This is a genomic window from Lysobacter sp. HA18 (assembly GCF_054057595.1).
In genome coordinates this window covers 2165632-2223302 of record NZ_JBSRZL010000001.1, presented here as the reverse complement: position 1 = coordinate 2223302, position 57671 = coordinate 2165632, and the positions used below count along the sequence as shown (strand labels likewise).

General features: G+C 66.9%; 50 protein-coding genes and 2 pseudogenes (2 of these 52 only partly in view). 24 read left to right on the top strand and 28 right to left on the bottom strand.

The genetic code is table 11. From position 1 onward, the window contains the following. The 4 genes and pseudogenes from holA to rlmH all read left to right on the top strand — a co-directional run. On the top strand, positions 1–120 hold the final stretch of the coding sequence (gene holA, locus ACVWWW_RS10990; protein ID WP_027083513.1) for a DNA polymerase III subunit delta. The gene continues 945 nt to the left of window position 1, outside the view; only the last 120 of its 1065 coding nucleotides appear in the window; its start codon lies beyond the left edge, outside the window; the stop codon is at positions 118–120. A 2-nt stretch (positions 121–122) separates the two neighbouring features. Then, positions 123–791 (top strand): nicotinate-nucleotide adenylyltransferase, encoded by a 669-nt coding sequence (gene nadD / locus ACVWWW_RS10985; protein WP_036142877.1) that lies wholly within the window; start codon positions 123–125, stop codon positions 789–791. A gap of 39 nt (positions 792–830) precedes the next feature. Beyond that, positions 831–1229, top strand: a pseudogene (rsfS, locus tag ACVWWW_RS10980) (ribosome silencing factor); the annotation flags it as partial. A 121-nt stretch (positions 1230–1350) separates the two neighbouring features. Beyond that, positions 1351–1821 carry a 23S rRNA (pseudouridine(1915)-N(3))-methyltransferase RlmH gene (gene rlmH, locus ACVWWW_RS10975; RefSeq protein WP_027083515.1) on the top strand — a complete coding sequence of 157 codons (471 nt, stop codon included), beginning with the start codon at positions 1351–1353 and terminating at the stop codon, positions 1819–1821. A gap of 48 nt (positions 1822–1869) precedes the next feature. Here the strand turns inward: rlmH and ACVWWW_RS10970 are convergent, their stop codons facing one another. The 3 genes from ACVWWW_RS10970 to ACVWWW_RS10960 form a co-directional block, all read right to left on the bottom strand. Continuing rightward, positions 1870–2541, bottom strand: a complete 672-nt coding sequence (locus tag ACVWWW_RS10970; protein ID WP_036142108.1) for an energy transducer TonB — start codon at positions 2539–2541, stop codon at positions 1870–1872. A 233-nt stretch (positions 2542–2774) separates the two neighbouring features. Then, entirely contained in the window at positions 2775–2975 is a 201-nt protein-coding gene (locus ACVWWW_RS10965) for a hypothetical protein (RefSeq protein ID WP_155914363.1), read from the bottom strand. 2 nt (positions 2976–2977) lie between these two features. Continuing rightward, a complete protein-coding gene (locus ACVWWW_RS10960; RefSeq protein ID WP_027083518.1) occupies positions 2978–3718 on the bottom strand; it encodes an SIMPL domain-containing protein in 741 nt (246 codons plus the stop codon). Positions 3719–3852: 134 nt separating this feature from the next. On the opposite strand from ACVWWW_RS10960, the gene ACVWWW_RS10955 reads away from it, so the two are divergent. The 4 genes from ACVWWW_RS10955 to tldD all read left to right on the top strand — a co-directional run bounded on the left by ACVWWW_RS10955 (position 3853) and on the right by tldD (position 11348). Next, a complete protein-coding gene (locus tag ACVWWW_RS10955) occupies positions 3853–4440 on the top strand; it encodes a Maf family nucleotide pyrophosphatase (protein ID WP_027083519.1) in 588 nt (195 codons plus the stop codon). After that, positions 4437–5930, top strand: coding sequence for a ribonuclease G (gene rng / locus ACVWWW_RS10950; RefSeq protein WP_027083520.1), 1494 nt, complete (start codon positions 4437–4439; stop codon positions 5928–5930). Before ACVWWW_RS10955 ends, rng begins: the two co-directional genes overlap by 4 nt. A gap of 27 nt (positions 5931–5957) precedes the next feature. After that, a complete protein-coding gene (locus ACVWWW_RS10945) occupies positions 5958–9821 on the top strand; it encodes a YhdP family protein (protein WP_051235310.1) in 3864 nt (1287 codons plus the stop codon). Positions 9822–9893: 72 nt separating this feature from the next. Next, on the top strand, positions 9894–11348 hold the full coding sequence (tldD, locus tag ACVWWW_RS10940; protein WP_027083521.1) for a metalloprotease TldD: 1455 nt from the start codon (positions 9894–9896) through the stop codon (positions 11346–11348). Positions 11349–11361: 13 nt separating this feature from the next. Here the strand turns inward: tldD and yjgA are convergent, their stop codons facing one another. Further along, positions 11362–11928: a ribosome biogenesis factor YjgA gene (gene yjgA, locus ACVWWW_RS10935; protein ID WP_027083522.1), complete on the bottom strand. Its 567-nt coding sequence runs from the start codon at positions 11926–11928 to the stop codon at positions 11362–11364. Positions 11929–12009: 81 nt separating this feature from the next. On the opposite strand from yjgA, the gene pmbA reads away from it, so the two are divergent. Then, positions 12010–13389 carry a metalloprotease PmbA gene (gene pmbA / locus ACVWWW_RS10930; RefSeq protein ID WP_027083523.1) on the top strand — a complete coding sequence of 460 codons (1380 nt, stop codon included), beginning with the start codon at positions 12010–12012 and terminating at the stop codon, positions 13387–13389. A 59-nt stretch (positions 13390–13448) separates the two neighbouring features. Beyond that, on the top strand, positions 13449–13928 hold the full coding sequence (locus ACVWWW_RS10925; RefSeq protein ID WP_456998695.1) for a DUF4870 domain-containing protein: 480 nt from the start codon (positions 13449–13451) through the stop codon (positions 13926–13928). Between the two features lie 64 nt (positions 13929–13992). On the opposite strand, the gene ACVWWW_RS10920 is transcribed toward ACVWWW_RS10925, so the two are convergent. From ACVWWW_RS10920 to ACVWWW_RS10885, 8 genes are all read right to left on the bottom strand, one after another. Further along, positions 13993–14865 carry a farnesyl diphosphate synthase gene (locus tag ACVWWW_RS10920; protein ID WP_027083525.1) on the bottom strand — a complete coding sequence of 291 codons (873 nt, stop codon included), beginning with the start codon at positions 14863–14865 and terminating at the stop codon, positions 13993–13995. Next, a complete protein-coding gene (locus tag ACVWWW_RS10915) occupies positions 14858–15130 on the bottom strand; it encodes an exodeoxyribonuclease VII small subunit (RefSeq protein WP_027083526.1) in 273 nt (90 codons plus the stop codon). Before ACVWWW_RS10915 ends, ACVWWW_RS10920 begins: the two co-directional genes overlap by 8 nt. 81 nt (positions 15131–15211) lie before the next feature. Then, positions 15212–16498: a tRNA lysidine(34) synthetase TilS gene (gene tilS / locus ACVWWW_RS10910; protein ID WP_027083527.1), complete on the bottom strand. Its 1287-nt coding sequence runs from the start codon at positions 16496–16498 to the stop codon at positions 15212–15214. An 84-nt stretch (positions 16499–16582) separates the two neighbouring features. Continuing rightward, positions 16583–16993, bottom strand: coding sequence for a hypothetical protein (locus tag ACVWWW_RS10905; RefSeq protein WP_027083528.1), 411 nt, complete (start codon positions 16991–16993; stop codon positions 16583–16585). A gap of 11 nt (positions 16994–17004) precedes the next feature. Further along, complete coding sequence (locus ACVWWW_RS10900; protein ID WP_027083529.1) at positions 17005–18141, bottom strand: hypothetical protein; 1137 nt, start codon at positions 18139–18141, stop codon at positions 17005–17007. A gap of 238 nt (positions 18142–18379) precedes the next feature. Further along, on the bottom strand, positions 18380–19339 hold the full coding sequence (locus ACVWWW_RS10895) for an acetyl-CoA carboxylase carboxyltransferase subunit alpha (RefSeq protein WP_027083530.1): 960 nt from the start codon (positions 19337–19339) through the stop codon (positions 18380–18382). A gap of 80 nt (positions 19340–19419) precedes the next feature. Beyond that, positions 19420–22938, bottom strand: coding sequence for a DNA polymerase III subunit alpha (gene dnaE, locus ACVWWW_RS10890; protein WP_027083531.1), 3519 nt, complete (start codon positions 22936–22938; stop codon positions 19420–19422). 109 nt (positions 22939–23047) lie between these two features. Next, positions 23048–23275 (bottom strand): hypothetical protein, encoded by a 228-nt coding sequence (locus ACVWWW_RS10885; RefSeq protein ID WP_027083532.1) that lies wholly within the window; start codon positions 23273–23275, stop codon positions 23048–23050. Positions 23276–23479: 204 nt separating this feature from the next. On the opposite strand from ACVWWW_RS10885, the gene ACVWWW_RS10880 reads away from it, so the two are divergent. The 3 genes from ACVWWW_RS10880 to ACVWWW_RS10870 all read left to right on the top strand — a co-directional run bounded on the left by ACVWWW_RS10880 (position 23480) and on the right by ACVWWW_RS10870 (position 26243). Further along, entirely contained in the window at positions 23480–25570 is a 2091-nt protein-coding gene (locus ACVWWW_RS10880; protein ID WP_456998694.1) for a tetratricopeptide repeat protein, read from the top strand. A gap of 41 nt (positions 25571–25611) precedes the next feature. Then, positions 25612–25836, top strand: coding sequence for a hypothetical protein (locus tag ACVWWW_RS10875; protein WP_155914365.1), 225 nt, complete (start codon positions 25612–25614; stop codon positions 25834–25836). A 218-nt stretch (positions 25837–26054) separates the two neighbouring features. Continuing rightward, the gene (locus ACVWWW_RS10870; protein ID WP_027083535.1) at positions 26055–26243 is read left to right on the top strand and encodes a hypothetical protein; all 189 of its coding nucleotides are present in this window, start codon (positions 26055–26057) and stop codon (positions 26241–26243) included. 108 nt (positions 26244–26351) lie between these two features. Here the strand turns inward: ACVWWW_RS10870 and ACVWWW_RS10865 are convergent, their stop codons facing one another. The 13 genes from ACVWWW_RS10865 to pyrH form a co-directional block, all read right to left on the bottom strand. Next, positions 26352–27005 carry a ribonuclease HII gene (locus tag ACVWWW_RS10865; protein WP_051235312.1) on the bottom strand — a complete coding sequence of 218 codons (654 nt, stop codon included), beginning with the start codon at positions 27003–27005 and terminating at the stop codon, positions 26352–26354. Beyond that, entirely contained in the window at positions 26998–28203 is a 1206-nt protein-coding gene (lpxB, locus tag ACVWWW_RS10860; RefSeq protein ID WP_456998751.1) for a lipid-A-disaccharide synthase, read from the bottom strand. The genes ACVWWW_RS10865 and lpxB overlap by 8 nt, the downstream gene beginning before the upstream one ends. Before the next feature lie 10 nt (positions 28204–28213). After that, a complete protein-coding gene (gene lpxA, locus ACVWWW_RS10855; protein WP_036142128.1) occupies positions 28214–28996 on the bottom strand; it encodes an acyl-ACP--UDP-N-acetylglucosamine O-acyltransferase in 783 nt (260 codons plus the stop codon). A gap of 2 nt (positions 28997–28998) precedes the next feature. Next, entirely contained in the window at positions 28999–29466 is a 468-nt protein-coding gene (gene fabZ / locus ACVWWW_RS10850) for a 3-hydroxyacyl-ACP dehydratase FabZ (RefSeq protein ID WP_027083537.1), read from the bottom strand. Between the two features lie 66 nt (positions 29467–29532). Beyond that, positions 29533–30552 carry a UDP-3-O-(3-hydroxymyristoyl)glucosamine N-acyltransferase gene (lpxD, locus tag ACVWWW_RS10845; protein WP_027083538.1) on the bottom strand — a complete coding sequence of 340 codons (1020 nt, stop codon included), beginning with the start codon at positions 30550–30552 and terminating at the stop codon, positions 29533–29535. A gap of 7 nt (positions 30553–30559) precedes the next feature. Next, entirely contained in the window at positions 30560–33025 is a 2466-nt protein-coding gene (bamA, locus tag ACVWWW_RS10840; RefSeq protein ID WP_027083539.1) for an outer membrane protein assembly factor BamA, read from the bottom strand. An 80-nt stretch (positions 33026–33105) separates the two neighbouring features. Then, positions 33106–34464 (bottom strand): RIP metalloprotease RseP, encoded by a 1359-nt coding sequence (rseP, locus tag ACVWWW_RS10835; RefSeq protein ID WP_027083540.1) that lies wholly within the window; start codon positions 34462–34464, stop codon positions 33106–33108. Positions 34465–34588: 124 nt separating this feature from the next. After that, positions 34589–35773, bottom strand: a complete 1185-nt coding sequence (locus tag ACVWWW_RS10830; protein WP_036142131.1) for a 1-deoxy-D-xylulose-5-phosphate reductoisomerase — start codon at positions 35771–35773, stop codon at positions 34589–34591. Next, positions 35773–36609, bottom strand: coding sequence for a phosphatidate cytidylyltransferase (locus ACVWWW_RS10825; protein WP_027083541.1), 837 nt, complete (start codon positions 36607–36609; stop codon positions 35773–35775). Before ACVWWW_RS10825 ends, ACVWWW_RS10830 begins: the two co-directional genes overlap by 1 nt. Next, the gene (gene uppS / locus ACVWWW_RS10820; protein WP_081672173.1) at positions 36606–37367 is read right to left on the bottom strand and encodes a polyprenyl diphosphate synthase; all 762 of its coding nucleotides are present in this window, start codon (positions 37365–37367) and stop codon (positions 36606–36608) included. Before uppS ends, ACVWWW_RS10825 begins: the two co-directional genes overlap by 4 nt. Before the next feature lie 58 nt (positions 37368–37425). Continuing rightward, entirely contained in the window at positions 37426–37983 is a 558-nt protein-coding gene (frr, locus tag ACVWWW_RS10815) for a ribosome recycling factor (RefSeq protein WP_027083543.1), read from the bottom strand. Between the two features lie 70 nt (positions 37984–38053). Then, positions 38054–38989 (bottom strand): cation diffusion facilitator family transporter, encoded by a 936-nt coding sequence (locus tag ACVWWW_RS10810; protein WP_027083544.1) that lies wholly within the window; start codon positions 38987–38989, stop codon positions 38054–38056. A gap of 2 nt (positions 38990–38991) precedes the next feature. Continuing rightward, a complete protein-coding gene (gene pyrH / locus ACVWWW_RS10805; protein ID WP_027083545.1) occupies positions 38992–39711 on the bottom strand; it encodes a UMP kinase in 720 nt (239 codons plus the stop codon). Positions 39712–39958: 247 nt separating this feature from the next. Here pyrH and ACVWWW_RS10800 point away from each other — a divergent pair, with 247 nt between their 5' ends. From ACVWWW_RS10800 to ACVWWW_RS10790, 3 genes are all read left to right on the top strand, one after another. After that, positions 39959–43030 (top strand): TonB-dependent receptor, encoded by a 3072-nt coding sequence (locus tag ACVWWW_RS10800; protein WP_027083546.1) that lies wholly within the window; start codon positions 39959–39961, stop codon positions 43028–43030. A gap of 89 nt (positions 43031–43119) precedes the next feature. Beyond that, positions 43120–44658 carry a tetratricopeptide repeat-containing sulfotransferase family protein gene (locus ACVWWW_RS10795; protein WP_051235314.1) on the top strand — a complete coding sequence of 513 codons (1539 nt, stop codon included), beginning with the start codon at positions 43120–43122 and terminating at the stop codon, positions 44656–44658. Further along, positions 44655–46226, top strand: coding sequence for a tetratricopeptide repeat-containing sulfotransferase family protein (locus tag ACVWWW_RS10790; RefSeq protein ID WP_051235316.1), 1572 nt, complete (start codon positions 44655–44657; stop codon positions 46224–46226). Before ACVWWW_RS10795 ends, ACVWWW_RS10790 begins: the two co-directional genes overlap by 4 nt. Positions 46227–46301: 75 nt before the next feature. Here the strand turns inward: ACVWWW_RS10790 and tsf are convergent, their stop codons facing one another. Continuing rightward, a complete protein-coding gene (gene tsf / locus ACVWWW_RS10785) occupies positions 46302–47171 on the bottom strand; it encodes a translation elongation factor Ts (protein ID WP_027083547.1) in 870 nt (289 codons plus the stop codon). A 129-nt stretch (positions 47172–47300) separates the two neighbouring features. Next, complete coding sequence (gene rpsB, locus ACVWWW_RS10780; protein WP_027083548.1) at positions 47301–48164, bottom strand: 30S ribosomal protein S2; 864 nt, start codon at positions 48162–48164, stop codon at positions 47301–47303. A gap of 388 nt (positions 48165–48552) precedes the next feature. Between rpsB and map the strand changes: the two genes are divergently transcribed. From map to xth, 6 genes and pseudogenes are all read left to right on the top strand, one after another. After that, complete coding sequence (gene map, locus ACVWWW_RS10775) at positions 48553–49329, top strand: type I methionyl aminopeptidase (protein ID WP_027083549.1); 777 nt, start codon at positions 48553–48555, stop codon at positions 49327–49329. After that, the gene (glnD, locus tag ACVWWW_RS10770; RefSeq protein WP_027083550.1) at positions 49326–51986 is read left to right on the top strand and encodes a [protein-PII] uridylyltransferase; all 2661 of its coding nucleotides are present in this window, start codon (positions 49326–49328) and stop codon (positions 51984–51986) included. The genes map and glnD overlap by 4 nt, the downstream gene beginning before the upstream one ends. Further along, on the top strand, positions 51962–52885 hold the full coding sequence (gene dapD / locus ACVWWW_RS10765) for a 2,3,4,5-tetrahydropyridine-2,6-dicarboxylate N-succinyltransferase (RefSeq protein WP_456998750.1): 924 nt from the start codon (positions 51962–51964) through the stop codon (positions 52883–52885). Before glnD ends, dapD begins: the two co-directional genes overlap by 25 nt. A gap of 1 nt (position 52886) precedes the next feature. After that, positions 52887–53249: a Spx/MgsR family RNA polymerase-binding regulatory protein gene (locus ACVWWW_RS10760; RefSeq protein ID WP_027083552.1), complete on the top strand. Its 363-nt coding sequence runs from the start codon at positions 52887–52889 to the stop codon at positions 53247–53249. Further along, positions 53246–54376 carry a succinyl-diaminopimelate desuccinylase gene (gene dapE, locus ACVWWW_RS10755; RefSeq protein ID WP_027083553.1) on the top strand — a complete coding sequence of 377 codons (1131 nt, stop codon included), beginning with the start codon at positions 53246–53248 and terminating at the stop codon, positions 54374–54376. Before ACVWWW_RS10760 ends, dapE begins: the two co-directional genes overlap by 4 nt. 39 nt (positions 54377–54415) lie before the next feature. Continuing rightward, a pseudogene (xth, locus tag ACVWWW_RS10750) lies at positions 54416–55414 on the top strand (exodeoxyribonuclease III); the annotation flags it as partial. A gap of 297 nt (positions 55415–55711) precedes the next feature. On the opposite strand, the gene ACVWWW_RS10745 reads toward xth, so the two are convergent. Beyond that, positions 55712–56326, bottom strand: a complete 615-nt coding sequence (locus tag ACVWWW_RS10745; RefSeq protein ID WP_051235320.1) for an HAD-IB family hydrolase — start codon at positions 56324–56326, stop codon at positions 55712–55714. Positions 56327–56438: 112 nt separating this feature from the next. On the opposite strand from ACVWWW_RS10745, the gene ACVWWW_RS10740 reads away from it, so the two are divergent. Then, positions 56439–56585, top strand: a complete 147-nt coding sequence (locus ACVWWW_RS10740; protein ID WP_155914371.1) for a hypothetical protein — start codon at positions 56439–56441, stop codon at positions 56583–56585. A gap of 167 nt (positions 56586–56752) precedes the next feature. Beyond that, positions 56753–57671: the 5' portion of a M28 family metallopeptidase gene (locus ACVWWW_RS10735; protein WP_155914425.1), read on the top strand. 683 nt of this gene lie beyond the right edge of the window; only the first 919 of its 1602 coding nucleotides appear in the window; it begins with the start codon at positions 56753–56755; the stop codon falls past the right edge of the window.

The window sequence follows — 57671 nt, the reverse complement described above, 5'->3', positions numbered from 1 at the left end:
GCCGGGCTGGTCGATCGCATCGCCAAAGGCCGCGCGCCCGGCGATGCATGGGTCGCGCTGGAACGCCTGATGGTCGCGCTGTCGGAGCGTGGCGCGACGCGGCTGCTGGCCGCCGGGTGACGATGCGCGCCTGGGTCGGCTACGGCGGCACCTTCGACCCGATCCACCGTGGCCACGTCGCCGTCGCATGCGCGGTTCGCGATGCACTGGGCGTCGAGGTAAAGCTGGTTCCCGCTGCTGATCCACCGCACAAAAACGCGACGCACGCCGACGCCGCGCATCGTTCGCGCATGGTCGCGCTCGCCGCGGCGGGCGAACGCGGCCTGCGCGTGGACCGACGCGAACTGTCGCGCGACACGCCGTCCTACAGCATCGACACGCTGCGCGAAGTGCGTCGCGAAACCGGCGACGGCACGCCGATCGTCTGGGTCATCGGCGCCGATTCGGTCGCGCAGTTGCATCGCTGGCATCGCTGGCGCGAGCTGTTCAATGTCGCGCACATCCTCGCGGCAGGGCGGCCCGGTTTTTCGCTGGATCCTACGGGTTTCGCGGGTATCGACGCGGAACTCGCGCAGATGATCGAAGCGCGCCTGCAGCCGCTTCCGGCGTTGCTCGACTCACCGGCAGGCGGCCTGGCACTGCTGCCGATGGATCCGCCGCGCACCGAATCGTCGACCGATATCCGCGCACGAGTTGCCAGCGGCGACGCGACATGGCGCACGCAGGTTCCGCCGCCCGTCGCCGCGTACATCGACCGTCACCGGCTGTATGCACCGGCACTTCCAGCCTAGTCCCTATACTTGTTCCACACCGACCCGGAGCCGCGCCACTTGAGTACCGAAGCCCACGTCATCAAGACCCGCCTGCCGAACCCGCCACCGTCGGTGGATGACCTGCTCCGCACCGTGCGCGATGCGGTCGAAGAGTTGAAGGCGCGCGACGTGGTCGAGATCGACGTCCGCGGCAAGAGTTCGGTCACCGACTACATGGTGGTCGCGTCCGGCACGTCGACGCGTCACGTCAAGTCAATCGCCGACGAAGTGGTGAAGTTCTCGAAGCAGCGACTCGACGTCATGCCGCTGGGTGTGGAAGGCGAGCGCGAGGCCGAATGGGTGCTGGTCGATCTCGGCGACGTCATCGTGCACGTCATGCTGCCGCGCGTCCGCGAGTTCTACGCGCTCGAACGCCTGTGGACGGTCGGCGACGAGCCGCCGGATCGCATGGACGATCTTGCGCACGGTCACCTCGGCGGCAAGTCGATTCCCGACGAAGAACCGCTGAGCTTCGAAGACGACGCGGACGAGTTCGACGTCGAGCGTCGACCGAACCCGTCGCTCTGACGCATCGCGCATGAAGGCGCGCCTGATCGCCGTCGGCGAGCGCGCGCCCGGCTGGGTTGTGGAAGGTTTCGCCGAATACCGCAAGCGTCTTTCGCATTCGCTGCCGTTCGATCTCGTCGAGGTCGAGCCCGGCATGCGTGGCAAGGGCCGCGATGCAGCGCGCGCGCAGTCCGACGAGGGCGCGCGGGTGATGGGGGCGATCCCGCGCAATGCGTGGGTGGTGACGCTCGATGGCCGCGGTCGTGGCTACAGCTCCGAGCAACTCGCGCAGCGGCTCGAGCATTGGCGCGGGCAGGGACGTGACCTCGCATTCCTGATCGGCGGGCCGGAAGGTCATCCGCCGGAGGTGCTGCAGCGCGCTGACGAGTCGTGGTCGCTGGGGCCGCTGACGCTGCCGCACATGATCGTCCGGTTGGTGGTCGCCGAGCAGCTCTATCGCGCAGCCGCGCTGCTCGCGAATCACCCTTACCACCGCGCCTGACGCGCGAAACCCGCACCCCCCGAAGGGGATGCGGGTTCGCGTTTTGCATCAGTCAAGGTGGAATTCGACCGGCACCATGCCGATCGCCTGCACGGCATGCCCGTCGCGCATCGCCGGGCGGAACGTCCAGCTCGACAGCACCGCGCGCCGTGCCGCGAGATCCAGTGCACGCGAACCGCTGCTGCGCGCGATCTTGACCTCGATAGGCTTGCCGTCGACGTCGACCAGCACCTCCAGCATCACCGTGCCCTGTTCCTGCGCCCGCAGCGACGATGAGGGATACGCGGGCGCCGGGTTGCTGGCGTATTCGAGATGCCCGCCGGCGAGCGGTTTGCCGTCGTCGGGCGGGGTCACGATGTCGCTGCCGCCCGGCACGCCCTTGTCACCCGTGTCCGCCGGCATGGCGACGTCGCCGGGCTGAGCGTCGTTGAAGGCTACTGGTGGCAGTTCGACTGGGTGCGGCTGCGAGTGAACCGTCGGCGTCGGCGGCGTTACGGTGACGGGGACAGGTTTCGGATCCGGCTTCGGCGGTGTGGGGTTTTCCCGATGCTTGGGCACGATGAAGATCACTTCAGGTGCTGCATCGCGGACCGCGCGCATGACCGGCGACATCGGCGCCAGCAACAGCAACAGAACCAGTCCGTTGACCGCGATCGCACCGCTGATCGATGCGATGCGGGTGGGATCGAGCTGGACGCGGGGTGCTTGGATCGTCTGCATGGCCGGCTCCTCGGTGGTCGGTGCCGATACAAACGAGCCTGCGGATGCAGTGGGGTTGAGTCCGATAGAAAAATTTTCGCGCGCCTATCGGGCGGGCCAGCAGCGGCGTCTTCTGCACGCGAAAAACGCGCATGGACTGGGGGGTGTCGCGACCCGCGATCCATCCCGCGTCTCCACCACGGACAAAGAAAAAGTCCGCGCAAGGCGGGCTTCTTCGTCGCAAAACAGTCGCGTTATTCCGACGCCGGCTTCGGGTCGTCGCCCTGCGGTCGGTTCAAGCCGCCGGCTTCCGGATTCGGCACCTTGCCGGTGCGCGGGTCTCGCGCGTCGGCCTTGTCGCGCGGCTGGTTCTCCGCATAGCCCGGGTTCGCACCGGGGCGCGGGTCGGAGACGGCGGCGGTATCGCGGCCGCGCGGGATGTCGGGCGTCGTCATGGTCATTTTCCGAGTTCGAACACGACGTTGAGGTTGACCGAAAGCACGTTCTCGCCAGGCGAAATCGGCGTGGATTCGTCGCGGGCCATCTTCGCCATCGCCATCATCGGCATCGGGCGCGGAATGCTCGCGCCGCCGCTCTCGTCGATGCTCACGATGCGGCGCACGCGCATGCCGAGCGTCTTCGCGTACATCTCGGCGCGCTGCTGCGCCTTGCTGAGCGCATCTCGGCGCGCTTCGTCGTACACGGGATCCTTCTGGTCGATGTCGAACGTCGGGCCGTTGATCTGGTTCGCACCGGTCGCGACCAGCGCGTCGAGGATCTTGCCGAGCTTGGCGATGTCACGCACGACGACATTGACGTTGTTCGTCGCCTGGTAGCCGGTGATTGCGGGCGGCTGGTTCTCGGCGTAGCGGTACTGCGGATTGAGGTTGACGCCGGCGGTCTGTACGTCGCGATCAGCGACGCCCGCGGCGCGAATCGCCGCAACAACCTTCGCCATGCGATCCGCGTTTTCGCGCAGCGCGGTGTTGGCGTCGACCGCCTGCGTGACAACGCCCGCCGACACCGTCGCGATGTCCGGTGCGCGACGTGCTTCGGCCTGCGCGGCGACGGACAGCAGTGTGCTGTCGGACGCGACCATCGGCACGGAGACGGGCGCGGTCTGCGCATCGACGGTCATGGCGAGGCTCCCGAAGGCAAGCGCGGCGGCGAGGGCGAGTGGACGGACGAGCGGACGAATCGGGGACATGGGAACTCCGGTTGGGGGGCAGGGTCGGTACGTTGGAGTGAACGGCCGGTGAGACGTCGCGGGGTCGCGACACGATGCCGAAGGTTCAGGATCGCCGTTACAGGCGGCGGGTTATTCTTCGAGCGATGCTCTATCTCGCCTCCAAATCCCCGCGCCGTCGCGAGCTTCTCGGTCGCCTCGGCATCGATCCACGTGTACTCGACATCGACATTCCCGAAGTCCGCCAGCCGGGCGAAGGTGCGTTCGATTATGTGCGACGCGTATCGCGCGAAAAGGCGGGCGCCGGCCTGCTGACCGTCGCCAGCGTGCCCGGCGCACTGGTGCTCGCGGCCGACACCGAAGTGGTGCTCGACGACGACGTCTTCGGCAAGCCCGTCGATGCCGATGATGCCGTGCACATGCTGACGCGACTGTCCGGACGTACGCACCAGGTCATCAGCGTGGTATGGATCATCTCCGCAGACCGCGAAGCGCAGGCGATCAGTGTGTCCGACGTCACGTTCGCAGCGCTCACGCCCGCCCAGCTCGACGGTTACATCGCCTGTGGGGAATGGGCGGGCAAGGCGGGTGCATACGCAATCCAGGGGCGTGCGGAAGCGTTCGTCACCCGTCTCGACGGCAGCTATTCGGGCGTAATGGGGTTGCCGGTGCACGAAACATCGAAACTGCTCGCCGAGTTCGGCATCGACGCATTCGCAGGTGCGGCGGCATGACCGAGGAGATCCTGGTCAACGTCACGCCGCGCGAAACCCGCGTGGCCGTCGTCGAGAACGGCATGCTGCAGGAGTTGCACATCGAGCGCGGTTGGCGACGCGGCGTCGTCGGCAATGTCTACAAGGGACGCGTGCAGCGGATCATGCCGGGCATGCAGGCCGCCTTCATCGACATCGGCCTCGAACGTGCGGCATTCCTGCACGCAGGCGACATCATCAAGCCCGCACCGATAGCCGAGACAAACGGCGACGACACGCCGTTGCCACCTCCGCCGCAACCCACGCGTCCGATCACCGAACTGCTGCGCGATGGTCAGGACATCATCGTGCAGGTGGTGAAGGACCCGATCGGCAGCAAGGGCGCGCGTCTGACGACGCAGCTCAGCATTCCGTCGCGATACCTCGTGCTGTTGCCGCGCACGCGCGTGGTCGGCGTGTCGGCGCGCATCGAGGACGAAGTCGAACGCGCACGGCTCAAGCACATCGTGTCGTCGCAGTCGCCGGCCGGTGCGCAGCACGGCTATATCGTGCGCACGAATGCGGAAGGCCAGCCGGACGAAGCGATCGCCGAGGACATCGCGTATCTCGGTCGCGTGTGGGCGCTGATCGAGGAAAGCTCGGCGTCGTCGAAGGTCGGCGAACGCGTGTACGAAGACCTGTCACTGCCGATGCGTGCGGTGCGCGACCTTCTCCGTCGCGACGTCGAAAAGGTGAAGGTCGATTCGCGCGAAACCTGCGACCGGCTGAAAGCATTCGCCGCGCAGTACATGCCGGGCCTCAACGAGAAGATCGAGCATTACGCCGGCGCGCGGCCGATCTTCGACATGTACGGCGTCGAGGACGAGATCCAGCGCGCGCTGGAAAAGCAGGTGCCGCTGAAATCGGGCGGTTACCTCGTCATCGACCAGACGGAAGCGATGACGACGGTCGATGTGAACACGGGTTCATTCCTCGGTCAGCGCAATCTCGAGGAAACGGTGTACCGCACCAATCTCGAGGCTGCCCAGTCGGTCGCGCGTCAGCTTCGCCTGCGCAATCTAGGCGGCATCATCATCATCGACTTCATCGACATGACGGATGCCGAGCACAAGCGGCAGGTGCTCCGTCAGCTCGAGAAGGCACTTGCCCGCGACCACGCCAAGACGACCGTGTACGACTTCTCCCCGCTGGGTCTCGTCGAGATGACCCGCAAGCGCACGACCGAGAGCCTGCAGCGGCAGCTCTCCGAGCCGTGCCATGAATGCAGCGGGCGTGGTTCGCTCAAGACACCGGAAACCGTGACCTACGAAATCTTCCGCGATGTGGTGCGCCAGGTGCGTCAGTTCGATGCGCAGCGACTGCTGGTGATCGCGTCGCCGAAAGTCGTCGCGCGCATTACCGACGAAGAGTCGGCGGCCGTCGCGGAGCTGGAGGAATTCCTCGGCAAGTCGATCCGCTTCCAGTCCGATGAGCAGTACTCGCAGGAGCAGTTCGATGTCGTTCTGCTCTGACGCCGGCGTGATCGCGTCGCGCGCGGCGTGATCCTTCGCCACGCCAAGCGGGCGCACGTCGGCCTCGGCTACGTGGCGGCGATCGCGGTGCTCGGCTTCGCGCTGCTGCTCGGCATCGTCAGCCTCGCGCTGCCGGTGCTCGCGGGGCATCCCGCGCAGGTCAAGGCGTGGCTTGAACATCGCACCAAGCGGCCGGTGTCGTTCACCGGCCTGCAGACGCACTGGACGCGTGTCGGCCCGCTGATCGAACTGCAGGGCCTGCGCATCGGCGAAGGCGATGGCGCGGTTGCGGTCGGTGACGCGGAGCTTCTCGCGTCGGTCTATCTCGGTCTTCTACCCGGTCATGCGTTCACCGAGCTGCGCCTGCGCGGACTTGACCTCACGCTCGAGCGCGCAGCGGACGGAACGTGGGACGTGCGTGGCCTGCCGGGCCAGAAGGACAAGAGCAACGCGGACCCGTTTGGTGCGCTCGATCGACTCGGCGAACTGCACGTCGTCGACGGTCGCCTCGCGATCGTCGCGCCCGCGTACGGCATCGACACCGCGATTCCGCGCGCTGACCTGCGACTGCGCGTCGACGGCGCGCGCGTTCGTGCCGGCGTGCGGGCGTGGATGCGCGCGGGAAGCGCGCCGATCGATGGTGTTCTGGATTTCGATCGCCGGTCGGGCGACGGCCGCGCGTATGTCGGCGCGGATCACGTCGACCTGCGCGACTGGGCGCCGGTGCTGCATGCCGGTGGCGTGCATGTCGCCGGCGGCGCGGGCAGCGCGCGTGCGTGGGCCGAACTGCGCGACGAACGTGTGGTGCAGGTCACGGGTGAGGGCAAGTTGGCGGGCGTCACGCTCGAAGGCGCGCAACTCGACGGCACGGTACCGCGCGTCGTTTTCGATCACGTCGATGCGCTCGGCGTCTGGCGCATCAAGTCGGGTAAGTGGAACGTGACGCTGCCGACGCTGCGCGTGCAGCAGGGCCGCTCGGGCCAGGTGCTGGATGGTCTCGCGCTTGCGGGCGGTGGCCGCTTCGAACTGGCCGCACGGCGCGTCGATGTCGCGCCGCTGTTGCAGGCCGCGGCGTTGACCGATCGACTGCCGGAAGCCACGCGTCGTTGGATCCGCGCGGCGACACCGGCCGGGCTTGTCGACGACGTGCACGTGCACAGTGCGAGTGGCCGCACCGATGTCGATGCGACGCTCGCATCGGTCGGTTTCCAGCGCGCCGGTACTGCGCCCGGGTTGCAGGGTATCGGCGGTCACCTCAGCGGTGACATCGACGGCGTGCAGCTCGACTTCGATCCGGCCAGCGCGATCCGCTTCATGTGGCCGCAGGCGTTCGGGCCCGCTCACGTGGTGCATCTCGCCGGCCGCGCCGCGGTATGGCGCGACGGCCCTGGCTGGCGCGTCGGCACGCGTGCGCTACACATCGCGGGGCAGGGGTATTCCGCGGACGTGCGCGGCGGCCTGCTTTGGCAGGGCGACGGCACGCGTCCTTTCATCGACATTGCGGCGGACATCGGCACCACGCAGGTGCCCGTCGCCAAGCGCTTCTGGGTGCGCAACATGATGGCGCCGAAGGTCGTGCAGTGGCTCGATACCGCGCTGGTTGGCGGTCGCGTCGAACAGGGTCGCGCGGTGGTGGTCGGCGATCTCGACGACTGGCCGTTCCGTCATCACGAAGGCAGTTTCGAAGCGCGCGGCCGCGTGGTCGCCGCGACGGTGAAGTTCCAGCCGGACTGGCCCGCCGCCGAAGACGTCAATGCCGACGTGATGTTCGACGGCACCGGTTTCGACATCGCAGGCAGTGGGCGCATCGGTCGCGTCGCGTTGCCGACACTCAACGCGTCGATCGACGACTACTCGCACGGCGCACTCACCGTGCAAGCGCGTGGCGCGACCGAAACCTCGCAACTGCTCGACGTCGTACGCGCGAGCGGGCTGCGCAAGCTGCAGCCGGAGACGATCGACGCGTTGTCGGCGAGCGGCCCCGCCGTCGTCGACTTCGGCTTGACGATGCCGCTCGGTCGCCCCGAGCCGATGTCGATCAAGGGCACGGTCGACCTCAATGGCGCGACGCTGGCCGATCGCCGCTGGGACCTGCGCTTCGACGACGTGCACGGCCGTGCGAACTACGACCTGCGCGGGTTCACTGCGACCGACCTCGTCGTGCGACACGACGGCCAGCCCGGCGCCTTGTCGCTGCGTGCCGGCGACGGCCACGTACGTGCACCGGCGAACGCGTTCGAAGGCGACGTCGCCGCGAACTTCGATATCGACGAGCTGCTCAAGCGCGCGTCCGACATGGAATGGCTCGCGCCGTACGTGGCGGGGCGCTCGGCCTGGACGGTCGGCGTCGTCGTGCCGAAGGACGTCGCCAAGCCCGGCGGCAGCGCGCACCTGCAACTGCGCAGCAACCTCGCGGGCACGTCGCTCGATCTGCCCGCGCCGCTGCACAAGCCGGCGTCGCAGTCGCTCGCGACGTTCGTGGACACGCCGCTTCCACTGGGCAGTGGCGAAGTGAAGGTCAGCCTCGGCTCGCTGGCCGGCGTGCGCGCACGCACCGTTGGTGGTCGCACTGGCGTTCGCGTCGTGCTCGGCAGCGGCACGGTCGACGATGCAGCGCCTGCGTCCGGCATCGTCGCGACAGGTCGCGCCGCGCAGCTCGACGCACTCGACTGGATCGCGTTCGCGCGTGGCGGCGGTAGCGGTTCGGGCGGCGGTTTATCGCTGCAGCGCATCGACGTCACCACGCCGCGGCTCGCGATGCTCGGCGGCGTATTCGGCGAAACGCATCTGCAGGTGCAGCCGATCGCGGGCGGTGCGCTGTCGGTGCGTGCGGACGGCGCGACGCTGGCCGGTGGCGTCACAGTGCCCGATGGGCCGGGCGCGATCACCGGTCGCTTCGGTCGCGTGTACTGGCGCCCGGTGCCGACGTCGACCAATGCGGTCGCAACGACTTCCAGCGCCGCGCGCGTGGCACCGATGACGCCTACCGCACGCCGCGCCGCGCCTGTCCGCGCACCACTCGCGTCGACGAACAGCATCGATCCAACCAAGGTTCCTCCCTTGTCGATCGACGTCGACGACCTGCGCATCGGCAGCGTCGCGCTCGGCACCGCGCGACTGCGTTCGCACGCCACCGCAGCCGGCATGCAGCTAGACCAGTTCACCGCACGCAGCCGTAGCCAGCGCATCGACGCGAGCGGCGACTGGCTAGGCCGTGGCAACGCGACACGCACGCACATCGCTGCTGTCGTATCCAGCGACGACTTCGGCGCGCTGCTCGATGGCTTCGGCCTGGGTGGGCGCGTCGGCGGCGGCAAGGGCGATGCGCACTTCGACGCCGGTTGGAGCGGCGCGCCGTCCGATTTCACGCTCGGCAACCTGCAGGGCACGCTCGCGGTCGACGTGCGCAACGGCCGCCTGCTCGAGGTCGAGCCCGGTGCGGGCCGCGTTCTTGGCCTGTTGAGCCTCGCGGAACTGCCGCGTCGACTTACGCTCGACTTCCGCGACTTCTTCAACAAGGGTTTCAGCTTCAACCAGATCGGCGGCAACGTACGTTTCGGAGACGGCCTCGCACGCAGCGACGACTTCGGCATCAAGGGCCCGGCCGCGGACATCCGCATCCGCGGCGCCGCGAACATGCGTGCGCAGACGTTCGACCAGACGATCGAAGTGCACCCGAAATCCGCCAACCTGCTGACCGCGGTTGGCGCGCTTGCGGGCGGCCCGGTCGGCGCCGCGATCGGCGCGGCCGCGGGTGCCGTCATGCAGAAGCCTCTCGGCCAGCTCGGCGCGAAGACGTATCGCGTCACCGGTCCATGGGCCGACCCGAAGGTCGAAGTGATGACGCGCGACCAGACGCGCGCGATGGCACTCTTGCCACCAGCCGGTTGAGGCCGATCACATCGGCCCGCATATAGTCCGGACGTGCCGCGCGCGGCTGCGTCCTTCTTCAATGGAAATCCGATGACGACTTCGCTTTCGACCGCCGAATCCCGCCTTCTCGTGCCCGCCGGCCTCGACGTCGCGTCGCTCGATCGCGCGCTCGGTGCGTTGATCGGCCCCGGCATCGATTTCGGCGATCTGTATTTCCAGCACGCGCGTCGCGAGAGCTGGACGGTGGAGGACGGCATCGTCAAGGACGGCGCGCATTCGATCGAGCAGGGCGTTGGCGTGCGCGCGATCAGCGGCGAGAAGACCGGCTTCGCGTATTCGGACGAGATCGATGCGAAGGCGTTGCTCGAAGCATCGACATCGGCACGTGCGATCGCCAAGGGCACCGTCGCCGGTGAGATGCAATCGAAGGATCGCCCGCTCGTGCGCGGCAGCGGTCGCGAGTTGTATGCCGCGTTCGATCCCATCGATGCGCTGGGGAACGAGGAAAAAGTCGAATCGCTGCGTCGTCTCGACCGACTGCTTCGCGCTGCGGATCCGCGCGTGAAGCAGGTGACCGTAAGCCTGTCGGGTGGCGTCGATACGGTGCTCGTCGCGCGCAGCGACGGTGTTCTCGCGGCCGATGTGCGTCCGCTGGTGCGACTCAACGTGCAGGTCATCGTCGAACACAACGGTCGGCGCGAGCAGGGTTATGCCGGCGGTGGCGGTCGCTTCGGTTACGCCGAATTGCTGGGAGGCGATCGTCCCGAACATCTCGCGCGCGAGGCGTTGCGGCAGGCGCTGGTGAATCTGGATGCGATCGACGCACCCGCCGGCGTGATGCCCGTGGTGCTCGGCAGCGGCTGGCCGGGCGTGCTTCTGCACGAGGCCGTCGGTCACGGCCTGGAAGGCGACTTCAATCGCAAGGGCACGTCGACGTATGCGGGCCGCATCGGCCAGCGCGTCGCGTCGCCGGGCGTCACCATCGTCGACGACGGCACGCTGCCGGGTCGTCGTGGTTCGCTCAACATCGACGACGAAGGCACGCCGACCAACTGCACGACGCTGATCGAAGACGGCGTGCTCGTCGGCTACATGCAGGACACGCTCAACGCGCGGCTGATGGGCATGGCGCCGACGGGTAATGGGCGTCGCGAATCGTTCGCGCACCTCGTCATGCCGCGCATGACCAACACCTACATGCTCGCCGGCCCGCACGATCCGCAGGAAATGATCCGCTCCGTCAACCGCGGCCTGTACGCGGTGAATTTCGGCGGCGGGCAGGTCGACATCACGTCGGGCAAGTACGTGTTCTCGGCGACCGAGGCCTACATGATCGAAGACGGCAAGGTCACCGCGCCGGTGAAGGGCGCGATGCTGATCGGCAATGGCCCGGAGACGATGCAGAAGGTGCGCATGATCGGCAACGATCTCGCGCTGGACGAAGGCGTCGGCGTCTGCGGCAAGGACGGGCAGAGCGTGCCGGTCGGCGTCGGCCAGCCGTCGCTGCTGATCGATGGCTTGACGGTCGGCGGTACGAAGGCCTGAGCCTTCGTTCGCGTTATTCGTCGGTGTCGTCGACGTCCGCTTCGTCGCCCGTGTCGTCCGTTGTGCCGAGCAGCACGCCGCGCAGTTCGCGGAACAGTTCGCGGAATGCGCGCGGCGGCTTGTTGCGGTTGCGTTCGTCGAGCGCGTTGCGCACCAGCTGGCGCAGGCGCTGGCGGTCGGCATCGGGATGCAGGTCGAGCAGTTCGGCCAGCGCGGCGTCACCGCCTTCCAGCAGCTTCGCGCGCCACGCTTCGACGCGATGCATCGCCGCGGCTTCCGCGCGTGCGGTGTCGCTCTTTTCGTCGAGCGCATCGCGCATGGCCTGCATCTCGTCGTCGTCGAGCTTGCGCATCTGCTTGGCGAGGAAGGCGAGCTGCCGCTTGCGCGCGATGTTCGCGGTGATGCGACGCGTATCCATGATGTGCGGAATGATCGATTCCGGCACCGGCACGCGCGCGAGCTGCGCGTCGGTCAGGTCGGCCAGCGTCTCCGCCAGTTCGAGCACGCCCAATGCTTCGCGGCGCTGCTCGCTGCGGGAGGGGCTACGGAATTCACCGGTTTCTTCGTCGCGACCGCGCATCGTCATAATCCTGCGCGACGACTGCCGCCACGCGTTGAGCCGTCCGCCGAGGCGCGGACATGAGAACGGAAGGATAAGACATTGAACGCGACGACCACTTCGCCGGCCCTCCAGGACGACAGCATCGAGCGCCTCGACGCGCTGTCCGGCCTCTCGCAGCGACTGCTCGACCTCGCACGCAGCCGCGGCGTGACGCAGGCCGAGGTCAGCTGCTCGGAAGAAGCGGGCCTGAGCGTCAACGTGCGCATGGGCGAGGTCGAGACGGTCGAATCCACGCGCGATCGCGGCATCGCGGTCACCGTGTACTTCGGCCAGCGCAAGGGCAGTGCGAGCACTGCCGACCTGCGCGAGCAAAGCCTGATCGCGACGGTCGAACAGGCCTGCGCGATCGCGAAATACACAGAGGACGACGTGGCTGCGGGGTTGGCCGATGCGGATCTGATGGCGCGCGACACGCCGGAGTTCGATTCCTGGCATCCGTGGGCGATCGATGCGGATCGCGCGATCGACCTTGCGCTTGCCTGCGAGCAGGCGGGCCGTGAATCGGACACGCGGGTCGAGAATTCCGACGGTGCGTCGCTCAGCAGTGGACGCAGCTTGTCGGTCTACGCGAACAGTCACGGCTTCATCGGTCGCGAGCGCGGCACGCAGCATTCGCTGGGTTGCGCGCTGATCGCCGGGCGCGGCGACGCGATGCAGCGCGACGGCTGGTACACGTTCGGGCTCGCGTCGGAAGACCTGGAATCGCCCGCCGCGGTGGGTCGACGCGCCGCGGAACGCGCCGTCGGTCGACTGTCGCCGCGCCAGTTGCGCACGGGCGAATATCCGGTCGTGTTCGCGGCAGAAATGGCGCGCTCGCTCGTCGGCCATCTACTCGGCGCGGTCTCGGGCGGTGCGTTGTATCGCGGCGCGAGCTTCCTCATCGACAGCCAGGGTACGCAGCTCTTTCCGCAGTGGTTCTCGATCGTCGAGCGTCCGTTCCTGCAGCGCGGTCTGCGTTCCTCGGCGTTCGATGCGGAAGGTGTTGCGACGCGCGAATCTGCGCTCGTCGAAAACGGTGTGCTGCAGCGTTACGTGCTCGGCAGCTACTCGGCGCGCAAGCTCGGGCTGCAGACGACCGCGAACGCAGGCGGCGTGCACAACCTCGACGTCAAGGCGAACGCCGGTGATCTTCAAGCGGTCCTCGCGGGAATGGGCAACGGCCTGCTGGTCACGGAACTGATGGGGCAGGGCGCGAACACCACGACCGGCGATTACTCGCGCGGCGCCGCCGGTTTCTGGGTGCAGGACGGCCGCATCGACTACCCGGTGGATGGCATTACCGTGGCTGGCAACCTGCGCGAGATGTTCCAGCGAATCGAAGCAGTTGGCACCGACATCGACCCGCGCTCGCACATCCGCATGGGCTCGGTGATGGTGTCGCGCATGACCGTTGCGGGCGAGTCGATCGACGGCGGTTGACGCGGCTTTCACGCGGGGCGAGAGTGGCGGCTGTCGACCGTTTCCCGCAGGAGCACGCAATGAGCGACGTCAACGATATTCCCGAAGGCACCGGCGAAACGCCGCCGCCGTATTCGCAGCCTTCGCCGCCGCCGCATGTGGCGAGCACGGTGAACGCCAGCGGCATCAGCGCTGAAGAACGCCAGTGGGCGATGTTCGCGCACCTCGCCGCGCTCGCCGGCGGCATCGTGACTGCAGGCTGGGCCGCGAGCCTGGGCTGCGTGCTCGGCCCGCTCGTCATCTGGATGATGAAGAAGGAAGCGATGCCCTTCGTCGACGACCAGGGCAAGGAAGCGCTCAACTTCAACATCACCGTCGGCATCGTGTTCCTGGCGCTGTGGATCCTGACGTTCATGACGCTGGGCATCGGCATCCTGCTGACCGGCCCGCTCATGCTGATCGTCGGCCTCGCGTGGCTAGTCGTCACGATCATGGCGGCGATCAAGGCAAACGAAGGCGTCGCCTACCGGTACCCGTTTGCGCTGCGCCTCGTGAAGTAGTCCGCGCGTACGACGTGATGCAAGGAAGCCCGGCGGCGACGTCGGGTTTCTTCTTTTTGGGCGATCAGTGTGCGCGCTGGATCGCGAACGTTGCGAGTTCGTGCAAAGCGGACGCGCGTTCCCCGAAGGGTTCCAGCGCGTCGGTCATCGTCTGCTGCAGATGTGCGAGCTTGGCTTTCGACGCATCGAGGCCGATGAGCGCGGGAAACGTCGCCTTGTCCTGAGCGAGATCCTTGCCGGCGGTCTTGCCGAGCTGCGCGGTGTCGGCTTCGACGTCGAGGATGTCGTCGCGCACCTGAAACGCCAGGCCGAGCGCATCGGCGAACGTGTCGAGCCGTGCGCAGGCCTGCGCGTCGGCGTGCGCGCAGATCGCGCCCATGCGCACCGCGGCCCGGATGAGTGCGCCGGTCTTCATCGCATGCAAGCGTTCGAGTGCGGCGACGTCGACATCCGCGCTGCGCCCGGTCGCGTCGAGGTCGAGCGCTTGGCCGCCGCACATGCCGATGGCACCCGAGGCACGCGCGAGTTCGCGCACGAGGTCCATGGCAACGTCCGACGGTGCGTCGGCGAGAACATCGAACGCGAGCGATTGCAGCGCGTCGCCTGCGAGCACGGCGGCCGCTTCGTCGAACGCCACGTGTACGGTCGGTTGTCCGCGACGCAGTGCGTCGTCGTCCATCGACGGCAGGTCGTCGTGCACCAGCGAGTACGCGTGAATCAGTTCGACGGCGACCGCCGGCGCAAGCGACGCGGACTCATCGGCACCGAACAGCGCGCCGGTCGCGAGCACCAGCAGGGGACGCATGCGCTTGCCGCCGAGCAGCACGGCATGGCGCATCGCGGCTACGAGCCGCGGCGGTGCGTCGGGCAGGTCGAGCGCCTGTCCCAGCGCGGCGTCGATGCGGCCGCGCCAAGCCTCCAGGCGGCTGTCAGGCATCGGGCGTGGACGCGTCCGGATAGGGCTGGGCGGTCGACGGATCCTGTGGGTCGGTCAGCAGGCGCACACGCATCTCGGCCTCCTCCAGTGCCGTCTGGCAGCGGCGATAGAGGCCGACGCCCTCCTCGTACGCGGCCAGCGATTCGTCGAGCGACAGGTCGCCCTTCTCCATCCGTTCGACGAGTTGCTCCAGCGAATCGAGGGAGCGCTCGAAGTCGGCGACGGGGGAGGGCTGGGGCTGCTCGATGGCTTCTTTGCGCGGCATGGTCGAAGTGTGGCGGCGGTCGCGGTGCAGGGTCAATGCGACGGAAGTCTTGCCGCAGCCGCGTGGCGTGCGGGTGAGGCGTCAGGCGGGCGGGGTCCAGATGATGCGGGCGCCGTGCGTCTCGAGCAGCGCAGCCAGCGTCGCGCTGACGACGAGGTCGCCCGCGGCCAGCACCTCGTCACCCGCGACAAGCAGCGGCAGGTGTTCGCGGATCCACGGCGGGATGCCGGCGGCCAGCAGCACATCTTTGAGTTCGTGGCGATGGTCGCGACCGGGCAGGCGGATGCGTTCGCCGCCTTGGCGTGCGCGGACGCGCGTGCCAGTGGGAAGCGGCAACGCAGGCGCGAGGACGAGCTCGCCGCCGTCGGGCAGCGCCAGCGGTTTCATGCCATCCCACGCCACGTCGAACGTCGCGTCGATTGGCGCGGTCACGCGCGAAGCATGCAGTCGGTCGCGCCACGCGCGCACCGTTGCGCCGTGCCAGTCGAAGCGCGCCTGTGCATCCGGGCGTGCTTCGAGCAACTCGTCCGTAATTCGTTCGATGCCATTCGCCGGTAGCGGCGGCAGCTCGTGTGACACGATCCAGCGACGCAGCACGCGCGCGCGCCGGGCAGGATCGAGCGCGAGCAACGCGCTGCGCGAAAGATCGGCATCGTTTTCGATGGTGCAGCGCGCCAGCGCCGCAGCGTCTTCGTCGTCCAGAAGATCCGATGTTTCCGCCGCAAGCCGCGCGGCGGTCGCGAACGCATCGTCGACCGACGGCCAACGTTCGCGCAGCAACGGCATCACGCGAAGACGCAGGAAATTGCGATCGAAACCGTGGTCCGCATTGCTCGGGTCGTCGATCCACCGAAGCCCATTTGCGATCGCGTATGCGCGTAAATCCGCGCGCGCGGCGCCGAGCCAAGGGCGCCACACCACACCTCGCGCAAGCGCACGCAGCGGCGCCATCGCCGCGAGGCCGTCGATGCTGGACGCGCGCAGCGCACGCAACAGGAACGTTTCGGCCTGGTCGTCGCGATGATGAGCGAGGGCGAGGTGTTCGCCGTCGCGCAGGCTGTTCGCGAACGCGGCGTAGCGCGCGTCGCGGGCGGCGCCTTCGCGGCCGAGCGTCGAATTGGTGACGTCGACATGCACCACGTCGATCCGAATGTCGAGGCGCGCGCATTCGGCGATGCAATGTGTCGCCCACGCATCCGCATCGGGCTGCAGGCCGTGGTGGACATGCAGCGCACGCAGTCCACGCTCGCGTTGCCGTGGATCGGAAGCGAGCGCATGCAGCAGCGCCGTCGAGTCGAGGCCGCCACTCAAGCCGACGCACACCGGGGCGTCGACGGCGGGGGCGAACGTTGGCGGCGCGACGGTCATTGGCGAAATGCTGCCACGTGCAGGCCCGGAAACGACGAAGCCCGCATCGCTGCGGGCTCCGGCGTTCCCATGGGCGGGAGAAACTCAGAACTTGTAGACGACCTTGACCGAGCTATCGACCGCGCCGTCGGCGATGTAACCGATGGCGCCCGGATTGGCCGAGACCTTGGCTTTCACCGCGGCGTCGCCTTCGGCTTCCGCCGGCGCGCGCGCCTTGCCGGTGAACACGAGGCGCGACCAGTACGACGACAGGTCCGCCGCCGACTTGCCGAGAACCGTGCGGTCGAAATCGGCGCGGGTGGCGCCGCCCTTCTGGTAGACGACCAGCGCCTGCGCGCCGCCGATGGTGTCCTGGCGGCCGAGGAAAGCGCGCTTGACCGCTTCGGCGTCCATCGTCGTCGCCTTGCTCGACGCGGAGACGACGACCGAACCCGCGTTGGCCTGGAAAGCACACGCGAGCGCGAGCACCGCAAAAGTGAAACGAATCGACTTCATCGTGGATGGCCTCAGAACGTGAACGCGAGAGCGGTCGAAACCAGGTTCGCGTCCTTGGTGCCCGGGATGTCGCTGCGCAGGCGCGTGTAGTCGCCCTTGAGCGCGAGCTTCGGCGTCAGGTCCCAGCGCACGCCGACGGTGCGGTACGACTCGTCCAGCGACTGGCTGACGCTCGCGGCGTACAGCGCCGGATACAGTGGGCTGTTCACCGGCACGCCCGCGGTGACCTGCTCGCTACGCCCCGCGTCACGGCGGCCAATGGTGAAGTTCGGCATCACCGGGCCAATGCGATAGCCGAGCGTGGCGTACCAGTCGGTGCGGTTGGTGCCGGCGTACACGGTGTCGTCGACATCGAGCTTCGCGTACTCGCCGACGGCGAGCCAGTTGCCCTTGTCGACCTTCGCGCCGACGCTTTTGAACGTGCCGCGGTCGTGGTTGTAGTCGACGCGTGCGGCGAGCGTCTGCTGGCCGAATGCGTTGAGCGCGTTGGTCACCTGATCGAGCGCGGTGCCGGTCACGGTGACGTTGCCCACGATGTAGGCCGCGCGGAACGACAGCCACTCGTCGTATTCCATGTCCCAGCTCGCGCCGCGCAGCTTGTCCAGGCGCGCATCCACACCGGAGTCGTGGCCGTCGATCTCACCCTTGAAACGGCCGCCGATCACCTGCGCCTGCGAGTACCACTTGCCGACGTACGCGTCGTGCGAAAGGCTCACGCCTTCGAAGTTCGACCAGGGCTGGTTGTACATCGCGAACGGCGGACGCACCCACGGGTACGCCGCGCCCACCTGCAGGAAGTCGGAATAGCGGTACAGCGGAAGGCGCTGGCGACCGATCGACGCGGAGAACCCGCCGCCGAGCTTGGCCTTCACGAACGCCCACGCGAGCTGCGGGTGGAAATCGTTGTAGCCGTCCGAGACGACCTGCGCGGTCGCGGTGGCGCGGCTGCCGAGGTCGGCGTCGACCTGCACGGCAACGAGCGATTCCTTGAAACCGATGTCGGTGTCGTAGTCGCGGTCGGGGAACGCCTGGTTTTCACCGGTCAGCTTGCCGGCAACGATCTGGCCGAACCCGCTGACACGGACCTCGGCGTGGACGGCGGGCGCGACGAGAACGGCCGCGACGGCCAAAGACAGCAGTTTCTTCACAAATGTCTCCGTGACAGGAAGGGCCGCCTAGCGACGGCTCGCAGAGGTGCGAGCCGTCCTTGTCGGCGCTTCTTCACAGGACTTGAACATTTGGCGGCTATTTGCCGCTTAGAGACCTGAACCGTTGTGGCGCGTTCAGGGTGGCGCGGGTGTAGGGGCCCGAATTGTCACGAAAGAGCGGTCGGCCACGGGCCATCCGCTCCCTGCCGCGCACGCGGGTTTAGGTGACCGTCTTGGCTTACGCCGCCTCGTATGCCCCGTATCCGCGCAGGCGCTGGTAGCGACGCTCGAGCAATCCCTCGGCGGGCATACCGACCAGCGCATCGAGTTCGTTGATCAGCACGTTCTTCAGGCGCTTGGCCATCTGGCGCGGGTTGCGATGCGCGCCGCCCGTGGGTTCGCGGATGACCTTGTCGACCAGGCCCAGCGAATGCAGGCGCCGCGCGGTAAGGCCGAGCTGCTCGGCGGCGTCCTTGGCCTTGTCGGCCGACTTCCACAAGATCGACGCGCAACCTTCCGGCGAAATCACCGAATAGGTGCTGTATTCGAGCATCAGCGTGCGGTCGCCGACGCCGATGGCCAGCGCGCCGCCGGAGCCGCCTTCGCCGATCACGGTGCAGATGATGGGCGTCTTCAGCTCCGCCATCTCCATCAGGTTGCGGGCGATGGCTTCGGACTGGCCGCGCTCTTCCGCGCCGACGCCCGGATACGCGCCCGGCGTGTCGATGAAGGTGACCAGCGGGATCCCGAAACGCTCGGCCATCTTCATCAGGCGCAGCGCCTTGCGGTAGCCCTCGGGGCGTGGCATGCCGAAATTGCGGCGCACCTTGCTCTTGGTGTCGCGGCCCTTCTGGTGGCCGATGATCATGACGCTGCGGCCGTCGATGCGGCCCAGACCGCCGACGATGGCGGCGTCATCGGAGTACGCGCGGTCGCCGTGCAGCTCGTGGAACTCGTCGCAGATGGTCTCGATGTAGTCGAGCGTGTACGGGCGTTGCGGGTGGCGCGCCATCTGCGAGACCTGCCACGGCGTGAGGTCGCGGAAGATCTGCGCGGTGCGCTTGCGCGCCTTGTCCTGCAGCGCCCGGATCTCGGGGCCGGCGTCCATCGAATTGCCGTCGCTCGCCTGACGCAGTTCGGCGATCTTCGCTTCAAGATCGGCGATGGGCTGCTCGAAATCGAGGTAGTTCGGGTTCATGCGGGACCGGCAGGATGAAAGGCGGGCAGTTTATCCCGTGAGCGGCGAATACCGCCCGCCGGGGGCGTATGGTCGGCCGCTCAGTGCGCCCAAGGCTTGGACAGCGCGGCCTTGACCGTGAGCACGCCCGGGGTCGCGCGCAGTGCGCCGATGAGATCGGAGCTGACGCGCACGCCCTTCGGGCCGTCGAAGTCGACCATGCCGTGTGTGCCGTCGATGAGCAGGTGCAGGCGCAGTGGCGTCGGGCCGGGACGATGTGCGGCAAGGACGGCCTCGACGCGCGCCAACGTGCCGGGCTGGCGCAGGTCCACGCGCACCGACAGGCGCTGCGCATGGCGGCTGCAGACCTGCGAGAACTCCCAGCAGCGCGCGGCCTTGAGCGCGAAACCGCCGGAGAACGCGTCCTCGCGCAGGCCGCCCTGCACGACGAGCAGCCTGTCTCGGCCGATCAGCGACGCGTGCTCGGCGTAGGTCTCGGCGAAGAAGGCGCATTCCAAGCGACCGCGGCCGTCTTCGATCTGCACGAAGACTTGCGAGTCGCCCTTCTTGCGGAAGCCGACGACGAGGCCGGCGACTGTCGTCTCCATCTCCGGACGCCACCCGCCGCGACCACTATCGGGACGACCGGCCCAGATGCGTTCGAGGTCGCCGAGGTCGAAGCCGATCAGTGCATGCACGTCCTCGCGATGCGGATCGAACGGGTGGCCGCTCAGGTAATGGCCGAGCGTCTCGCGTTCGTGCTCGAGCAGCTTCGCGATCGGCCACTCGTCCGCTTCGGGCAAGTCGATGTGCAGCGCCGGCGCGGCGGTGTCGAATCCGCCGAACAGCGAGACCTGGCCAGCCGCGGTTTCCTTCGCGAGCTGGTCGGTGGCGCGCAGCACTTCCGGGATCTGCAGGAACAGGCTCGCGCGATTTTTTCCGAGCGCGTCGAGCGCGCCCGCCTGCGCCATTGCTTCCAGCGCGCGTCGATTGAGCTTGCCGTCGTCGGCGCGCTGGCAGAGGTCGAGGAGGTCTTTGAACGGCGCGGCGCGGCGCGCTTCCACGATCGCTTCGCAGACGCCGCGTCCCACGCCTTTCACGGCGCCGAGCCCGTAACGCACGGTGTCCGGTGCAGTCGCGCAGAACATGTAGGCGGACTCGTTGACGTCCGGCGGCAGCACGGTGATGCCGATCGCGCGCGTCTCGTCGAGGAACCCGGTGACCTTGTCGGTGTTGTCCATGTCCGACGACAGCACCGCGGCCATGAACTCCGCCGGGTAGTGCGCCTTCAGCCACGCCGTCTGGTACGAGACCAGCGCGTATGCAGCCGCGTGCGATTTGTTGAAGCCGTAGCCGGCGAACTTCTCGAGCAGGTCGAAGATCGGGCCGGACACGCGCGGTTCGATGCCGTGGTGCTCCTTCGCACCGGCTTCGAACTTGACGCGTTCCTTCGCCATTTCCTCGGGCTTCTTCTTGCCCATCGCGCGGCGCAGCAGATCGGCGCCGCCCAGCGAATAGCCGCCCAGAATCTGCGCGGTCTGCATGACCTGTTCCTGGTAGACGACGACGCCGTACGTGGGCGCTAGGATCGGCGCGAGCAACGCATGCGGGAACACGACTTCCTGACGCCCGTGCTTTCGCTCGATGAAGTCCGGGATCAGGTCCATCGGGCCCGGGCGATACAGCGACACGAGCGCGATGAGGTCGTCGAAGCGGTCAGGCTGCGCGCGCTTGAGCAGCTCGCGCATGCCACGCGATTCGAACTGGAACACCGCGACCGTATCGCCGCGCGCGAACACCTCGTACGCCTTCGCGTCATCGAGCGGCAGCGTGGTGATGTCGAGCGCTTCGACGCCTTCCTTCGCGCGCCGCACGTTGATCGCCTTCACCGCCCAATCGATGATCGTGAGCGTGCGCAGGCCAAGGAAGTCGAACTTGACGAGGCCGACCGCTTCGACGTCGTCCTTGTCGAACTGCGTGACCGGATTGCGGCCGCGGCCGCCTTCGTCGTGTTCGGCGAACAGCGGGCAGAAGTCCGACAGCGGTGACGGTGCGATCACCACGCCGCCGGCGTGCTTGCCCGCGTTGCGCGTCAGGTCTTCGAGCGACATCGCGAGATCGAGCAGGTCGCGGACGTCGTCTTCCGCGTTGTAGCGGGTGATCAGTTCCTGCGATGCGAGATCCGAATCCTTCTTCGACGCGTCCGAACGGCCGAGCGCGTCTTCAAGCCCGATACCGAGCGTGTTCGGGATGAGCTTGGCGATGCCGTCGACCATGCCGTACGGATGGCCGAGCACGCGGCCGCAGTCGCGCACCGCCGCCTTCGCCGCCATCGTGCCGTAGGTGATGATCTGCGACACGCGATCGCGGCCGTACTTGCGCGCCACGTAGTCGATGACTTCGTCGCGCCGATCCATGCAGAAGTCGATGTCGAAGTCGGGCATCGACACGCGTTCGGGGTTGAGGAACCGCTCGAACAGCAGGTCGTAGGGCAGGGGGTCAAGATCGGTGATGCCGAGCGCCCACGCGACCAGCGAACCCGCACCGGAACCGCGGCCGGGCCCAACCGGAATGCCCTGCTGCTTACCCCAGTTGATGAAGTCCGCGACGATCAGGAAGTAGCCGGGGAACCCCATCTTGATGATGACGTCGAGTTCGGTTTCCAGACGCGACGTGTAGTCCTCTTCCGTGCGGCCATCCGACGGCGGCACTTTGTCGAGGCGCTTCGCCAAGCCTTCGCGCGCGCTGTTGCGCAGCCACGATTCGATCGTGTGGTCGCTCGGCACCGGGAACGCCGGCAGCGCGTACTCGCCGAGCTTCATCTCGACGTTGCAGCGCAACGCCAGCGAAAGCGCGTTGTCGATCGCGTCGGGCACGTCGGCGAAGACGTCGATCATCTCCTCGCTGGAGCGCAGGAACTGCTGCGGGCTGTATTCGCGCGGACGCTTGGGGTCGTCGAGCACGCGACCGGTCGCGATGCAGACGCGCGCTTCGTGCGCTTCGTAACCGGCCTCATCGACGAATCGCACGTCATTCGTGCCGACCACCGGGATGTCGCGCAGCGACGACGCATGCAGCGCGAATGCGTTGAACGCTTCTTCGCCCTTGCGGCCGGTGCGCGTCAGTTCGAGATGCAGGCGCTCGCCCAGCACGTCCTTCCAGTCGACCAGCCAAGCTTCGGCGAGGTCATGGCGGCCGCCGCCTGCGAGTTGTGCGGCGAGGCTGTCGCGTCCGGCAAGCGCGAACAGGCCGCCGTTGTCCTCGCGCAGCCAGTCGGGGCGCATCGCGACGCCGTCGTTGCGATGGCCTTCCATCCACATGCGGCTGAGCAGGCGCGACAGCGTCAGGTAGCCCTGCCGATCGCGGCAGAGCAGCGTCATCCGGGTGGCGGCTTCGTTGCCGTCTGCGAGCGCGACATCGGCACCGATGATGGGCTTGATGCCGGCACCTTCCGCCGCCTTGTAGAACTTCACGGCGGCGAAGAGGTTGTTGATGTCGGTCAGCGCGACAGCCGGCTGGCCGAGGTCCGCGCAGCGCTTGATCAGCTCGCCGATACGGATCGTCGAGTCGGCGAGCGAATACTCGGAGTGCAGGTGCAGATGGACGAAGCGGGACGTCATGCAGTCGGGCGTGCCGGTCGCGGCTACCGGCGGCCTTGCAGACTAGCAGGCGCGCCGGTGCCGACACAGGCTTGACAGGCCTCCCGGCGGCCGCGCCGGGAACGATCGTTCAGCAGACATGGAACAGGTCGGCCGCTGCCTCGGTGTAGCGCGACTCGCGCACCCGGCGGCACTGCGCTTCGAACGCATCGGCGTCCGGGTTCTGCGACGGGATCACCGGCTGGCGGCGGGCGTTGTCCAGCGCTTCGGCGTAGCGGGCGCGGCGTTCGGCGGTAGCGGAATCGTCGATCTGCGGCGACACATGGAAGGCGTGGACGAGGGAGGTCAGGACGTTCATGGCGGTTCTCCGTAGTGGGGTGCACCTGACGAGCGGTGCGCATGCAGAGTCCCCGCCGGAGCGCGCTGGGTCATGATGGGGAGATGAGGTTTGTCCGATGCCTTGCGCAGGTTGCGAGGTTTTCAGGAGTAACCGCCGATGACGGCCGATGGCGTCCCCCCCAGCGCCGCCGTAGTCGCGAGCCGGTACCGCTTCGACGACGTCGTGGTCGACCTGGACGCGCACACCCTGGTGCGTGCGGGCGAACCGTGCACGATCGAGCCGAAAGCCTTCGCGGTGCTGGCGCTGTTGCTGGAACGAGCAGGCGAGCTCGTCCCGCGCGATGGGTTGCTGGACGCGGTCTGGGGCCATCGCCACGTCACACCGGGCGTGCTCACCCGTGTGATTGCGCAGCTGCGGCATGCGCTGGACGACGATGCGCAACATCCGCGGTATATCCAGACGCGGCATGCGCTGGGTTACAGCTTCATTGGCGAGTTGCAGGACGAGCGTACCGTGGCTGACGCCGAGCCCGTGCGTTTGCCCGAGCCGGTGTCGCAGCCGATGCCGGTTCGCATGGACGATGCGGACGTCGTTTCCGCGCTCGTCGTACCGGCGCACGTCACTTCCGAGGCCGAGCCGCCAGCCGCGACCGCGCTTCAGCGACCAGGCCGACGCCTGCTCGCAGTCGCGTTCGGATGCGCGGCAGTGCTCGCGCTCGTTGTCGCGTTCGTCTGGTTGCGACGACCGGTGCCCACGCCGCACGCAAGCGCGCCATCCGTTGCGGTGCGTGCGTTCACTTCAACAACGACCGATCCGGCGGACCGCTACTTCGCCGAAGGTCTCGCCGTCGAAATGCACAACGCGCTATCGGGCGTGCACGGCCTGCAGGTCGCGGCGTGGGCGCCCGACGCCGCCATCGACCCGCTGGCGCTCGGTCGTCGCCTCGGCGTGGCCAGCGTGCTCGACGGCCGCGTGCAGCGTCTCGGCGACCGTGTGCGCATCGACGCACGATTGATCGGCGTTCCGTCCGGTGACCTGCTGTGGAACCGCAGCTACGGCGGCCGCCTGCACGATGTGTTCGAGCTGCAGAGCCACATGGCGTCCGACGTCGCCGCCGTGCTCGTCGGCGCGTTGCCCGATGCGGGCCAGGGGCTGCGACGCCGCTTGGCCACCACGCATGACGTCGCCGCGTTCGACGCCTACCTGCGTGGCCTGCACGAGCTGCTCGCGCCCGGCGGCGATCGCCCGCGCGCGATGGGGTACTTCCGCACGGCGCTGGCGCGCGATCCAGGTTTCGCGCGCGCGCAGGCCGCGATCTGTCGCACCGAAGCATGGCGATTCGAAAGCCAGCGCAATCCGGCCGCATTCGAATCGGCGCGTCTCGCATGTCGCACCGCAGAGAACATGGATCCGGCGATCGGCGAAGTGCAGCTCGCGTTCGGCGACCTCTACCGCGTCAACGGCAACCTCGAGAAGGCGGGCGAGTACTACCGTCACGTGGTCGACTATCCGGGCCAGCGCGCCGATGCGCTCGTAGGGCTGGCGAAGGTCGACGTGGCGCGCGATCGCATCGACGACGCGCTCGCCCACTTCCGGGAAGCGCTGCGCGCCAGCCCGTCCGACGCGCACATCTATGCCGAACTCGGCTACCAGCAATATCTGGCCGGGCGCGTTGAGGACGCACTCGCGTCGCTCGAACAGGCCACGCGACTCGCGCCTGACAACGGCGACTTCTGGGGTCTGCAGGGCGCATTGCTGCTCACGCTCGGTCGGACCGATGCCGCAGAAAAGGTGCTGGAACGCGCGGTCGCGCTCGACCCGGACGATCGAACGCTCGCCAACCTCGGCACGGTCAAATACCAGCACGGCGACTACGCATCCGCTGCCGCGCTCTACCAACGCGCGGTCGCGCTGAGCCCGGACACCGCGATCAATTACGGCAACCTCGGCGACGCGTTGCTGGCCGACCCGCGCACCGCCGGCCAAGCCCCGCAGGCATTCCGCAAAGCCGCGGAGATCGCGCAGCGTTACGTTGACTTCAACGGCGGCGACGCGATGACGCTGGCCGCGCTCGGCTGGTATCGCGCGAACATCGGCGAGAACGAGCGCGCGCTAGCGCTGGTGCGGCAGTCGGAGATCAAGGGCGACCAGACGGCGGACGTCGCGTTCTACAACGCGGAGACGCTGCTGAGGTTGGGCGATGCCGACGGCGCACGCCGACGCATCGAAACCGCGCGGCATGCGGGCATCGCGGAAAGCCGCATCGTCACCAATCCCTTGTTTACGCGCGGCGGCCTTGTCGCTGCGCGCTGAAGATTTCGCCCGCCCGGGTGCACCGCGGAGTTGCCATGTCCATGTCGTCCACGCTCGATCCACCGACCGGAACCGGTACCGACGAGCAGCGCATCGAACTCACGCTGCCCAACGGCGGGCGCGTGATCGTCATCTGCCGTTTCCATCTGGGTATGAACGTGCCGGTCGTGGGCCCGCCGAAGCCACCGAAGGGGCCAACGCTAATGTTTCCGGTGGACGACGACATCGGCATCAGCATCGAGACCGAGGTCCTGATGCCCGGTTGAAGTCGCTGGCCGTGCGGTTGTCGACCCCGACGACGCGCCGCATTTGATGCACGTCGGTCGGTGACCGCGCCGCATGTTTTGCGGCGGACGAGCACTGCATGCACGGAGTTTTTCACCAAGTGCGGCCAGCGCACTCGTCCTTCATGCGTTGTTTGCACGTGCGAGCCAACGCAGCGCGATGATGCGTCGCCCGCAACGGGCCGACCCGGAGGTGTGCCATGACGTCACCGTCCTTCACGTTCAGAACCGACAAGACCGCGACATTCCAGCCGCGCGACTCTCGACTGCTTCCGACCGAGGAACTCGCGCCGCGACGCGAAGGCTCGTCGTCGATCAACAACACGCCCGTCGTCGGGCCGCCGAAGCCTGTGAATGCTCTCGCGGGCGAGCCGCCGAGGGAGTCGTAACGCAACGCGGAGGTCAGACACGGGACGTCGTTGTCGTGTCGATTCGTGACGCGAAGCGAACACTCGTTGAGACGCGAACCTGACACGGTCGCGCCGAACGTTAGACGTTCAGAGCAACGCCACGGCGCGTTGCTCGTCGGCGATGGCCTCGCTCGAACGCACGGGCGCAAACGACCGGCGATGTTCCGGGCACGGCCCGTGCTTCGCCAGCGCGGCGAGGTGCTGCGGCGTCGAATAGCCCTTGTGCTGGTCGAAGCCGTACTGCGGCCAGCGCGCGTGCATCTCGACCATCAGCGCGTCGCGATGGGTCTTGGCGAGAATGGAGGCCGCCATGATCGAACGGCAGCGCGCGTCGCCGCCGATCCATGCCTCGCCAGCGCAGGGCAGGCCTTTCGGCACGACGTTGCCATCGATGCGCGCGATGTCCGTTGCGTGACGCACGGCCTCGACGCATTCGCGCATGCCGAGCATGGTCGCGTGGAAGATGTTGATGCGATCGATCGTGCCGACATCGATCACCGCGATGTGGAACGCGATCGCGCGCTCGCGAATGCGCACGGCGAGCACGTCGCGACGCTCGGCGATGAGTTGCTTGGAATCGTTGAGTCCGTTGATCGGCGTGCGACCCGGCGAAAACACCACCGCGGCCACGACGACCGGCCCCGCCAGCGGCCCGCGACCGGCCTCGTCGACGCCCGCGATGCGCTGCGCGCCGCGGTCGACGGCGATCTCGAGTTCGGGTTGCAGCGGCGCGTCAGCCATGCCGCGAGGATACGACTTCGACCACCGCATCCGCTGCGCGCGACGAGGCGTCGCGGCGCAGTTCGTCGTGCAGGTTCGTGAATCGCGGCGTGAGGTCCGCGACGGCCTCCGCGCTGCGGAACCAGTGCAGTACCGCCACGGCGAGCTTCTCCGGCGTGCAGTCCTGCTGCATCAGTTCGGGTACCACGTCGGCGCCGGCGAGGATGTTGGGCAGCGCGTATCGGCTGACCTTGAGCATGCCGAGTCCCTTCACCATCCGGTAGGTCGTGGCCGCGACCTTGTACGCGACCACCATGGGACGCTTGGCGAGCATCGCTTCCAGCGTTGCGGTACCCGAAGCGAGCAGCACGACGTCGCTGGCGATCATCAGCGTGCGCGCGTTGCCGTCGATGATCGTCAGCGCGTCGCCGAGCCGCTCGCGTGCGGGCGACTGCGCGAGGACGTGTTCGAAAGTCTGTCGGGCGCGCGCGTCGGCCATCGGCGCGACGATGCGAAGGTCGGGCATGGCGTCACGCACGCGGGCGGCCGCATCGATGAAATCGGCGCCGAGACGCTCGATTTCCCCGGTTCGAGAGCCGGGCAGCAGCGCGAGCACAGGTGCATCGTTCGCAAGCCGAAGCTTCCCGCGCGCGGCTGCGCGATCGGGCTGCAATGGCATCTCGTCCGCGAGCGGATGGCCGACGAAGCGTGCGTCGACGCCGTGCTTCGCGTAGATCGCGGGTTCCATCGGAAAAAGGCACAGCACGCGGTCAGCCGATCGCCCGATCTTCGCGGCCCGGCCCTCGCGCCAGGCCCAGACCGATGGGCTCACGTAATGCACGGTCGCGACGCCGCGTTCCTTCAGCCACCGCTCGACGCCGAGGTTGAAGTCCGGCGCGTCGATGCCGATGAACACGTCCGGCTGCCAGGCGAGCACGCGGTCGCGCAGCGCGCGGCGCAGCTTCAAAAGGCGCGGAAGATGGCGCAGCACTTCGGCAAGACCCATGACGGCGAGCTCGCCGGCGTCATGCCAGGCGTCGAAACCGGCTTCGCGCATGCGGTCGCCACCGATCCCCGCGAACTCGGCATCCGGCCAGCGTGTGCGTAGCGCTTCGATCAGTCCGGCGCCGAGCAGATCGCCCGAGGCTTCGCCAGCGACGATCGCGATGCGGTGTGGACGTTGCGACGTCGACATGAGTTCGAACCGGCGGGCGCGCAGCGCGGCGGGATCAGCGCAGCAGCGGCCGGTCGCCGGCGTTGACGAAGTCGAGCAGCATGCGCACGTCGTCGCTGCCGCCCGCGATCTCCGCGAGCTTCGCGCGCGCCTCGTCCAGCGATCCGCCGGCGACGTACAACGCACGGTAGGCGCGCTTGATCGCAGCAATACGCGCGGCGTCGAACCCGCGACGCTTCAGGCCTTCGGCGTTGATGCCGCGCGGCCGGCCGTAGTCTTCCTGCGCGACCATCACGAACGGCGGCACGTCGCCGTTGACGAACGCGCCCATGCCCACGAACGCATGCGCGCCGATGCGGCAGAACTGGTGGATGCCGGCGAAACCGCTGAGGATCACGTGGTCGCCCACCGTGACGTGGCCGGCGAGCGTCGCATTGTTCGAGAAGATGCAGTGGTTACCGACATCGCAGTCGTGCGCGACGTGCACGTACGCGAGCATCCAGTTGTCGTTGCCGATGCGCGTGACGCCGCCGCCGTTGCCGGTGCCGCGATTGAGCGTCACGAATTCACGGAACGTGTTGCCGTCACCGATGACGAGTTCGACGTGCTCGCCCGCGAACTTCTTGTCCTGCGGCTCGCCACCCACCGCGCAATGGCCGATGAAATGATTCGCGCGACCGATGCGCGTCGGGCCGAGAACGCTGCAGTGCGGCCCGAAGACAGTGCCGTCGCCGATCTCGACGTCGTCGCCGATGTAGCAGAACGGGCCGACCGCGACGTCGTCGCCCAGTCGCGCGCCGGGTTCGACCACCGCGCTCGGATGAACGCGCGTTGCCATGCTCAGCGCTGCGCCTCGGCGCAAAGAATGTCGGCGCAGGCGACCTGTTCGCCGTCGACGCGCGCGATCGCCACGTACATCGCCATGTTGCGGATCACGCGCTTGAGCTCGACATCGAGCTCGAGCCGATCGCCGGGGACGACCTGCTTCGAGAACTTCGCGTTGTCGACCTTGACGAGATAGAAGAGCTTGTCGCCGTCCTTGTCGTTGCCTTCCGACTTCGCGGTGAGCGTGGTGAGCAGGCCGCCGGCCTGCGCGAGCGCTTCGATGATGAGCACGCCCGGCATCACCGGGTTACCCGGGAAGTGGCCGGTGAAACACGGCTCGTTCACCGTGATGTTCTTGTAGGCCAGGATGCGCTTGCGGGGCTCGAACTCGACGACGCGGTCCACCAGCAGGAACGGGTAGCGGTGCGGCAGGAGTTTTTCGATGCCGCGGACGTCGACGGGGAGCTGCACGGTCTGGTTCATTCGGATCCTGCAAAGCGGCCGGGCTGACCGTCGCCGAAGCCGCCCATGATACGGCGGGGCGCCGGATCAGTCCCGGCGGGTCCGAAACAGGCGGTCGAGCTGGCGGAAGCGGGCGGCGTTGCGCCGCCATGTGCGGTTGTCCATCAGCGGCGTGCCGGACGAGTATTCGCCGGGTTCGCGCAGCGAGTGGGTGACCAGGCTCATCGCCGTCACGGTGACTTTGTCGACGATTTCGATGTGGCCGACGATCCCCGCGCCGCCGCCGATCAGACAGTAGCGGCCGATGCGCGTGCTGCCGGCGACCGCCACGCAGCCCGCCATCGCCGTATGCGCGCCGATTCGGACGTTGTGGCCGATCTGGATCTGGTTATCGAGGCGGACGTCGTCCTCGAGCACGGTGTCGTCTATCGCGCCGCGGTCTATGGTGGTATTCGCGCCGATTTCGCAGTCATCGCCAATCACGACACCGCCCAGCTGCGGCACCTTGAGCCACGTGCCTCGATCCATCGCGATCCCGAAGCCGTCCGCGCCGATCACGGCGCCTGGATGCACCAGCACGCGTGCGCCGAGACGGACGCGCGTGACCAGCGTGACGCGTGCGACGAGCCGTGAGCCTTCGCCCACGATGCAGTCGTCGCCGATCACACATCCGGCGCCGATGGTCGCGCGGGCACCGATCAGGCTTCGCGCGCCCACGCTGACGTGCGGGCCGATGCTAGCAGATGCATCGACGGTCGCGCTTGGATCGACAAACGCCGTCGGGTGGACACCGGGCGCCGCAACAGGCAGCACTTCGAACAGCGCGGCAATGCGTGCGTAAGCCGCATAAGGATCGCGCGCGATCAGCGCCGTGCCGGGCGCGGCGTCCGCGTCTGCTGCGGCCAGCACTACGACGCCCGCGCGCGTGCTCGCCAGCGAAGCGCGGTACTTGGAATTGGAGAGAAAGGTCAGGCGGTCCGGCGCGGCATCGGCAATCGTGGCGACGCCGCGAACGAATGTCGCGGCGTCGCCATGGACTTCGAGTCCGAACCGCTCCGCGAGCTCGCCAGCGGTGTACTGCGAGCGATGCTCGTGGCCCGGCGTCATAGGGATATCAGAACACGCCGCCGAAGGTGAACTGCAGGTGCTCAATCTCGTCGCCGTCCTTCTTGCGGAACGGGATGGCGTAGCTGATGGAGATCGGGCCCATCGGCGAGCGCCACAGCATGGAGATACCGCCAGACGCGCGGAGTTCGCCCGTATCGAAGTCCCCGCGGCCGGCGAACACATTGCCGACGTCGACGAACGCGGACACGCGCGCCGACGGGCTGTTGATCAGCGTCGGGAAGAACATCTCGGCAGAACCGATCGTCTTGACTGCGCCGCCGATCGGCTGGAGGAAGTTCGAACCTGCCGCCGCCGCGCGCGGGCCGAGCGTGTTGTCCGAGAAGCCGCGGACCGACCGCACACCGCCCGCGTAGAAATTCTCGAAGAACGGTAGGCCCGTCGCGGTGACGGTCTTGACGTAATCCGTCGACGTCGTGAGGCAGGGTTCGCTCGGATTCGCGCCCGGAACAACGGTGTCGGCCACGCCGTCGCCGTTGGCGTCGATGACCGTGCTGTTCGTGAAACAGACGTTGCGGGTGAAATCCTTCCCGTAGCTGTCGCCGTAACCCAACTCCGCGCGCGTGTTGAGTACGAGGTGGCGGTTCAGACGCCAGAACTTCGAGACGTCATAGCTGAGCTTGTAGTACTGCACGGTCGAGCCGGGCAGGGCGACTTCGGCGTTGAAGCGCTGCAGCAGGCCGACGTTCGGCGTCAGGAAGTTGTCAAGCGTGTTGCGCGACCAACCGATCTGTCCGCGCAGCGTGTGGAACGTGCGGTTACCGACGGCGTCGATGTAATCCACCAACGGCTGCGGCGCGCTGCCCGGATACGCAAACACTTCGTTGGAGTCGACACCGAGCAGCGCGGTGATCGAATCGGTTTCGGAGATCGGAATCCCGAGAACTGCCTGCGCAGCGCCACTCGTCGAGCTGTACTGCGCGGTGTTGAAGTTCGAGTTGTCGAACTCGCGCCACCACAGGTTGTAGCCGAGCGAGACGCCGCTGTCGGTGAAGTACGGGTTGACGAACGAGAAGTCGTAGCGCTGCAGGTACGAGTTGCGGTTCGCCTGCACTGACACCCGGTTGCCGGTGCCCAGGAAGTTGTTCTGCGACAGCTGGATCTGCGTCGTCAGGCCGCTGAGCTGCGAATAACCGAGGCCGAAAACGAAGCTGCCCGACGTCGTCTCCTTAACCGTAACGACCACGTCCACTTGGTCGGGCGAACCCGAGACCGGCTGGTTGTCGACATCGACGGTTTCGAAGAATCCAAGGCCCTGCAGGCGGATCTTCGATCGGTCGAGCGCGGCCTGCGAATACCAGCTGCCTTCGAACTGACGCATTTCGCGGCGAAGCACTTCGTCCGACGTGCGCGTATTGCCCTTGAAGATGATGCGTCGCACGCTCACGCGCGGCCCCGGCACCACCTGCATGTTCAGGCTGACCGTCTTATTTTCCTTGTCGATGTCCGGGATCGCGTTGACCTGCGCAAACGCGTAACCGATGTTCGACAGCGTCGCGGAGATCGCATCCGACGACAGCTCGAGCAGGCGACGCGAGAAGATCTGGCCTTCCTTGACGTAAACGCGACGCTCGACTTCCGACTTCGGCAGAACGGTGTCACCGGTCACTTCGACCTTGGCGACCTTGTACTGCTCACCCTCGGTCAGGCCCGCGGTAATGAACATGTCGCGACGGTTCGGGCTGATCTCGACCTGCGTGCTGTCGACGCTGAAGTCGACGTAGCCGCGATCGAGATAGAACGAGTTGAGCTTCTCGAGGTCGCCGGAGAGCTTCTCGCGCGAGTACTGGTCGTCGCGCTTGTACCAGCTCTTCCAGTTGGTCTCGCGCGATTCCCACGTGTCGCGCAGGTCCTTCTCGTCGAACTTTTCGTTGCCGACCAGGTTGATGTGGCGGATGCGCGCGGCGCCGCCTTCCTTGATCGCGATGGTGACGTCGACGCGGTTGCGGTCGAGGCGCGACACCGTCGGGTTGATCTCGACGTTGTACTTGCCGCGGTTGTTGTACTGGCGCGTCAGTTCCTGCGTCACGCGATCCAGCGCAAGGCGATCGAACGTGCCGCCTTCGGACAGACCGATCTCGGTGAGGCCCTTGGTCAGGTCCTCGGTCTTGATGTCCTTGTTGCCGGTGATCGTGAGCTTGTTGATCGACGGGCGCTCGACGACGTGGACGACGAGGATGTCGCCTTCGCGGTCGACGCGAACATCCTCGAAGAAGCCGGTCTTGTAGAGCGCGCGGATCGCGTTCGCGACCTTGTTCGGGTCGACGGCATCGCCGCGCTCGATCGGCATGTAGGTGAACACCGTGCCGGCCGAGATGCGCTGCAGGCCGTCGACACGGATGTCGCTGACGGTGAAGGGCGCGAACGTGTCGGCGAAGGCGGAGGTGACCGGAGCCGCGACCATCGCGGACGCGAGGGCGAGGGCAAGCAGGCGGCGGGGCAGGGGTCGCGTCATCATCAGTCCGGTTGGATCGAATCCAGGGAAGCGCCGCAGGCAATCGGCCGGCGCGGTGGAGAGGTCGGCTAAAGCCGCCGTCAGCGCACCAGGTTGTTCACGATGTCGTTGTAGAACGCCAGGCCCATGAGGCCGACGATGATCGCCAGGCCGACGAATTGCCCGGCCGCCATGGCGCGATCGCTGACCGGGCGGCCTTTGATCAGCTCGATAAGGTAATACAGCAGGTGACCGCCATCCAATATCGGGATGGGGAGCAGGTTCAGAATGGCCAGGCTCAGCGAGAGCATCGCGAGCATCGAGAGGTACCAGGCCGGGCCGTGCGAGGCATATGCGTTCGCGGCGCGCGCGATCGTGATCGGGCCCGCGACGGTGTTGCGAACGTCGACTCGACCCGAAAATGCGCGGCCGAGCATGGCCACGAGCTCGTGCGCCTGGTGCGCGGTTTCACCGATCGCGGCCGGGATCGCATCGATCGGGCCGTAGCGCAGGACGGCGTCCGGAACGGGATCGCCCGGCTCGGCGACACCCGCGCCGAGCATCCAGCGCGTGCCGCCTTCGTCGGTGCGCAGGACCGGCTTCATCGGCAGCGCGAGGCGCTCGCCGTGGCGCTCGACCTCCACCATCGCCGACTCGCCGCTACGGCCGACCGCGCCCACGAGCGGCGCGACGTCGTCCCACGCGCGCACGGGCTGGCCGTCGACCGCGGTGATCAGGTCGCCGGGCTGCAGCACACCGCTGGCGGGAGTGCCCGCGACGACCTTGCCGACGCGCGCCGGAACAAGCTGGTGGCGTGGCGCGATGCCCATGGCCTGCACCGCACGCAGTTCGTCGATGCTCGCGGGGAGCTGCGAAAGATGGAGATGGCGCGTCGCTTCGGCGCCTGCGGGCGTGCGTACGCGAACGTCGATGTCATGACGATCCAGCGCAGCGGGAATCAGCGCGAGTTCGGCTTCCGACCAGGTCGGCGTCGGACGATCGCCCACCGCGAGCACGATGTCGCCCGCGCGCAGTCCGGCGATGGCCCCTAGACCGGTCGAGCTACCGATCGCGGGAACGAAATCCGGGCGCCCGATCACGAACATGCCCCACAGCAGGAGCACGCAGAGCACGAGGTTCGCGACCGGCCCGGCGAGCACGATCGCCATGCGCTTGAGCACCGGCTTGCGATTGAACGCGAGGTGCAGATCGCCCGGTGCGACGTCGCCTTCGCGCTCGTCCAGCATCTTCACGTAGCCGCCGAGCGGGATCGCCGCGACTGCGTATTCCGTGCCATCGCGCCCGACGCGCGACCACAGCGCGCGGCCGAAGCCGATCGAAAAGCGCAGCACGCGCACACCGCAGCGCCGGGCCACCCAGTAGTGCCCGAACTCGTGGAAGGTCACGAGGATGCCGAGGCTGACGGCTAGCCACCAGATCGAACCGAGCAACTCGTTCAAGGCGTTCTCCCGCGACGACCGGCCGCGGCTGCGGAAGCAGACCGCAGGACCGGCCGATGGTTCAGTCCATCGGCGATGGTCGCCGAGTCGGAGGCGCGTTCGATGAACGGCAGTCGTCGTGCGGTCATCGGTTGTGGTCGAGCCGTTCTGCGACGTGCGCGCGTGCGCGACGGTCGGCGTCGCGCAGAGCGGCGAGGTCGTCGGCCGGTGTGGTTCCGTGCGCATCGAGTGCCGACGCAACCAGTGCGGCGATGTCGAGGAAGGCAATGCGACCGGCGAGGAACGCGCCGACCGCCGCCTCATTGGCGGCGTTGAGCACGCCCGGCGCCGCACCGCCTGCGCGCAGTGCGCGGTAGGCGAGGGCGAGGCAGGGGAATGCGTCGAAATCGGGCGCTTCGAAGTCGAGGCGGCCGCCCTGCGCGAGCAGGTCCAGCCCGCCGACACCGGATTCGAGCCGCTCCGGCCAGCCGAGACCGACCGCGAGCGCGGTGCGCATGTCGGGCAGCCCGAGCTGCGCGAGCGTGGAGCCGTCGACGAACTCGACCAGCGAATGCACGAGGCTTTGCGGATGCACGAGCACGTCAATCGCATCCGGCGACACGCCGAACAGATGGTGCGCCTCGATCACTTCGAGGCCCTTGTTCATCAGCGTCGCGGAGTCGACCGAAATCTTCGGGCCCATCGACCAGCGCGGATGCGCGATCGCTTCCTCTCGGGTGACGTCCTGCAGGGATTCGCGCGAGCGCCCGCGAAATGGGCCGCCCGATGCGGTGAGTACGAGACGACGCAGGCCGCGCGTGTCGCGTGCGGCGTTGCCGTCGCGCGCAGGCAGGCACTGGAAGATCGCATTGTGTTCGCTGTCGACCGGCACGATCTGCGCACCGGATTCGCGTGCGGCGCGCATGACCAGTGCGCCGGCGAGTACGAGCGATTCCTTGTTCGCCAGCGCGATGCGTTTGCCTGCGCGCACTGCGGCGAGCGTCGAATCGAGGCCGGCCGCGCCGACGATCGCAGCGACGACCGTGTCGCAGGCATCGCTCGCAGCGAGCTCGTCGATCGCCTGCATGCCCGCGTGCGCTTGCGTCGGCACGCCCGCGTCGGCGAGCTTCGTGCGCAACTCGCCGAACAGATCGGGATCGGCGATGACCGCGTGGTCAGGACGATGCTGGTGACACAGCGCAACCAGCGCATCGACATTGCGACCCGCGGCCAGCACGTTCGCGGCGAGTCGATCGGGATGTCGTGCGATGACGTCGAGGGCGGAAGCGCCGATCGATCCTGTTGCGCCGAGGACGGCGATGCGGCGCATCACAGTGCCAGCAGCGCCTTGCCGAGCGCGAACACCGGAAGCGCAGCGAGCACGGCATCGATGCGATCGAGCGCACCGCCATGGCCGGGAATCAATGTGCCGGAATCCTTCTTGCCCGCGTGACGCTTGAGCAGGCTTTCGAACAGGTCACCGATCACCGATACCAGCACCGACGCTGCGGCAACGACCGCGACCTTCCACAAATCCTGCGTGGACGCACCGGCAACGAGCGAAAACGCCATCGCGGTGATCGTGCCGACGACTACGCCGCCCGCGAGGCCTTCGACCGTCTTGTTAGGGCTGATGCGCGGCGCGAGCTTGTGTCGGCCGAGCTTGCGACCCGCGAAGTAGGCGCCGGTGTCGGCGGCCCAGATCGTCGCGAGTGCGGTAAGCAGCCAGCGATCACCGTGCAGGCCATCCGCGTGCAGCCATGTCAGTGCGCACCACGCAGGCACGACCGCGAGCGTGCCGGCAGCGAGCTTCAACGCGCGCGCCCACGACTCGTGATTGCTGCCGAAGTCGTATCGGCCCAGCCACAACAGCGCGAAGGCCCACCAGACGATGCCGATCATCGTTGCCAACTGATACAGCACGAGCGTGCCGCCTTCGCGCGAGTGCGACGCCCACACGATCGCGACCATCAGGCCGAGATTCGCGATCAGCAGAACCCATTTGGCGAGCGAATCCTCGACGTCGGCGAGGTCGAACCATTCCCACAGGCCGGCAAGGAACACGATGGCGGCGGCGACCATCATCCATGGCGTCTTGAGCAGCAGGATCGCCGCGATCGCGACGGGGGTCATCACCAGGGCTGCAATAACGCGGGTACGGGTCATTCGGACGTCTCGGGATTGCCGCCGACCTGTGCTCCGGTCAGGCCGAATCGGCGTTCACGGCGCGCGTAGTCGTCCAGCGCAGCCTGAAGTGTCGCCGCATCGACGTCGGGCCACAACAAATCGGTGAACCACAGTTCGGTGTAGGCCAGCTGCCAGAGCAGGAAATTGCTGATGCGCAGCTCGCCGCCCGTGCGGATGAACAGGTCGGGCGCGGGCAGGTCGGCGAGCACCATGCGCGAGCCGAGCATGGCTTCGTCGATGGCCGATGGATCGAGACGACCCGCGGCGACATCCTCCGCAAGCGAGCGCGCCGCGTTCGCGATGTCCCAACGACCGCCATAGCTGACGGCGATCACAAGATCGAGCGTCCGATTGCCGACCGTGCGCGATTCGGCCTGCGCCATGCGCGAGCGGATGGAGTCGTTAAAGCGCGAACGATCGCCGATGAACCGAACGCGCACGCCGCGTCGATCGAGTTCGTCGACCTCGCGTTCGAGCGCGCCGGTGAACAGCTTCATCAGCCCACCGACTTCGTCCTGCGGGCGGTCCCAGTTCTCGCTTGAGAACGCGAACAGCGTCAGCACTTCGACGCCGCGGTCGAGGCAGAAGTCGATGCACAGATTCACGGCGCGCGCGCCGGCGCGATGACCGATCAGGCGCGGACGCCGGCGCTTCTGCGCCCAGCGGCCGTTGCCGTCCATGATGATCGCGATGTGGCGCGGGACGCGGTTCGCGCCAACGGATACGGAAGAGGTCACGTCGGTTCGTCGGATGAAGGTGCGGGCCGCTCGTGCATCCGCTGAGGCGCCGTGGCGGTCAGACCGCCATCAGCTCCTGTTCCTTCGCCTTCACGACGTCGTCGACGTTCTTGATCGCCTCGTCGGTGATCTTCTGGATGTCGGCTTCGCCGCGCGTCGCTTCGTCCTCGGTGATCTTCTTGTCCTTCAGGAGTTCCTTCACCTGATGGTTCGCATCGCGACGGATGTTGCGGATCGCGACCTTCGCGTCTTCGCCACCCGAATGGACCACCTTCGCGAGGTCGCGACGGCGCTCTTCGGTGAGCGGCGGCAGGTTGAGGCGGATCGCCATGCCGGCGGTGTTCGGCGTCAGGCCGAGGTCGGAGCCGAGAATGGCTTTCTCGACCGCGCTCACCATCGGCTTTTCCCACGGCGTGATCGTCAGCGAGCGTGCATCGCTCACCGCGACGCTGGCGACCTGCGACAGCGGGACTTCCGAGCCGTAGTAGTTGACCTTGATGTGGTCGACGATCGACGTGGTGGCACGGCCGGTGCGGATCTTGACGAGGTCGTGGCGGAACGCTTCGACGCTCTTGGCCATGCGCGCCTTGGTGTCGTTCTTGATCTCGTTGAGCATCGCGGGCTCCGTGTCAGGTCTTCGGTCGGCCGCGGATTATAGGGCAGGCGCGCCGACGGCCGCTTCGGGGTCAGTGGTGCGGCGCGCGGTCATGCAGGTCGTGCTCGCAGCCCGCGCCGTGCTCGACCTGCAGCGTCGGATGGTTGATGCCGAAGCGGTGATCGAGGTCGTGGGTGACGCGGTCGAGGAACGCGTCGTGGTCGTCCAGCTGCGGACGGACCAGGTGCGCGGTCATCGCGATTTCGCCAGCGCCGATCGGCCAGATATGCACGTGGTGTACGGCAGCGACGCCGTCGAGCCCGGCAAGGAACGACTCGACCTCGCCGTGATCGATGCTGCGCGGCACCGCGTCCATCGCCGCATTGAAGCTCTCGCGCAGCAGACCGAACGCGCTGATACCGACGACGACGCTGACCAGCACTGCCGTCGCGGGGTCAAGCCACTCCCAGCCCAGCGTCGTCATGCCCAGACCGGCGAGGACGGCGGCGAGCGACACGCCGGCGTCGGCCATCAAATGCACGAAGGCGGCGCGACGGTTGAGGTCGTGATCCTTGCCGCGATGCATCATCGCGGCCGCCGCCAGGTTCACCACGATGCCGATCGCGGCCACCACCATGACCGGCAGGCCGGGGATCTGCGGTGGCGCGCTGAACCGCTGTATCGACTCACCGATCAGCGCGCCCGCGAAGGCGACCAGCAGCAGTGCGTTCGCAAGGGGCGACAGCAGCGTCGCGCGACGCCACCCGTAGGTATGGCGTGTCGTCGGCGCCCGTCGCGCCAACGCGGCCGCGGCCCAGGCGAGCGCCAGGCCTGCGACGTCGCCGAGGTTGTGCAGCGCGTCGGAAAGAAGCGCGAGCGAATTGGTCGAGAAGCCGAACCACGCTTCGACGCCGGTGTAGGCGAGGTTGAGCAGCGTCGCGACCGCGAACGCGCGCGTCGCGTGGACGGGAACGGCGTGATGCGAATGCCCGTGCGAGTGCCCGTGATGGGCGTGACTGCCTCCCACGGTCAGGCCGAGCGGACGAGCGTGCCGATCTGCTCGCCGCGCAGGATGCGCAGCAGCTGGCCGGGCTGTTCCATGTCGAACACGCGGATCGGCAGCGAGGCGTCCCGACAGAGCGCGAAAGCGGCCGTGTCCATGACCTGGATGTCGCGGGCCAGCACGTCCTCGTAGGTCAGCGAGTCGAAGCGCGTCGCGTCCGGGAATTTCTTGGGGTCGCGGTCGTAAATGCCGTCGACCTTGGTCGCCTTCAGCAGCACGTCCGCACCGATTTCGATGGCCCGCAGCGCGGCGCCGGAGTCGGTCGTGAAGAAGGGGTTGCCCGTGCCCGCGGCGCAGATCACCAGACGGCCCTTTTCGAGGTGACGCACGGCCCGGCGACGGATGTAGTCCTCGCAGACCTGGTTGATCTTCAGCGCGCTCATGACCCGGCAGCGCGCGCCGAGCTTCTCGAGCGCGTCCTGCATCGCGAGGGCATTAATGATCGTTGCCAGCATGCCCATGTGGTCGCCGGTCACCCGATCCATCCCGGCGGCAGCGAGGCCCGCGCCCCGGAAGATGTTGCCGCCGCCGATCACCAGCGCGACCTCCGCGCCCGCCTGCTGCGCCTCGATGACCTCCTGCGCCAGCCGCGAACTGACCTTCGGATCGATCCCGTAGTCCTCGCTCCCCATCAGCGCCTCACCGGACAGTTTGAGGAGGACGCGGCGGTAGGCGAGGTCGGTCATTGGGTGTTTTCCGTGCGGGGCGACGGGAATTGTAAGGGCTAACGGTTTTCTTACGCGCCGTGGTGCGATGCACAAAAAAAACGGCGAGTCGGCAAGTGCAGCCTGTTGGACAAATGTGAAGTTCATCACAAAACGATGTAAATGTTCCCTTAACGGTTGACCCCGCTGGGTGGCGAAAGTCATGGTCGCCGTGATCGCCGTCCGGCGGGATACCAAGGGGACGTTTTCCGTGTCAAAGAGAATTCAGATGAACCGCGCGCTCCGTCGCAGCGCGCTGACCGTGGCCCTCGGCATGTGCTTCGTCGGACCCGTGATGGCCCAGCAGGCCGCCGGTTCGGTGTTCGGCAACGCCGCCGCTGGCTCTACCGTCGTAATCGACAATGCGTCCACCGGCTTCCACCGTGAAGTCACGGTTGGCGCTGATGGAACGTACCGCCTGACTTCCCTCCAGCCCGGTACGTATCACGTCCAGATTCGTGGGGCGAACGGCGCCGCAACCTCTCGCGATGTCGTCGTGAACGCGGGCGTAGGCACCTCGGTGGGCACGACTGCCGCCAACGCGGGCGACGCCGGCTCGCCGACGCTTGGCACCGTGAGCGTCGTCGGCGCACGTGCGGTCAACCCGATCGACGTGTCGTCGACGGAGTCCGTCACGATCCTGACTGCTGAACAGATCGCTGCGATTCCGGTTCCGCGCGACACCACCAGCGTCGCGCTGCTGGCGCCGGGCACCGTCCGCGGTGACGCGGTGTTCGGCAACCTGGCGTCCTTCGGCGGTTCGTCGGTCGCGGAAAACCAGTACTTCGTCAACGGCTTCAACATCACCAACTCGTTCCGCAGCCTCAACTTCTCGTCGGTGCCGTTCGAGGCGATCGCCGAGCAGCAGGTCAAGACCGGCGGTTACGGTGCTGAATTCGGCCGCTCGCTCGGTGGCGTGGTCAGCCAGACGACGAAGCGCGGTACGAACGACTTCCACGCCGGCGGCAACGTCTTCTGGTCGCCCGTCGAACTGCGCGCGGACCGTCGCGACGTGTATTACCGCAATGGCGCGTTCCGCGAAGACAACTCGCACGACACCGCCGGCGGCTACGTTGGCTCGCTGTGGGCGAGCGGCGCGCTGGTCAAGGACCGCCTGTTCGCTTACGGCCTGGTGCAGTACAACAGCCAGGATTTCGACACCTTCGGCAGCATCACGTCGTCGACCAATACGACGCAGCACAGCACGCAGCCGTCCTACCTGGTCAAGCTCGACTGGAACATCAACGACTCGAACCTCCTCGAGTTCACGACGTTCTCCGACAAGCGCAACATCGCGACTGACGTCTATCGCAACGCGCTGGGCGTGACTGCGCGCGGTAGCCTCATCGGTACGGACTTCTCCGAACAGGGCGGCGATAACTACGTTCTCCGCTATACGGGCTATTTCACCGACAACTTCACCTTGTCGGCCCTGTACGGACACGGCGAGTTCTCGCGTAGCGAGCATCTGCGCACGGCGAACGGTCTGGACGTTGTGTACAACGGCAACATCAACCAGCCGGCCACGGGCTGTCCGGTCATCACCGACGCCCGCACTGCGGCTCGTCGTGCGGTAACGGGGACGTATACGAGCACTTGCAACATCACTGGCACGTCGATCGATCGCGTCGATTCCGGTGACAAGCGTGATCAGTTCCGCGTCGACGGCGACTGGACGCTCGGTGACCATCAGATCGGTTTCGGCATCGACATCGACGACTACACGTCCATTGCCGGTCAGTCGATCGAAGGCGGCCGCATCTGGCGTTACTCGACGTTGGCGACGGGTCAGGACATCGTGCGCGAGCAGGTTACGACCCAGGGCTCGACGGTCGAAGTGAAGCAGCGCGCGCTCTATGTCGAAGATAACTGGCACATCACCGACAACTTCATGGCGTACTTTGGTGGGCGCTGGGACACGTTCGAAAACCGCAACGGGTTCGGCGAGACCTACGTCAAGGTCAGCAACCAGTTCGGTCCGCGCCTCGGCTTCTCGTGGGACGTCAACGGCGATTCGACGTTCAAGGTCTACGGCAACGCAGGCCGCTACGCGCTTCCGCTGACCCCGAGCGTCGCCGTTCGTGGTGCAAGCGCGTCGCTGTTCACGCGTCAGCAGTTCACGTTCACGGGTGTCGATCCGGTCACGGGCGCCCCGATCGGGCTGACGCCGCGCGCTGGTACCGCCGGCCAGCTGAGCTACATCAATGGTGAGTTCGGTGCGCCGAAGAACCCGGCCACGATCGCTTCGAACAACCTCGAGCCGATGTACCAGGACGAATACATCCTGGGCTTCCAGAAAGCTGTGTCGTCGCACATGAACGTTGGTGCGCGCGGCATCTACCGCAACTTGAAGACGGCGATCGACGACAACTGCGACTACGCGGCGATCCTCGATACCGCTGGATTCACGCAGCAGGCCAACGGCAGCTGGACCCGCGGCGGGCGTACGGCAGAGCTTCCGGGCGGTGGCTTCCCGTACTGCCGCATGTTCAACCCGGGTGCCGACGCGACGTTCCTGACCGACTTCTTTGGTGACGGTACGCTCGAGAGCACCACCGTGCCCGGCGATGTGCTGTCCCCGAAGGCCCGCCGTACGTACAAGGCGCTGGAACTCTTCACCGACCTCACGTACCAGCACTTCTTCCTGCAGGCCTCGTATACGTGGGCGGAGAGCCGCGGCAACACCGAGGGCGGCGTCAAGTCCGACATCGGCCAGGCCGACACCAGCGTGACGCAGGACTTCGACTACAAGGTGCTGACCGTGGACACGTTCGGCTATCTGCCGAACGATCGCCGCCACACGTTGAAGGTGTTCGGCAACTACGAGTTCAACGACGAGTGGTCGATGGGCGCGAACCTGATCGTGCAGTCGGGTCGCCCGCTCAACTGTTTCGGTACGCTTGATCTCAACCCGGCCGAGCCGGTGTTGAACCCTGCGAACGGCAATGTCGTCACGCAGAACTTCACACCGCATCCGTACGGCTCGTCGTTCATGCGTTGCGCGACCTCCGAGCGCTACGGCGGCGTGCAGGACAGCACCGTCATCCGCTCGCCGCGTGGTACCTCAGGCCGTCTGCCCTGGACCAACAGCATCGACCTGAATCTTGCTTGGCGCCCAGCGTTCGTGAAGGGCCTGCAGGTCAAGATGGACGTGTTCAACGTCCTGAACTCGCAGAAGGTCACCAGCGTCAGCGAAGTGCAGCAGGACGCGAGCACCGGTCAGGTTCTCGATACTTACCTGCTCCCGACCTCGTTCCAGGCCCCGCGTAGCGTGCGCTTCATGGTCCAGTACGACTTCTAAGCTCTCGATTCTCTCGATCCGCAACATTTGGCGGCCGCTACCAGCGGCCGCTTTTTTTTTCGCGGTACGATCGGCGTCGGGGAGGGAAAATGCACGCCGATCGTCAGTGGAAACGTATCAACGGGTACCTCGCAGCCGGAAACGTCGACGCTGCGCGCGTCGCCGTTCTCTCGCTCGTTTCGACTGCGCCGCACACGGTGGCGGCGTGGCGCGCGCTATGTGACATCGAGATTCACCGCGGTCGTTATCGACTTGCGCGCGCTGCGGCGCTTGAGGCGGCGAATGCAACGGTTGCAAGCGGCGATCGTCGGCAACTCGGCTACGTAACCCTCGGGCTGCTGAGCTTCGATGAGATCCACCGCGTCCGAAGCCTGATCAGCGAGTCGGATTGGAACTCCGACGACATAGCGCGCCAAGCGCCGGTGCTCGCGCAACATCTTTCCCTTGCCGGCGCCGACGCGGACGTCCTGCGGTTCTGCGACGCGGTTCGGCCGAAGCTCGCGCCGGATGCACGCCTCGAATACATCGCTGCTCTTGCGGCTCGCAATCTCGGGGAAGCCGACCGCGCGACGGCCTACTTCGAGCGCGCGATCTGGATCGATCCGGCCTTCGCGCCGGCGCACTGGTCGCTGGCGTTTCATCATCCGGTCGGCGAGGGCCATCTCGCTCGGGTTCGCGCGGCGCTGGACCGCGCGCTGCCGTCTTCAGCCGACGCGATCGACCTTCACTACGCTCTGTATCGCGAGTGCGAACGGGCAGGGCGCGAGGAGGACGCGTGGCGATGGCTGGCCGCCGGCATGCGGAAGAAGTCGAAGTCGCTCGACCTGCGGCCATGGTCGGCGGACGCGTTACTGGTCAAGCCGGTTGACGCACCGACTGGCGACGCGACCCGGCCACCCATCGTATTCATCGTCGGCATGCCACGAACAGGCACCACGGTCCTCGAGCGGATTCTGGGCAACCACAGCCGCGTGCGGTCGGCCGGTGAACTCAATGCATTTCACGCCGCGCTGTGCGAAAGCCACGACACGTTCCTAACCGCACCGAGCACCACGCGCATGCCGCCGCCCGATGCGAACCCGATCGCGACGGGCGACTATTACCGACGATCGATCGCGCCATTCGCGGATGGCGGCCGCGTCGTCGTTGACAAGAACCCCGCCAACTTCCTGTACGCAGCCGCGATCGCGCGCGCACTCCCTGAGGCACGCATCCTCTGCCTGCGGCGCTCGCCAATGGACGCGTGTTTTTCGAACCTGCGAGAGCTGTTCGACGGCGATGCATACGGTTACAGCTACGACATCGCCACGGTCGCATCGCAGTACGCGTGGTTCGACACCATGCGCAGCAGCTTCGAGGCGGCACTGCCGGGACGTTTCATGACGGTTTCCTACGAGGCGCTCGTCGCCGACCCTGCCGAACATGCGGAGCGAGTGTTGTCGTTCTGCGGCCTCGGCTACGAAGAGGGCTGCGAACGCATCGAGAACAACACGACGCCCGTCGCGACGGCGAGCAGTTCGCAGGTGCGCGAGGGCATCCACGCCCGCGGTGTCGGAGCATGGACGCGCTATCGCGAGTCGCTGGAGCCGCTGCAACTAGCGCTCGCGGAACGTGGCGTAGCCGTATGACCGTGTCACCGGCGAACCGCGCGGCGCTCCGTCGTCATGCGGAAACGTGCGCCGAGGCGCGCGACTGGACGGGCGCGATCGACGCGTTTGAGCGCCTGCGCGCGTTGAATCCGAACGACGCCGACGTGCTGCTGCAGTTGTCGTACATGCACTCGTTGGCGGGGCACTATCGACAGGCGCGATCGTTCGCCATCGACGCGAATGCGTTGAAGCCCGCGCGGCCGGAAATCGTGAAGGAACTCGTCGCGCGGCTGCGCACGTTCAACGAGGGCGCGGCGTTACTCGAATGCGCGCAGCGGATGAGGCCGCTGGACCGCGTGCCGATTCCGGTGCTTCTGGCGATCGCTGCACAGCTCAGCTATCTCAATCTCGCCGAGCGGGCGATGCCGTTCCTCGACGAAGCACGCCGCGCGGATCCCGACTATCCGCCGACCTTGTTGTCCCGTGCGCAGGTGCTGATCTATCTCGGCCGTTTCGCTGAGGCTGCGACGGATCTGGACCGTTGCGAGCGTCGCGCGCCAGGCGTGCCTCAGCTCTACTGGCTTCGCTGCACGCTGAAGGGCGGCCAGAACGACGAACGTCTAGCGCCGAAGATCGTCCAGGCACTGGAACGCCCGGGGCTGAGCGCTGAAGACCAGGCGACCCTCGGCTTCGCGTTGCACGCGGAGCTCGACCGCGTCGGCGACTACGACCGCGCATGGCAGGCGCTGGAGTTCGCCTGTCGTGCGAAGCGTTCGACACTCGCGTACCGCCCGTCGGACACGGAAGCTCTCGTGTCGTCGCTCATGCAGGTAAACGCGCGGGGCGGCGACTCGACGTTATCGGCGTCGGAAACCGGTCGCAGTCCTGTGTTTATCACCGGCATGCACCGCTCGGGCACGACGTTGCTCGAGCAATTGCTCGCGGGTCACCCGAATGTGCACGGTGTCGGCGAACTCTACGATTTCACCGGCGCGATGCGATACGCGACGGATTACCACTGTCGCGGCGTCATCGACGCGACGCTGGTCGAACGCGCACGTGGCATCGACCTTGCCCCGGTCGGTGTGCACTATCTCGAACGCATGGAATGGCGCTTGGGATCGGAGCGCTGGTTCACCGACAAGCTGCCGTCGAACTTCCTCAACATCGGCTACATCGCGAAGGCGCTGCCGCAGGCCAAAATCCTGCACATGGTGCGCGACCCGGTCGAAACCTGCTTCTCGAACCTGCGCGAGCTGTTTTCCGACGCGAATCCGTATTCGTACGACCTCGAAGAACTTGCGCACTTCCACGGCGAGTACCGGCGCCTGATGGCGCATTGGCACCGCGCGTTTCCGGGGCGCATCCTCGACGTCGACTACGGGCGGCTCACGCGAGAGCCTGAGGCGGTGATGCGCGAGGTCGCGGAGTTCTGCGGTCTGAATTTCGATCCGTCGATCGTCGATACGCGTTCGTCAAAACGAGGCGTCGCAACGGCGAGCGCCGTGCAGGTGCGCGAGGGCATCCAGGTGCGCGACGTACCGAAATGGGCGCCGTACGAACGACAGCTGCAACCACTGATGCGCGCACTGCAGTCGCAGGACTGATCAGACCGCCAACACCCAAAAGAAAAAGGCCGCGATCGCTCGCGGCCTTTTCGTTACTGCAATGACAAGCGGCGCTTACGCCAGGCCCGCCTGCTTCATCACCTCAGCCGCGAAATCGTCGGTCTGCTTCTCGATGCCTTCGCCGACGGCGAGGCGGACGAAGTTGACGACTTCCGCGCCGGCGGCCTTCACGGCCTGCTCGACGGTCTGGTTCGTGTCGAGCACGTAGGCCTGACCGGTTAGGCAGATCTCGTTGATGGTCTTGTTGACCTTGCCGGAGATCATCTTCTCGAGGATTTCCTGCGGCTTGCCGGTGTCCTTGACCTGCGCGAGGGCGATTTCCTTCTCCTTCGCGACGAACTCGGCCGGGACGTGCGCCGGCGAGATGTACGGCGGGTTCATCGCGGCGACGTGCATCGCGATGCCACGTGCCAGCTCGGCGTTGCCGCCCTTGAGCTCGACGATCACGCCGATGCGACCACCGTGGACGTACGCGGCGAGCGTGTTGTCGCTGTCGATGCGAGCCATGCGGCGGACCTGCACGTTCTCGCCGACCTTCGAAATGACGGCGGCGCGCGCTTCCTCGACGGTCTCGCCGGACGGCAGCCTGGCAGCCTTCAGGGCATCGACGTCGTTAGCGGCAAGGGCGGCCTGGCCGACGGCGTCAACGAACGTCAGGAAGTTCGCGTCCTTGGCGACAAAGTCCGTCTCGGAGTTCACTTCGACCAGCAGCGCGGTCTTGGCCGTCTGCGCGGCGACGATCTTGCCTTCCGCGGCGACGCGGCTGGCCTTCTTGTCGGCCTTGGCGAGACCGGTCTTGCGCAGCCAGTCGGCCGCCGCTTCGATGTCGCCGTTGTTCTCGGTAAGTGCCTTCTTGCACTCCATCATGCCGGCGCCGGTGCGCTCGCGCAGTTCCTTGACCAGGGAAGCAGTGATCTCTGCCATGGACGTAACCTCATTCTTATGGGGAAGGTGCCCCGCAATGCGGGACGACGCGCAGGCGCCGACGGCGGCTGTCACGTAAAACTCGAAACCGCGGCGGCCACGTCGCGCGTGGCCGCCGGGTAGAACGCCTTACTCGGCGGTCGGCGCTGCTGCGGCAGCCGGTGCGGCGGCGTCTGCAGCGGCCGGGGCATCGGCCTTGCGCGGAGCGGACTTCTTGGCCGGAGCGCGGCGCGGGCCCTTACGGTCCTCGGCGCCTTCGGCACCTTCGGCGCCAGCGAAGTCTTCCTCGCGGACCGCAGCGGCCTGCGGCGCGGCAGCCTTGCCTTCCAGCACGGCTTCGGCGGCGGCGCGGGCGTACAGCTGCACGGCGCGGATGGCGTCGTCGTTGCCCGGGATCGCGTAGTCGACAAGCTCCGGGTCGTAGTTGGTGTCGACGACCGCGATGACCGGGATGCCGAGCTTCTTGGCTTCCTTGATCGCGATGTCTTCATGGCCGATGTCGATCACGAAGATCGCGTCGGGCAGGCGGTTCATTTCCTTGATGCCGCCGAGCGACGCGTCGAGCTTCTCGCGCTCACGGCGCAGCTGCAGGACTTCGTGCTTGACGAGCTTCTGGAACGTGCCGTCGGTTTCCGCGGCCTCGAGGTCCTTCAGGCGCTGTACCGACTGCTTGACCGTACGGAAGTTGGTCAGCGTACCGCCCAGCCAACGCTGGTTCATGTACGGCATGCCGCAGAGCTCGGCCGCTTCCTTGATCGACTCGCGCGCGGAGCGCTTGGTGCCGAGGAACAGGACCATGCCGCGACGCTGCGCGACGCCCGAAAGGAAGTTCATCGCGTCGTTGAAGAGCGGAACCGTCTTCTCGAGATTGATGATGTGGATCTTGCCGCGGGCGCCGAAGATGTAGGGGCCCATCTTCGGGTTCCAGTAACGCGTCTGGTGGCCGAAATGGACGCCGGCTTCCAGCATCTGGCGCATGGTGATCTGGGGCATTGCAGTAACTCCAGGCAGTGGAACCCGGCCGACGAAATAAGCGGCCACCCGGCGATGCGGGCGATGGATTCCGGGGTTGGGCCTCCCTGTCGCTTCCGTGTCCGAACCTCGTTCGAGGCACCCCGGCACGGGCGATGGCGACAGGTGTGTATTCGCCCGGGATCCGCGATTGGCGGGGCCCTGCGCCCGGCGTGGGCGGTTCGCGATGGGCTGCGAAGCCGGAAATTGTAACGGGGACGTGGACTTGGAGCAACCGACGGGATCCCGAGACCCCGCGTCAGGGCTTGGAAACCGCCAGCCGATTGGCCCCCACCGAGAAAGCAGGCGTGCACTGCTTCATTCCGTGCGCCCGGCACGAGGCCTTCGCGTGGCGCGGCATAATGGCGGGATGCCGATCACCATCAAAACCCCCGAAGACATCGAGAAGATGCGCGTCGCCGGACGCCTCGCCGCCGAGGTGCTGCAGGTCGTCGCGCCGCATGTGAAACCCGGGGTGACCACCGAGGAGCTCGACCGCATCTGCCACGACCACATCGTGAAGGTGCAGGGCGCGATTCCGGCCAACGTCGGCTACAAGGGATTCCCGAAGACGGTCTGCACGTCGGTCAACAACGTGATCTGCCACGGCATTCCGAGCGTCGGCAAGGTCCTGAAGGACGGCGACATCGTCAATATCGATGTCACCGTCATCAAGGACGGGTTCCACGGCGACACGAGCCGCATGTACTACGCCGGCACGCCGTCGGTGATGGCGAAGCGGCTGGTCGATGTCACGCGCGAGGCGATGTTCCGCGGCATCCGCGTCGTGAAGCCGGGCGCGACGCTCGGCGACATCGGCAACGCGATCCAGACCTACGCCGAGGCCGAGCGCTTCAGCGTAGTGCGCGAGTACTGCGGCCACGGCATCGGCCGGATCTATCACGAAGATCCGCAGGTGCTGCACTACGGCCAGCCGGGACAGGGCCTCGTGCTGAAGCCGGGCATGACCTTCACTATCGAGCCGATGATCAACGAAGGCACGCGCCACACGAAGGTGCTGCCGGACGGCTGGACCGTGGTGACCAAGGATCGCAAGCTGTCAGCGCAGTGGGAGCACACCGTGCTGGTCACCGACGACGGCGTCGAGATCCTTACGCGCGTTCCGGGCGACGACAACGACCTATGAGCGATGCCGCGGCCCTCGACGCCGCGTGGCCCGTCACCGATGAGGCGCCGGACGCCGCGTGGATCGCGGCGGCGCGCATGCGTCTTGCCGAACTCGCGACGTCGCTCGCGTCTTCCTTCGATGCAGGCGGTGCGAATGTCGACGTCAGGCCGCTGATCGCGAAACGCGCTGCGGGCGTCGATGCAATCGTTGTATCCGCATGGCATCGCGCGGTCGGTGTGCACAGCGGCGACGGTGACGCGATTCCGGCGCTGCTCGCTGTAGGCGGTTACGGGCGCGGCGAGTTGTATCCGCAGTCGGACGTCGATCTGCTGGTGATGCTCGGAGAGCAGGCCCAGTCGACATATGCCGCGTCCATCGCGCACTTCGTTACGTTGCTGTGGGATGCGGGTTTGCCGGTTGGCCATGCCGTGCGTTCGTCGGCGCAATGCACCAGCGCCGCGGCTGAAGACATCACCATCCTCACGTCGATGCTGGAAGCGCGCATGCTTGCGGCGGGCGGCGCCGTCGTCGCGCGATTGCAGGACGCGGCCGATCCCTCGCGCACGTGGCCGCCTGCCGCGTTCTTCGATGCGAAGCGTCGTGAGCTGCGCGATCGGCACGCGCGCTTCGGCGACACCGCCGACAACCTCGAACCCAACCTCAAGGAGGGACCCGGCGGCCTTCGCGACCTTCAGACCTTACGTTGGATGTCACTGCGTCTGCTGCACACCGGCGACTTCTCGTCGCTGACCACGCTCGGTCAGCTCGGCGCCGACGAGCACGCCACGCTCGAGCGACAGCATGATGTCCTCGCGCGGCTGCGGTTCGGCCTGCATCTCGTCGCGGCCCGTCGCGAGGAGCGCCTTCGCTTCGATCATCAGAAGGCGCTGGCGACGCGGCTCGGCTTCGTCGACGCGCCCGGCGCACTCGCGGTCGAGCAGATGATGCAGATGTTCTATCGCAGTGCCGGCCTAGTGCAGCGCATCGGCGAACGCCTGCTGCAGCGGTTCGAGGAACAACTGGAAGGCGAGGGGGCGGTCGAACCGATCGACGATGCGTTCGAGTTGCGACGCGGCTATCTGGCCGCGACCGCGCCGTCGTGGCCGTCGAACGTGGACGACGTGTTCGCATTGTTCGCCGCATGGGCGTCGCGACCGGAAGGCGAAGATGGGATTCGAGGCCTTCACTCGCACACGGCGCGTGCTCTCGCCGAGTTCCTCGACGACATTCCGGCCTTCGATCGCGCCCCGACGACCGCGCGCGCAGCGTTCATGGCGCTACTTCGCGGCCCGCAGCCGGTGCGAACGCTTACGAGAATGGCGCGGCTTGGCGTGCTCGGCCGCTGGATCCCGGCGTTCGCGAACGTTTCGGGTCGCATGCAGTTCGACCTGTTCCATGTGTATACGGTCGACCAACACACACTCGCCGTGTTGGCGAACATCGCAGCGTTCGTTCGCGGAGACGACGAACGCTTCACGCTCGCGCACGAGGTACATCCGCGCCTGCGCAAGCCCGAACTGCTGCTGCTCGCGGCGCTGTTTCACGACATCGCGAAAGGTCGCGGCGGCGATCACTCCGAACTCGGCGCCGTTGACGCGCGCGCATTCGGCGCTGCAATGGAGCTGCCCGCAGGCGACATTGCGACGATCGAATGGTTGGTTGCGCAACACCTTCTGATGTCGGTGACCGCGCAGAAGCAGGACATCGCGGATCCGGACGTCATTCATCGCTTCGCGCAGAAAGTCGGCGATCGCGAACGGCTCGATCTGCTCTATCTGCTGACCTGCGCCGACATCGCGGGCACCTCGCCGAAGCTGTGGAACGCGTGGAAGGACCGGCTGCTCGCCGACCTGTACACAGCGACACGACTTGCACTGCGCCGCGGCCTCGAGAACCCGCTGGCAGACGACCAGCGCGCACGCGAAACACGCGCTGCGGCCGCGGATCTCCTGCGCGCGGACGCCCTCGACGATCCCGCGATCGACGCGACCTTCGCGCACATGCCCGATGTCGGCTTCCAGCGCGCGCGGCCCGACCAGGTCGCGTGGCAGGCACGAACGCTTCTCGCGCTCGGTGCACGGGAGACGGCCGTGGCGGTGCGGCCGCTCGGCGATGCCGGCGCTCTCGAAGTGTTCGTGCATTCCCCGGATCGCGACGGACTGTTCGCCGCGATCGTAATCACGCTCGATCGTTTGGGACTCGCAATCGCGCAAGCACGCGTGCTCGACGGCCCCGAAGCGCGCGTCTTCGACAGCTTCGAGGTGCTGCCGTCCGACGCGCGCACGCAGCCGACGCCTGAAGACGTCGCTCGTCGGCTCGAACACGTGCTTGCCGGCCCGCTTGATGAGCTGCGCCCCGCGCGGCGCACGCAGCCGCGACACCTCAAACACTTCCGCATCGCGCCGCAGGTCGGCTTCGACCGGCTCGACGCGCGCACGGTGATGAGCCTCGTCTGCACCGACCGCCCCGGCCTGCTGGCGGATGTCGCGCTGGTGCTGCGCGAGCAGGGCATGCGTGTGCACGATGCGCGCGTCGCCACATTCGGCGAGCGGGCCGAAGACGTTTTCCAGATCACGCGTGCGGCGCCCGATGGCACCGACGCACCCCTTGATGAAGCCCACCAGCAGGCGTTGCGCGAAGTGCTGCTCGCCTGCCTCGACGGAGATTGCCCATGAGCCCGACGGCCAAGAAAACCGCCGCCCGCAAGACCACGCGCCGCAAGGCCGCGCCGAAGGGCCCGGGTCGTGATGAGCTGAAGTTCATGATCGACAGTGCGTGGGAACGCCGCACGATGCTGACCGTCGACGAGATCGACGGCTCGACGCGTCCCACGGTCAACCTGGTCATGGATCGAATCGAGTCCGGCGAATTCCGTGTGGCCGAACCGGACGGCAAGGGCGGCTGGACGGTCAACGAATGGCTGAAGAAGGCTGTGCTGCTCTACTTCCGCACGCAGGATATGGAAGTCATCGAGTCGCAGCCCGCGCCGTTCTGGGACAAGGTGCCGGCGCGCTTCAAGGACTTCGGCGAGAACCAGTTCCGCAAGCTCGGCGTGCGCGTCGTGCCCGGTGCGATCGCGCGTCGTGGCTGCCACATCGGCAAGGACGTCGTGCTGATGCCGAGCTTCGTCAACATCGGTGCCTACGTCGGCGAAGGCACGATGGTCGATACGTGGGCGACGGTCGGTTCGTGCGCGCAGATCGGCAAGCACTGCCATCTGTCCGGTGGCGCAGGCATCGGTGGCGTGCTCGAGCCGCTGCAGGCGACGCCGACCATCATCGAAGACCACTGCTTCATCGGGGCGCGTTCCGAAGTCGTCGAGGGCGTGATCGTTGGCCACCACTCGGTGATCGGCATGGGCGTGTTCCTCGGCCAGAGCACGCGTATCTACAACCGCGCGACGGGCGAGGTCAGCTACGGCTACGTGCCGCCGGGGAGCGTCGTCGTCTCGGGGCAGTTGCCTTCCGCCGATGGCTCGCATTCCCTTTACTGCGCGGTGATCGTCAAGCAGGTCGACGAGAAGACGCGCGGCAAGACGTCCATCAACGACCTGCTGCGCGGGCTGGCCGACTGACATGGCGACGACGCTCTACGGCCTCGCCAACTGCGATACGTGCAAGAAGGCGCGCAACTGGCTCAAGCGTTTCGACGTCGCGCACGATTTCGTCGACTACCGTGACGCGCGGCAGTCGCCGGAAACGCTCGTGGAGTGGAAGGGCAAGCTGGGCGGCTGGGACGCGATGGTCAACAGGTCGTCGACGACGTGGCGCAACCTGCCGCCGTCGCGCAAAACGCCGGGTTCGGACGCCGAATGGAAGCTGCTGCTGCGCGAGCATCCGCAGCTGATCCGTCGCCCGGTCGTGGTGACTGACGACGGTGCTGTGTCGCAGGGTTTCACCGATAACGGATTCAAGAAGCGCTTTGGAGTCGGATCGTGAGCGACGTGCTAGACCTGACGCGTGCATTAGTCGAACAGCGCTCACTGACGCCGGACGATGCCGGCTGCCAGGCGTTGATCGCCGCGCGCCTCGAAGTCGCGGGTTTCCGCTGTGAGTCGATGCGTTTCGGTGACGTCGACAACCTGTGGGCGGTGCATGTCGGTGGCGAAGGACCGACGCTCGTGCTGTTGGGTCACACTGACGTGGTGCCGAGCGGGCCGGTCGCTGATTGGGCCAGCGATCCGTTCAAGCCTGATATCCGCGACGGAAATCTCTACGGACGCGGCGCAGCCGACATGAAAGGCAGTGTCGCGGCGTTCGTCGTCGCGCTCGAGCGTTTCGCGCGCGAGCACGCGGGACATCGCGGCCGCGTCGCATTGCTGCTGACGTCGGACGAGGAGGGCGTCGCGCTCGATGGCGTGCGCAAGGTCGCCGATGCATTCCGTGAGCGCGGCGAGCGTATCGACTGGTGCATCACGGGTGAGCCGTCGTCGAAAGCGGCGCTCGGGGATCTGCTGCGCGTAGGCCGTCGTGGTAGCCTGTCGGCGACGCTTACAGTGCGCGGCATCCAGGGCCATGTCGCGTACCCCGAGAAAGCGCGCAATCCGGTGCACGAAGCGATGCCGGCGCTCGCCGAACTCACGGCGCGCAAATGGGACGACGGCTACGAGACGTTCCCGCCGACCAGCCTGCAGATCAGCAACATCCTCGCGGGTACGGGCGCGAACAACGTGATTCCCGGCGAGCTCCAGGCGCTGTTCAACCTGCGCTACAACCCGCACTGGGATGCAGCGCGGCTGGAAGCCGAATGCGACGCGATCATGGCGCGGCACTGCAGCGACTACACGATCGACTGGCATCGCAGCGGCGAGCCGTTCTACACGCCGGATGGTGAGCTGCGTCGCGTTTGTCGTGAGGTGCTCGGCGAGTTCGCTGGTACAGCGCCGGAAGAGAGCACGGGCGGCGGTACGTCGGATGCACGCTTCATCGCGCCGCTTGGCGCGCACTGCGTCGAGATCGGGCCGGTGAACGCGAGCATCCACAAGGTCGACGAACACGTGTCGGTTGCTGATCTGGAGCGACTGCCGGAGCTGTATTTCCGGCTGATGCAGCGCCTGCTGGGCTGACCTCACCGGTCGTGCACGGGCGGTGCCTAGCATCGCTCCATGGCCCGATTGAAGATCGCAACGTTCAACATCAACGGTGTGCGTGCGCGTCACGCCGCTCTACTCGAATGGCTGAAGCGCGAGAAGCCTGACATCGCGTGCCTGCAGGAATTGAAGGCGCCTGACGAAGCGTTCCCGCAGCTTGATATTGAAGATCTCGGATACGGCGCGATCTGGCACGGGCAGAAGTCGTGGAACGGCGTCGCGATCCTTGCGCGCGGCGCGCAGCCGGTGGAGCGGCAGCGCGGCCTGCCCGACGATCCGGACAGCACGCAAAGCCGCTACCTTGAAGCCGACGTGCACGGCCTGCGCGTCGCCTGTCTCTACCTGCCGAACGGCAATCCTTGGCCGGGGCCGAAGTTCGAATACAAACTCAAGTGGTTCGCGGAGTTGCAGCGTCGGACCGCGGCGTTACTGCGTAGCGGCACGCCGACCGTCGTCTGCGGCGACTTCAACGTCGTGCCGACCGACGAGCTCGACATCTACAACGCGAAGTCGTGGAAGACCGACGCGCTGCTGCAGCCCGAGAGTCGTGAGGCGTGGTTCGAACTGCTGGAACAGGGTTGGACGGATTCGATTCGCGCCGTGCATGGCGACGAGAAGATCTACACGTTCTGGGATTACTTCCGGAAGCACTGGGAACGCGATGCCGGCCTGCGCATCGACCACCTGTTGCTGAGCCCGGATCTGGCGCCGATGCTGCAGGACGCGAACGTCGACCGCTGGGTGCGTGGGCGACCGGGCGCGAGCGATCATGCGCCGACGTGGGTGGTGTTGGATACGGCGGGTGGGTCGAAAAAGGCGGGGTCGACCAAGTCCGCGCCTTCGCGTAGCGAAGCGGGCGACGTAAACACAGCTTCCGCGAGCAAAGGCAAGCGTGTGACGAAGTCAGCAGCAAAGCAGGCAGGCCGGTCCGCAGCTGCTGGAAAGGTTGCGAAGACTGCGACCAAGAGCGTGGCGCGGAAGGCCGCCGGAAAATCACTGGCGCGCAAAGGTGCCGGCAGCGTCGAACGGCCGAAAGCCGCGGCGAAGAAGAGAGCGAGTCGCGCGACTACCGCTTCGAAAGTCGCCGCGAAGAAGGCCGCCACTAACAAGGTAGCCACTAAGAAGGTCGCCACTAAGAAGGCCGCCGCCAGGAAGGCCGCCACTAAGAAGGCTGCCGCCAGGAAGACAGCCGCCAAGAAGACCGCGAAGGCCGCGTCGAAGAAGGTGTTGAAGGCCGCGACCAAGCGGGTGACCAAGCGAGCGAAGCCCACCGCGCGTCGCTAGCCGGTCAACTCGGCCGCGCGAGCAGCGTTACGCGGCCTCCGGCGCAAACGTCGCCGCCGGCATCTCCCGGAAGTAGGCGTGATGGGCCATCGCCAGCATCGCGTCGTCTTCGATCGTGTCGCCGTACGCATGGATGCGCTCGAACTTCGAAAGATCGAACGCTTCGCGCACGCGGCGCGCCTTCTCCTGTCGCACGCATTGCTCGCCGTGGTAGCGGCCGGTCAGCCGGCCATTGCGACGTTCCATCGTCGAGCACAGCACTGGGAGGCCGTGCGTCGCAGCCCACGGTTTCAGTAGCGAATCGAAGTTCCCTGACACGACGACCACGGTGTCGCCACGACGACGATGCTGCTCGATGCGCGCCATGGCTTCGGGCCGCAGTAATGCAGGCACGGAGTCGCGAGCGAACGCCACGCCCGCATCGTCGTATGCGGCCGCGTCCATGCCAGCGAACCCGATGCGTGCAATCGCGGCACGCGCCGTGTTGCCCGATACGAGCCCGCGTCGATACGCGAGGATGATCGGTGCGAGCGGCGGGTAGCCCAACGCGAGACGCCAGCGCGGAACAACGGCGTGCATGAACGGCGGATACGTCTCGCGCGTGGTGATCGTGCCGTCGAAATCGAAGAGAGCGAGGTCCATTTCAAGTCCATACCGCCGCTTGGCGCGGCGCGTTCAGGATAGCGACGATGGTGTCGCCGTGTCTGAGACCCCTGCGGCGCAGACTGCGCGCCCCCACAGGAAGGACCCCGCCATGTCGCCCGTCTCGGCCACACCCAATCGCCCGCCTGCACCGCGTCGTGCAGCGCCCATCGCCTCCGATGCCGACCGCCTGCGCAGCGGGCTTCCGCTCGAATCAGGCGAAGCACTTCCGCCGCCGCCGCCGCGTCCGTTGCACTGACGCGAAACGCGTTGGGGCTCACGTTTCCAGCGGCCGTTGCGCAATGTTGCGCCGCGGCCGCTTGCTACCATCGGCCGGTTGCCAATCGCATCAACGAGGTTCCCTTGTCCAGATTGCTCGCCGCATCACTCCTTACTGTTTCCATCGGGCTCGCATTGCAGCCCGCGATGGCCGCGAAGGGCCCCGACATCAGCGCGACGCGCCTGTCGTCGATCGTTCGTACGTTGTCCTCCGATGCATTCGAAGGCCGCGGCCCCGCGACGCCGGGCGAAACCAAGACCGTCGACTACATCGTGTCGCAGATGAAGGCCATGGGCCTGCAGCCCGGCGGCGAGATGAAAGCCGGCAAGCACACGTGGACGCAGCCGGTTCCACTGCTGCGCGCGAACATCACCGGCACGCCGCAGCTGTCGCTGAATTCGGGCGGCAAGTCGCAGGCGCTGACGCAGGGCGAGCAGATCGCCGTGCGTGCCGCGCTCGATGGTTCGAAGTCGGTGTCGATCGACAACGCACCGCTCGTGTTCCTGGGCTACGGCGTCAAGGCGCCGGAGCGTAACTGGGACGACTTCAAGGGCATGGACCTGCACGGCAAGGTCGGTGTCGTGCTCATCAACGACCCGGACTTCGAAACGGGGCAGGGCGACTTCGGCGGCAAGGCGATGACCTACTACGGTCGTTGGACCTACAAGTACGAAGAAGCCGCGCGCCAGGGCCTCGCCGGCCTGCTGATCGTGCACGAGACGGACCCGGCGTCGTACGGCTGGAACACCGTCAAGAACTCGAACACCAATACGATGTTCGACGTGGTGCGTGACGACCCGAAGGCATCGCATCCGTCGCTCGAGGCGTGGATCCAGCGCGACACTGCGGTCGATCTGTTCAAGCGTTCGGGCTTGGACTTCGATACGCTGAAGAAGCAGGCGCAGTCGCGCGACTTCAAGCCGGTGGTGCTCAATGGTTCGTCGTTCACCGCGAAGTACGCCGTCGACAGCCAGGTGATCACGTCGCAGAACGTCGTCGGCCGCCTGCCGGGCAAGAAGCGCCCGGACGAAACCGTCATCTACAGCGCGCACTGGGATCACCTCG

Excerpts from the sequence above, each read along its gene's own strand:
- nadD (WP_036142877.1), top strand. The coding sequence starts at position 123 with ATGCGCGCCTGGGTCGGCTACGGCGGCACCTTCGACCCGATCCACCGT.
- rlmH (WP_027083515.1), top strand. The coding sequence starts at position 1,351 with ATGAAGGCGCGCCTGATCGCCGTCGGCGAGCGCGCGCCCGGCTGGGTT.
- ACVWWW_RS10970 (WP_036142108.1), bottom strand. The coding sequence starts at position 2,541 with ATGCAGACGATCCAAGCACCCCGCGTCCAGCTCGATCCCACCCGCATC.
- ACVWWW_RS10965 (WP_155914363.1), bottom strand. The coding sequence starts at position 2,975 with ATGACGACGCCCGACATCCCGCGCGGCCGCGATACCGCCGCCGTCTCC.
- ACVWWW_RS10955 (WP_027083519.1), top strand. The coding sequence starts at position 3,853 with ATGCTCTATCTCGCCTCCAAATCCCCGCGCCGTCGCGAGCTTCTCGGT.
- rng (WP_027083520.1), top strand. The coding sequence starts at position 4,437 with ATGACCGAGGAGATCCTGGTCAACGTCACGCCGCGCGAAACCCGCGTG.
- tldD (WP_027083521.1), top strand. The coding sequence starts at position 9,894 with ATGACGACTTCGCTTTCGACCGCCGAATCCCGCCTTCTCGTGCCCGCC.
- yjgA (WP_027083522.1), bottom strand. The coding sequence starts at position 11,928 with ATGCGCGGTCGCGACGAAGAAACCGGTGAATTCCGTAGCCCCTCCCGC.
- ACVWWW_RS10925 (WP_456998695.1), top strand. The coding sequence starts at position 13,449 with ATGAGCGACGTCAACGATATTCCCGAAGGCACCGGCGAAACGCCGCCG.
- ACVWWW_RS10920 (WP_027083525.1), bottom strand. The coding sequence starts at position 14,865 with ATGCCTGACAGCCGCCTGGAGGCTTGGCGCGGCCGCATCGACGCCGCG.
- ACVWWW_RS10915 (WP_027083526.1), bottom strand. The coding sequence starts at position 15,130 with ATGCCGCGCAAAGAAGCCATCGAGCAGCCCCAGCCCTCCCCCGTCGCC.
- tilS (WP_027083527.1), bottom strand. The coding sequence starts at position 16,498 with ATGACCGTCGCGCCGCCAACGTTCGCCCCCGCCGTCGACGCCCCGGTG.
- ACVWWW_RS10905 (WP_027083528.1), bottom strand. The coding sequence starts at position 16,993 with ATGAAGTCGATTCGTTTCACTTTTGCGGTGCTCGCGCTCGCGTGTGCT.
- ACVWWW_RS10895 (WP_027083530.1), bottom strand. The coding sequence starts at position 19,339 with ATGAACCCGAACTACCTCGATTTCGAGCAGCCCATCGCCGATCTTGAA.
- dnaE (WP_027083531.1), bottom strand. The coding sequence starts at position 22,938 with ATGACGTCCCGCTTCGTCCATCTGCACCTGCACTCCGAGTATTCGCTC.
- ACVWWW_RS10885 (WP_027083532.1), bottom strand. The coding sequence starts at position 23,275 with ATGAACGTCCTGACCTCCCTCGTCCACGCCTTCCATGTGTCGCCGCAG.
- ACVWWW_RS10875 (WP_155914365.1), top strand. The coding sequence starts at position 25,612 with ATGTCGTCCACGCTCGATCCACCGACCGGAACCGGTACCGACGAGCAG.
- ACVWWW_RS10870 (WP_027083535.1), top strand. The coding sequence starts at position 26,055 with ATGACGTCACCGTCCTTCACGTTCAGAACCGACAAGACCGCGACATTC.
- ACVWWW_RS10865 (WP_051235312.1), bottom strand. The coding sequence starts at position 27,005 with ATGGCTGACGCGCCGCTGCAACCCGAACTCGAGATCGCCGTCGACCGC.
- lpxA (WP_036142128.1), bottom strand. The coding sequence starts at position 28,996 with ATGGCAACGCGCGTTCATCCGAGCGCGGTGGTCGAACCCGGCGCGCGA.
- fabZ (WP_027083537.1), bottom strand. The coding sequence starts at position 29,466 with ATGAACCAGACCGTGCAGCTCCCCGTCGACGTCCGCGGCATCGAAAAA.
- lpxD (WP_027083538.1), bottom strand. The coding sequence starts at position 30,552 with ATGACGCCGGGCCACGAGCATCGCTCGCAGTACACCGCTGGCGAGCTC.
- bamA (WP_027083539.1), bottom strand. The coding sequence starts at position 33,025 with ATGACGCGACCCCTGCCCCGCCGCCTGCTTGCCCTCGCCCTCGCGTCC.
- ACVWWW_RS10830 (WP_036142131.1), bottom strand. The coding sequence starts at position 35,773 with ATGCGCCGCATCGCCGTCCTCGGCGCAACAGGATCGATCGGCGCTTCC.
- ACVWWW_RS10825 (WP_027083541.1), bottom strand. The coding sequence starts at position 36,609 with ATGACCCGTACCCGCGTTATTGCAGCCCTGGTGATGACCCCCGTCGCG.
- frr (WP_027083543.1), bottom strand. The coding sequence starts at position 37,983 with ATGCTCAACGAGATCAAGAACGACACCAAGGCGCGCATGGCCAAGAGC.
- pyrH (WP_027083545.1), bottom strand. The coding sequence starts at position 39,711 with ATGACCGACCTCGCCTACCGCCGCGTCCTCCTCAAACTGTCCGGTGAG.
- ACVWWW_RS10800 (WP_027083546.1), top strand. The coding sequence starts at position 39,959 with ATGAACCGCGCGCTCCGTCGCAGCGCGCTGACCGTGGCCCTCGGCATG.
- ACVWWW_RS10795 (WP_051235314.1), top strand. The coding sequence starts at position 43,120 with ATGCACGCCGATCGTCAGTGGAAACGTATCAACGGGTACCTCGCAGCC.
- ACVWWW_RS10790 (WP_051235316.1), top strand. The coding sequence starts at position 44,655 with ATGACCGTGTCACCGGCGAACCGCGCGGCGCTCCGTCGTCATGCGGAA.
- tsf (WP_027083547.1), bottom strand. The coding sequence starts at position 47,171 with ATGGCAGAGATCACTGCTTCCCTGGTCAAGGAACTGCGCGAGCGCACC.
- rpsB (WP_027083548.1), bottom strand. The coding sequence starts at position 48,164 with ATGCCCCAGATCACCATGCGCCAGATGCTGGAAGCCGGCGTCCATTTC.
- map (WP_027083549.1), top strand. The coding sequence starts at position 48,553 with ATGCCGATCACCATCAAAACCCCCGAAGACATCGAGAAGATGCGCGTC.
- glnD (WP_027083550.1), top strand. The coding sequence starts at position 49,326 with ATGAGCGATGCCGCGGCCCTCGACGCCGCGTGGCCCGTCACCGATGAG.
- ACVWWW_RS10760 (WP_027083552.1), top strand. The coding sequence starts at position 52,887 with ATGGCGACGACGCTCTACGGCCTCGCCAACTGCGATACGTGCAAGAAG.
- ACVWWW_RS10745 (WP_051235320.1), bottom strand. The coding sequence starts at position 56,326 with ATGGACCTCGCTCTCTTCGATTTCGACGGCACGATCACCACGCGCGAG.
- ACVWWW_RS10740 (WP_155914371.1), top strand. The coding sequence starts at position 56,439 with ATGTCGCCCGTCTCGGCCACACCCAATCGCCCGCCTGCACCGCGTCGT.